The 57,671-nt window shown below is 38.4% G+C and carries 63 protein-coding genes (1 of these 63 running past the window's edge); 27 read left to right on the forward strand and 36 right to left on the reverse strand.

Annotation, left to right across the window (positions count from 1 at the left end; all coding sequences use genetic code 11):
- The first annotated feature begins 115 nt into the window (after nt 1-115).
- From I8751_RS03075 to I8751_RS03105, 7 genes are all read left to right on the forward strand, one after another.
- Nucleotides 116-346, forward strand: a complete 231-nt coding sequence (locus tag I8751_RS03075; protein ID WP_214437695.1) for a hypothetical protein — start codon at nt 116-118, stop codon at nt 344-346.
- Nucleotides 347-502: 156 nt separating this feature from the next.
- Nucleotides 503-733, forward strand: coding sequence for a hypothetical protein (locus tag I8751_RS03080; RefSeq protein ID WP_214437696.1), 231 nt, complete (start codon nt 503-505; stop codon nt 731-733).
- A gap of 296 nt (nt 734-1,029) precedes the next feature.
- A complete protein-coding gene (locus tag I8751_RS03085) occupies nt 1,030-1,239 on the forward strand; it encodes a hypothetical protein (RefSeq protein WP_214437697.1) in 210 nt (69 codons plus the stop codon).
- Nucleotides 1,240-1,415: 176 nt separating this feature from the next.
- Nucleotides 1,416-2,597, forward strand: a complete 1,182-nt coding sequence (locus I8751_RS03090) for a phosphotransferase family protein (RefSeq protein WP_214437698.1) — start codon at nt 1,416-1,418, stop codon at nt 2,595-2,597.
- A gap of 309 nt (nt 2,598-2,906) precedes the next feature.
- Entirely contained in the window at nt 2,907-4,010 is a 1,104-nt protein-coding gene (locus I8751_RS03095) for a T3SS effector HopA1 family protein (protein ID WP_214437699.1), read from the forward strand.
- Between the two features lie 131 nt (nt 4,011-4,141).
- Complete coding sequence (locus I8751_RS03100; protein ID WP_225893923.1) at nt 4,142-4,438, forward strand: HetP family heterocyst commitment protein; 297 nt, start codon at nt 4,142-4,144, stop codon at nt 4,436-4,438.
- A 406-nt stretch (nt 4,439-4,844) separates the two neighbouring features.
- Entirely contained in the window at nt 4,845-5,648 is an 804-nt protein-coding gene (locus I8751_RS03105; protein WP_214437700.1) for a prohibitin family protein, read from the forward strand.
- A gap of 52 nt (nt 5,649-5,700) precedes the next feature.
- On the opposite strand, the gene I8751_RS03110 is transcribed toward I8751_RS03105, so the two are convergent.
- Nucleotides 5,701-6,129 (reverse strand): hypothetical protein, encoded by a 429-nt coding sequence (locus I8751_RS03110; RefSeq protein ID WP_214437701.1) that lies wholly within the window; start codon nt 6,127-6,129, stop codon nt 5,701-5,703.
- Between the two features lie 293 nt (nt 6,130-6,422).
- Complete coding sequence (locus I8751_RS03115) at nt 6,423-7,208, reverse strand: phosphatase PAP2 family protein (RefSeq protein ID WP_214437702.1); 786 nt, start codon at nt 7,206-7,208, stop codon at nt 6,423-6,425.
- Between the two features lie 323 nt (nt 7,209-7,531).
- On the opposite strand from I8751_RS03115, the gene I8751_RS03120 reads away from it, so the two are divergent.
- Nucleotides 7,532-8,323, forward strand: a complete 792-nt coding sequence (locus I8751_RS03120) for a sulfite exporter TauE/SafE family protein (RefSeq protein WP_214437703.1) — start codon at nt 7,532-7,534, stop codon at nt 8,321-8,323.
- 19 nt (nt 8,324-8,342) lie between these two features.
- On the opposite strand, the gene I8751_RS03125 is transcribed toward I8751_RS03120, so the two are convergent.
- Nucleotides 8,343-9,017: a cadmium resistance transporter gene (locus I8751_RS03125; RefSeq protein WP_214437704.1), complete on the reverse strand. Its 675-nt coding sequence runs from the start codon at nt 9,015-9,017 to the stop codon at nt 8,343-8,345.
- A gap of 355 nt (nt 9,018-9,372) precedes the next feature.
- Nucleotides 9,373-10,017: a cadmium resistance transporter gene (locus I8751_RS03130; protein ID WP_214437705.1), complete on the reverse strand. Its 645-nt coding sequence runs from the start codon at nt 10,015-10,017 to the stop codon at nt 9,373-9,375.
- A 52-nt stretch (nt 10,018-10,069) separates the two neighbouring features.
- On the opposite strand from I8751_RS03130, the gene I8751_RS03135 reads away from it, so the two are divergent.
- On the forward strand, nt 10,070-10,741 hold the full coding sequence (locus I8751_RS03135; RefSeq protein WP_214437706.1) for a cadmium resistance transporter: 672 nt from the start codon (nt 10,070-10,072) through the stop codon (nt 10,739-10,741).
- A gap of 11 nt (nt 10,742-10,752) precedes the next feature.
- Here the strand turns inward: I8751_RS03135 and I8751_RS03140 are convergent, their stop codons facing one another.
- A complete protein-coding gene (locus I8751_RS03140) occupies nt 10,753-11,688 on the reverse strand; it encodes a LysR substrate-binding domain-containing protein (RefSeq protein ID WP_214437707.1) in 936 nt (311 codons plus the stop codon).
- 338 nt (nt 11,689-12,026) lie between these two features.
- Between I8751_RS03140 and I8751_RS03145 the strand changes: the two genes are divergently transcribed.
- From I8751_RS03145 to I8751_RS03155, 3 genes are all read left to right on the forward strand, one after another.
- Nucleotides 12,027-12,779 carry a cadmium resistance transporter gene (locus I8751_RS03145; protein WP_214437708.1) on the forward strand — a complete coding sequence of 251 codons (753 nt, stop codon included), beginning with the start codon at nt 12,027-12,029 and terminating at the stop codon, nt 12,777-12,779.
- A 114-nt stretch (nt 12,780-12,893) separates the two neighbouring features.
- A complete protein-coding gene (locus I8751_RS03150) occupies nt 12,894-13,511 on the forward strand; it encodes a hypothetical protein (RefSeq protein ID WP_225893924.1) in 618 nt (205 codons plus the stop codon).
- A 305-nt stretch (nt 13,512-13,816) separates the two neighbouring features.
- A complete protein-coding gene (locus tag I8751_RS03155; protein ID WP_214437710.1) occupies nt 13,817-14,242 on the forward strand; it encodes a YidH family protein in 426 nt (141 codons plus the stop codon).
- 29 nt (nt 14,243-14,271) lie between these two features.
- Here the strand turns inward: I8751_RS03155 and I8751_RS03160 are convergent, their stop codons facing one another.
- The 6 genes from I8751_RS03160 to I8751_RS03185 form a co-directional block, all read right to left on the reverse strand.
- Complete coding sequence (locus I8751_RS03160; protein ID WP_214437711.1) at nt 14,272-14,739, reverse strand: RrF2 family transcriptional regulator; 468 nt, start codon at nt 14,737-14,739, stop codon at nt 14,272-14,274.
- A gap of 289 nt (nt 14,740-15,028) precedes the next feature.
- Nucleotides 15,029-16,048: a sulfate/molybdate ABC transporter ATP-binding protein gene (locus I8751_RS03165; RefSeq protein WP_214437712.1), complete on the reverse strand. Its 1,020-nt coding sequence runs from the start codon at nt 16,046-16,048 to the stop codon at nt 15,029-15,031.
- Nucleotides 16,049-16,228: 180 nt separating this feature from the next.
- Entirely contained in the window at nt 16,229-16,519 is a 291-nt protein-coding gene (locus I8751_RS03170) for an NIL domain-containing protein (RefSeq protein ID WP_318780287.1), read from the reverse strand.
- A gap of 25 nt (nt 16,520-16,544) precedes the next feature.
- The gene (locus I8751_RS03175; protein ID WP_214437714.1) at nt 16,545-17,171 is read right to left on the reverse strand and encodes an NIL domain-containing protein; all 627 of its coding nucleotides are present in this window, start codon (nt 17,169-17,171) and stop codon (nt 16,545-16,547) included.
- 28 nt (nt 17,172-17,199) lie between these two features.
- Nucleotides 17,200-17,466, reverse strand: coding sequence for an NIL domain-containing protein (locus tag I8751_RS03180; protein WP_214437715.1), 267 nt, complete (start codon nt 17,464-17,466; stop codon nt 17,200-17,202).
- A gap of 266 nt (nt 17,467-17,732) precedes the next feature.
- On the reverse strand, nt 17,733-18,842 hold the full coding sequence (locus I8751_RS03185) for a sulfate ABC transporter substrate-binding protein (protein ID WP_214437716.1): 1,110 nt from the start codon (nt 18,840-18,842) through the stop codon (nt 17,733-17,735).
- Nucleotides 18,843-19,283: 441 nt separating this feature from the next.
- Here I8751_RS03185 and I8751_RS03190 point away from each other — a divergent pair, with 441 nt between their 5' ends.
- From I8751_RS03190 to vapC, 3 genes are read left to right on the forward strand one after another with little or no spacing between them, the layout of a single operon-like run.
- Nucleotides 19,284-20,531 carry a tetratricopeptide repeat protein gene (locus I8751_RS03190; RefSeq protein ID WP_214437717.1) on the forward strand — a complete coding sequence of 416 codons (1,248 nt, stop codon included), beginning with the start codon at nt 19,284-19,286 and terminating at the stop codon, nt 20,529-20,531.
- A gap of 41 nt (nt 20,532-20,572) precedes the next feature.
- Nucleotides 20,573-20,860 (forward strand): hypothetical protein, encoded by a 288-nt coding sequence (locus tag I8751_RS03195; protein WP_214437718.1) that lies wholly within the window; start codon nt 20,573-20,575, stop codon nt 20,858-20,860.
- Entirely contained in the window at nt 20,857-21,264 is a 408-nt protein-coding gene (vapC, locus tag I8751_RS03200; protein WP_214437719.1) for a type II toxin-antitoxin system tRNA(fMet)-specific endonuclease VapC, read from the forward strand. The genes I8751_RS03195 and vapC overlap by 4 nt, the downstream gene beginning before the upstream one ends.
- 20 nt (nt 21,265-21,284) lie before the next feature.
- On the opposite strand, the gene I8751_RS03205 is transcribed toward vapC, so the two are convergent.
- Complete coding sequence (locus tag I8751_RS03205) at nt 21,285-22,091, reverse strand: PhnD/SsuA/transferrin family substrate-binding protein (RefSeq protein WP_214437720.1); 807 nt, start codon at nt 22,089-22,091, stop codon at nt 21,285-21,287.
- Nucleotides 22,092-22,099: 8 nt separating this feature from the next.
- The gene (locus I8751_RS03210; RefSeq protein ID WP_225893925.1) at nt 22,100-22,408 is read right to left on the reverse strand and encodes a hypothetical protein; all 309 of its coding nucleotides are present in this window, start codon (nt 22,406-22,408) and stop codon (nt 22,100-22,102) included.
- A 508-nt stretch (nt 22,409-22,916) separates the two neighbouring features.
- Between I8751_RS03210 and I8751_RS03215 the strand changes: the two genes are divergently transcribed.
- From I8751_RS03215 to plsY, 4 genes are all read left to right on the forward strand, one after another.
- Nucleotides 22,917-23,330, forward strand: coding sequence for a four-helix bundle copper-binding protein (locus I8751_RS03215; RefSeq protein ID WP_225893939.1), 414 nt, complete (start codon nt 22,917-22,919; stop codon nt 23,328-23,330).
- A 197-nt stretch (nt 23,331-23,527) separates the two neighbouring features.
- Nucleotides 23,528-23,941, forward strand: coding sequence for a DUF3119 family protein (locus I8751_RS03220; protein ID WP_214437721.1), 414 nt, complete (start codon nt 23,528-23,530; stop codon nt 23,939-23,941).
- A 96-nt stretch (nt 23,942-24,037) separates the two neighbouring features.
- Nucleotides 24,038-25,288, forward strand: a complete 1,251-nt coding sequence (locus I8751_RS03225) for a DUF3086 domain-containing protein (RefSeq protein WP_214437722.1) — start codon at nt 24,038-24,040, stop codon at nt 25,286-25,288.
- Nucleotides 25,289-25,474: 186 nt separating this feature from the next.
- Nucleotides 25,475-26,155: a glycerol-3-phosphate 1-O-acyltransferase PlsY gene (gene plsY, locus I8751_RS03230; protein ID WP_214437723.1), complete on the forward strand. Its 681-nt coding sequence runs from the start codon at nt 25,475-25,477 to the stop codon at nt 26,153-26,155.
- An 879-nt stretch (nt 26,156-27,034) separates the two neighbouring features.
- On the opposite strand, the gene I8751_RS03235 is transcribed toward plsY, so the two are convergent.
- The 9 genes from I8751_RS03235 to I8751_RS03275 form a co-directional block, all read right to left on the reverse strand.
- On the reverse strand, nt 27,035-27,721 hold the full coding sequence (locus tag I8751_RS03235) for a hypothetical protein (RefSeq protein WP_225893926.1): 687 nt from the start codon (nt 27,719-27,721) through the stop codon (nt 27,035-27,037).
- Nucleotides 27,722-27,917: 196 nt separating this feature from the next.
- Nucleotides 27,918-28,958: a FecCD family ABC transporter permease gene (locus I8751_RS03240; protein WP_214437725.1), complete on the reverse strand. Its 1,041-nt coding sequence runs from the start codon at nt 28,956-28,958 to the stop codon at nt 27,918-27,920.
- Nucleotides 28,955-29,986, reverse strand: coding sequence for a FecCD family ABC transporter permease (locus tag I8751_RS03245; protein ID WP_214437726.1), 1,032 nt, complete (start codon nt 29,984-29,986; stop codon nt 28,955-28,957). Before I8751_RS03245 ends, I8751_RS03240 begins: the two co-directional genes overlap by 4 nt.
- A 254-nt stretch (nt 29,987-30,240) precedes the next feature.
- Nucleotides 30,241-30,819, reverse strand: coding sequence for an HdeD family acid-resistance protein (locus tag I8751_RS03250; RefSeq protein WP_214437727.1), 579 nt, complete (start codon nt 30,817-30,819; stop codon nt 30,241-30,243).
- A gap of 433 nt (nt 30,820-31,252) precedes the next feature.
- The gene (locus I8751_RS03255) at nt 31,253-31,774 is read right to left on the reverse strand and encodes a hypothetical protein (protein WP_214437728.1); all 522 of its coding nucleotides are present in this window, start codon (nt 31,772-31,774) and stop codon (nt 31,253-31,255) included.
- 103 nt (nt 31,775-31,877) lie between these two features.
- A complete protein-coding gene (locus I8751_RS03260; RefSeq protein ID WP_214437729.1) occupies nt 31,878-32,318 on the reverse strand; it encodes a hypothetical protein in 441 nt (146 codons plus the stop codon).
- Between the two features lie 303 nt (nt 32,319-32,621).
- Nucleotides 32,622-32,804 carry a CsbD family protein gene (locus I8751_RS03265; RefSeq protein WP_190657794.1) on the reverse strand — a complete coding sequence of 61 codons (183 nt, stop codon included), beginning with the start codon at nt 32,802-32,804 and terminating at the stop codon, nt 32,622-32,624.
- A 425-nt stretch (nt 32,805-33,229) separates the two neighbouring features.
- Complete coding sequence (locus I8751_RS03270; RefSeq protein WP_214437730.1) at nt 33,230-33,685, reverse strand: hypothetical protein; 456 nt, start codon at nt 33,683-33,685, stop codon at nt 33,230-33,232.
- Nucleotides 33,686-33,894: 209 nt separating this feature from the next.
- On the reverse strand, nt 33,895-34,743 hold the full coding sequence (locus I8751_RS03275; RefSeq protein ID WP_214437731.1) for a methyltransferase domain-containing protein: 849 nt from the start codon (nt 34,741-34,743) through the stop codon (nt 33,895-33,897).
- 151 nt (nt 34,744-34,894) lie between these two features.
- Between I8751_RS03275 and I8751_RS03280 the strand changes: the two genes are divergently transcribed.
- Both I8751_RS03280 and I8751_RS03285 read left to right on the forward strand, forming a co-directional pair.
- The gene (locus I8751_RS03280; RefSeq protein WP_214437732.1) at nt 34,895-36,229 is read left to right on the forward strand and encodes a TrkH family potassium uptake protein; all 1,335 of its coding nucleotides are present in this window, start codon (nt 34,895-34,897) and stop codon (nt 36,227-36,229) included.
- A gap of 199 nt (nt 36,230-36,428) precedes the next feature.
- Nucleotides 36,429-37,124, forward strand: coding sequence for a potassium channel family protein (locus tag I8751_RS03285; RefSeq protein ID WP_214437733.1), 696 nt, complete (start codon nt 36,429-36,431; stop codon nt 37,122-37,124).
- A gap of 101 nt (nt 37,125-37,225) precedes the next feature.
- On the opposite strand, the gene I8751_RS03290 is transcribed toward I8751_RS03285, so the two are convergent.
- The gene (locus I8751_RS03290) at nt 37,226-38,317 is read right to left on the reverse strand and encodes a tetratricopeptide repeat protein (RefSeq protein WP_214437734.1); all 1,092 of its coding nucleotides are present in this window, start codon (nt 38,315-38,317) and stop codon (nt 37,226-37,228) included.
- A gap of 214 nt (nt 38,318-38,531) precedes the next feature.
- Nucleotides 38,532-39,713 (reverse strand): tRNA preQ1(34) S-adenosylmethionine ribosyltransferase-isomerase QueA, encoded by a 1,182-nt coding sequence (gene queA / locus I8751_RS03295; protein ID WP_214437735.1) that lies wholly within the window; start codon nt 39,711-39,713, stop codon nt 38,532-38,534.
- 573 nt (nt 39,714-40,286) lie between these two features.
- Here queA and I8751_RS03300 point away from each other — a divergent pair.
- Nucleotides 40,287-40,676 carry a hypothetical protein gene (locus tag I8751_RS03300; RefSeq protein WP_214437736.1) on the forward strand — a complete coding sequence of 130 codons (390 nt, stop codon included), beginning with the start codon at nt 40,287-40,289 and terminating at the stop codon, nt 40,674-40,676.
- Nucleotides 40,677-40,762: 86 nt separating this feature from the next.
- Here the strand turns inward: I8751_RS03300 and I8751_RS03305 are convergent, their stop codons facing one another.
- A complete protein-coding gene (locus I8751_RS03305; protein ID WP_214437737.1) occupies nt 40,763-41,272 on the reverse strand; it encodes a YraN family protein in 510 nt (169 codons plus the stop codon).
- A 14-nt stretch (nt 41,273-41,286) separates the two neighbouring features.
- Between I8751_RS03305 and I8751_RS03310 the strand changes: the two genes are divergently transcribed.
- Complete coding sequence (locus tag I8751_RS03310) at nt 41,287-41,796, forward strand: pentapeptide repeat-containing protein (protein ID WP_214437738.1); 510 nt, start codon at nt 41,287-41,289, stop codon at nt 41,794-41,796.
- Nucleotides 41,797-42,222: 426 nt separating this feature from the next.
- Complete coding sequence (locus I8751_RS03315) at nt 42,223-42,507, forward strand: hypothetical protein (protein WP_214437739.1); 285 nt, start codon at nt 42,223-42,225, stop codon at nt 42,505-42,507.
- Nucleotides 42,508-42,621: 114 nt separating this feature from the next.
- Here the strand turns inward: I8751_RS03315 and I8751_RS03320 are convergent, their stop codons facing one another.
- On the reverse strand, nt 42,622-44,790 hold the full coding sequence (locus I8751_RS03320; protein WP_214437740.1) for a DEAD/DEAH box helicase: 2,169 nt from the start codon (nt 44,788-44,790) through the stop codon (nt 42,622-42,624).
- A 34-nt stretch (nt 44,791-44,824) separates the two neighbouring features.
- Nucleotides 44,825-45,298, reverse strand: coding sequence for a P-loop NTPase family protein (locus tag I8751_RS03325; protein ID WP_214437741.1), 474 nt, complete (start codon nt 45,296-45,298; stop codon nt 44,825-44,827).
- Nucleotides 45,299-45,395: 97 nt separating this feature from the next.
- Between I8751_RS03325 and I8751_RS03330 the strand changes: the two genes are divergently transcribed.
- The gene (locus I8751_RS03330) at nt 45,396-46,172 is read left to right on the forward strand and encodes a class I SAM-dependent methyltransferase (protein ID WP_214437742.1); all 777 of its coding nucleotides are present in this window, start codon (nt 45,396-45,398) and stop codon (nt 46,170-46,172) included.
- A 104-nt stretch (nt 46,173-46,276) separates the two neighbouring features.
- On the opposite strand, the gene I8751_RS03335 is transcribed toward I8751_RS03330, so the two are convergent.
- The 4 genes from I8751_RS03335 to sufB all read right to left on the reverse strand — a co-directional run bounded on the left by I8751_RS03335 (nt 46,277) and on the right by sufB (nt 51,252).
- A complete protein-coding gene (locus tag I8751_RS03335; protein WP_214437743.1) occupies nt 46,277-47,539 on the reverse strand; it encodes a cysteine desulfurase in 1,263 nt (420 codons plus the stop codon).
- 31 nt (nt 47,540-47,570) lie between these two features.
- The gene (sufD, locus tag I8751_RS03340) at nt 47,571-48,953 is read right to left on the reverse strand and encodes a Fe-S cluster assembly protein SufD (protein ID WP_214437744.1); all 1,383 of its coding nucleotides are present in this window, start codon (nt 48,951-48,953) and stop codon (nt 47,571-47,573) included.
- Nucleotides 48,953-49,738, reverse strand: a complete 786-nt coding sequence (gene sufC / locus I8751_RS03345) for a Fe-S cluster assembly ATPase SufC (protein WP_214437745.1) — start codon at nt 49,736-49,738, stop codon at nt 48,953-48,955. Before sufC ends, sufD begins: the two co-directional genes overlap by 1 nt.
- Before the next feature lie 74 nt (nt 49,739-49,812).
- Nucleotides 49,813-51,252, reverse strand: coding sequence for a Fe-S cluster assembly protein SufB (gene sufB, locus I8751_RS03350; RefSeq protein ID WP_214437746.1), 1,440 nt, complete (start codon nt 51,250-51,252; stop codon nt 49,813-49,815).
- A 275-nt stretch (nt 51,253-51,527) separates the two neighbouring features.
- On the opposite strand from sufB, the gene sufR reads away from it, so the two are divergent.
- A complete protein-coding gene (gene sufR, locus I8751_RS03355) occupies nt 51,528-52,247 on the forward strand; it encodes an iron-sulfur cluster biosynthesis transcriptional regulator SufR (protein WP_214437747.1) in 720 nt (239 codons plus the stop codon).
- A 132-nt stretch (nt 52,248-52,379) separates the two neighbouring features.
- Nucleotides 52,380-52,640 (forward strand): hypothetical protein, encoded by a 261-nt coding sequence (locus I8751_RS03360; protein WP_214437748.1) that lies wholly within the window; start codon nt 52,380-52,382, stop codon nt 52,638-52,640.
- 75 nt (nt 52,641-52,715) lie between these two features.
- On the opposite strand, the gene I8751_RS03365 is transcribed toward I8751_RS03360, so the two are convergent.
- From I8751_RS03365 to I8751_RS03385, 5 genes are all read right to left on the reverse strand, one after another.
- On the reverse strand, nt 52,716-53,603 hold the full coding sequence (locus I8751_RS03365; RefSeq protein ID WP_214437836.1) for a phytanoyl-CoA dioxygenase family protein: 888 nt from the start codon (nt 53,601-53,603) through the stop codon (nt 52,716-52,718).
- A 678-nt stretch (nt 53,604-54,281) separates the two neighbouring features.
- Nucleotides 54,282-55,274 carry a glycosyltransferase family 2 protein gene (locus tag I8751_RS03370; RefSeq protein WP_214437749.1) on the reverse strand — a complete coding sequence of 331 codons (993 nt, stop codon included), beginning with the start codon at nt 55,272-55,274 and terminating at the stop codon, nt 54,282-54,284.
- A gap of 452 nt (nt 55,275-55,726) precedes the next feature.
- Nucleotides 55,727-56,362, reverse strand: a complete 636-nt coding sequence (locus I8751_RS03375; protein WP_214437750.1) for a hypothetical protein — start codon at nt 56,360-56,362, stop codon at nt 55,727-55,729.
- Between the two features lie 370 nt (nt 56,363-56,732).
- Complete coding sequence (locus I8751_RS03380) at nt 56,733-57,059, reverse strand: YbjQ family protein (protein WP_214437751.1); 327 nt, start codon at nt 57,057-57,059, stop codon at nt 56,733-56,735.
- Between the two features lie 264 nt (nt 57,060-57,323).
- Nucleotides 57,324-57,671, reverse strand: the 3' portion of a protein-coding gene (locus I8751_RS03385) for a Uma2 family endonuclease (RefSeq protein ID WP_214437752.1). The gene runs 261 nt beyond the window's last position; the window shows 348 of its 609 coding nt (coding positions 262-609); the start codon falls outside the window, past its right edge — the gene reads right to left on this strand; the stop codon is at nt 57,324-57,326.

Here is a 57,671-nt window from a genome sequence, read left to right on the forward strand (position 1 = left end):
AAAATAATCTTTGTGATTAACATGATGTTTCTAGATTATTAATAAATCCTGAGAGTCAGCCAGATTAAAAAATCAACCATTTCTTTGACTGCAACGAGAATTTTAGGAGTAAATTATGGCAACTATCGCTCTTTCTGAACTCCATGCTGTTGGTTCACAACTATTTCAAGATTCTGAAAGTTTCCTCAATGAAATGAGTGATGTAGATTCCATCGTTGGTGGTTACGATGGCTACGTCAGCGATATGTCTGGATTGACAAAGCTAGCTGAAGCTTGGGTCTATACTTATGGCATTGGCCATATTGGTTATTTAGCTAAGTCATTCAGCGGTCACTACGGATACTAAATAGCTTTGTAGTTCTCTACAAAGGCTAGATTGGCTCTCTAGGGAGTAAAAGTAATCTTTGTGAGCAACATAAAGTTACTCAATTACTAATAAATCTTGAGAGCCAGCCAAACTAAACAATCAACATTTTCTTTCTTTACAGCGAGAATTTTAATTATGGCAACTATCACTCTTTCTCAACTACACGCTGCTGGCTCTGAACTATTCCAAGATTCCGAAAGTTTCCTCAATGAAATGAGTGATGTCGATTCCATCGTTGGTGGTTATGATAGCTACGTCAGCGACATGTCGGGATTGACAAAACTGGCTGAAGCTTGGGTCTATACTTATGCTATTGGCCATATTAGCTATTTAGCTAAATCATTCAGCGATAGCTACTATGGATAGATACCAAATAGCTTTGTAGTTTCCTACAAAAGTTAGTTACTCTCCAGGGATTAAAAGTATTCTTTGTGGCCGACATAAAGTTTATTCATTACTAATAATCCCTTGAGAGTTAATCAGATTAAATCATCTATTTATGCACAACCAGTTATAAAAAGGGGGAAATTGTCTGGATTTCATAATGTCTGTGCTTCCCCTTATTGGTTGTTAACTGTTAAAAAAATCTGAAAAATACCTTAATGAGTTTAAAGAATTAAACTGCATTTCGGTGAAAAGCTACAAAGGCTGAATGTAAATAAATGGCAAAGATCATAATTTCTGAATTGCATCCTGTTGATTCAGAAATATTCCTGACCGACCTGAACGATGATTCTAAATATATATATGGTGGTGAAAACTACGCTATTGACCAAAGTTACTACGTGGCTGCGAAGCTTTTTGAAGCTGTAATATCGGCATTTGCTATTTACAGTATTACGTGGATTGTAATGTCCTTTAATGCTGAATAGTACGAGCTTTTTTTGTGATATCTGCTTCAAAGTAGCCTAATACAATGTCTAACAAAAAGATTGTTTTAGTTGTTTTTGGACATGATTATGGTGTATTAATAGTTGATTAAATCACGAAAGAAACTTTAAAATTGACGAAAAATTTGAGTTATTAATTTTTAAATTGGTCTAAACCTATGCCACCATTTGTATTGAGTTCTCAAAATGTTTTTGACTATCTCATTTCTCAAGGTCTGTGTATTCTAGAAGAGAAGTCATTGAGCCATATTGATCTCAAACCAGCTAAAAATTTTAATTTATTACTTAGCTTGCCAAGCGATCGCAAGCTTTTAGTGAAACAAGAGCGTTATAACCGAGAAGGTAAAACTGTCGGTGAATTTTTGCAAGAATGGCGAGTTCACGAGTTTTTACACAATTTTTCAGAACTGAGCCAAATTTACCCATGTTTTTCGGAAGCGGTGCATTTTAACGCTGAACATTCAATAATTGTTTTCAATTATCTCAACGACTATCGCGATTTGTCAGAGTTTTATACTAAGGAAAATTATTTTCCCCGCGAGATTGCAGCGACTGTGGGAGCTACTCTGGCATCAATTCATCGTCTCACTTTTGATAATCAAGACTATCAGGAGTTCTTCAACAGCACCGAGGACACAGTTAGCCAACAAACTCCTAACCTGGCTCGTGATTTAGATAGAATCACTCCAGCAGTGTTTGGTATGGTTCCTAGCCACGGTCTGAAATTCTTTACTCTTTATCAACGTTATGACAGCCTCGGAAAAGCGATCGCAGATTTAAGTACCGCTTTCACTCCTTGTTGTCTAACCCATAATGACCTGAAGCTAAACAATATTCTTTTATCCTTAAATTGGGAAGAAGCACTTTTGCAAAATAGATTAGGGACAGACAGCATCATTCGATTGATTGACTGGGAACGCTGTGCATGGGGAGATCCGGCTAACGATTTAGGAACATTGATTGCTAGCTATCTGCAAATCTGGCTGCACAGTTTGGTTACTAGCAATACGATCGCGATCGAAGAGTCTTTACGCCTAGCTACGATACCTCTGCATCTACTTCAGCCTTCAATTACAGCACTGGCTATTGCTTATTTGGCTAATTTCCCGGAAATCATCGAGCGTCGTCCTGATTTCTTGCAGCGAGTGATGCAATTTTGCGGTTTAGCTTTGATTAAAGCTATTCAAGCACAACTCCAGCATGAAAAAACCTTTGGTAATGCAGGTATCTGTATGTTACAAGTTGCCAAGAGTTTGTTGTGTCGTCCTGAAGCATCAATTCCGACAATTTTTGGTATGGAAGCATCAACCCTGGCTAATACAAATCTATCTCTCGCTTAAAAGCGTCTCAGGGAGTGGAAACTAGGAAAGAAAAATTTTCATCTTGCATTGTGAACGATAGTTCACGGGTGTCTCTTGCAAAAGTAGTTTTTACACTCTTTTAAGGAAAGAGGCTGAGGGGAAAATTATTTATTTATATCATTTCCGACTAATTAGTGATAGATAATTCCTGCATCTATGCAAAAGGAAAATCCCCTTTTTCTCTGCTCCCTGACCCCTGCGGTCTTAACCATAAGTCTTTCACCGAACACGATATTACTTCCCTCTCCTCATCTTTGCACCACTCTCAACTCACAGGCAAGTACATATATGCAATTATTAAATTCACTGGCAAGCCAACTGCAAGACGTTCCACAATCATTGCAGACATCATTAGAAAATATTGTTCATCAGGTTCAGATCGAATCTCACTATTGTATTAAACACCCAGATTACAAACCCTTGGAGGTGCCAGAGTCAGCAGCTTCTCGGTTTCGACAATTACCCTTAGATCTTCAGAATAAGTTTTTGGGTCTACAATTGCGTAGTTTTCTTTATGGTGTTTATTACAATGGGGCTTTGAAACCTAACCTTACATCCAATGCAGAAGTAACGAATTTAGCATTGAACCAAAATCTAGAAAATAACACCTTGTTAGGTGTAGATTTAGCATTTTACGATCGCCTACATCAAAACAACAGAAGTGAAGGCTATTTGAGCCACGATTGGTTAGTGGTCAGAGAAGAAACAGATGATACTCTGGCTGTACAAAGAAATGGTTTGACATTGCACATTGACCGTGCCCACCATTTGCAACCACAAGACCGATCTGTGGCTATAGGCAATTTAGTAGCAATCAAAATGCCTAAAAATATAGTGCAAAACGGATTTTATATGGCAGTGGGAAATTTAGGTGTTTCTCAAGGTGATCAGAGTCTTGTACGTGTCTATTTCAACTTAAGTCCTGAAGGTGCAGTTGCAATTATGGACTGTTTAACAGTCCAACTCAATGCCTTAGACATTCCTTTTTCATTTAAAGTACTATACAACCCTACAGATTATGTACGTTATGACTCAGGAGTGCTTTATTTTGACAAAAGCAACTACGAAGCTGTTCACGGAGTATTAGAAAGGTTGTATGCAGAATACGAATTCCATTTTTCTGAATCAGTGCCTTTGTTTACTAAGTTAATAGCACCAGGGTTAGCGATCGCCGAAGAACCAAACCGCAAATTTGGCGACCAAGAAAGTTTTGGTGCTAATCGTTGTCAAGTAATTGCTAATGCTTTACTTGATGCTTGGCTAGAAGGAAATGATACGCCAGCAGGTCGAATAACATCAATTTTACAGCATTTTTCACTACACGAAATTGAATTGCAACGTCCTTATCTGAATGCCAACTCAGAGGATATCTATACTCCCATACAAATATAAACAATATTGGGGAAAAGGTTAAAGGGTAAAGGATGAAGAAACAAACACCTTTCCCTTTACCCTGCTGTATAAAGACACAAATATTTACTGAAACTTAATAATCAAGTTTAAAGCCACATATTAGAGGTAGTATGATGACTGAAGATTTTTCCCAACCTAATCAAACATCAAACATTATAATCAGTTATGAAGAATGGCAGCAGATTCTCAAAGCGATTATTGCCAGAAAATATTCTTGGGCTTGTGTTTTAATTCTTTATTGTCTTGGCTATAATCCTATGAAATACATACCCTATCGTACTTATATTCGATTAATAAAAAATAATTGTACATTGGGCAGCAGCATAAACAATAATAATGAAACTACTAGCATAAACTTAAATAATTTTAATATGGAAATAAAAGAAAATGAAATAAATAACAACTAAAAATATATCTAATCGATCTTAATTACCTTGACCTTAATCAATAAAAACTACGATTTTCAAGTCAGACTTGTTGAAATAGTTATTTTGATTAAATTCATCCCCCGACTAAAGCACGGGGGATTTTGCTTTTCTCCAAGAGAAACTGGCGTTAACAAGTTATGGAGCCGAGCCGTCAAGAGTTTGCTGCCTCATAGCAGTTATAGATTTTTTCGCCGGTAATATTTCTATACAATTGGGTTTCGTTTTGCTAGCTTTCACCTTTCACTGTTAGCAGCTTGTTTTGCAGATAAAACTGTGACATACTTGTATACAATATTTATTAACTAGCTTATTCCTACCAAATTAGTGTATTTTAAAATAAAAGGATAATTTTGTACAAGCCGACTAAATATTATCTTGTAAAATTATGAAGCAAATTAGGCTTACTAATGGTGCAGGTAAATTAACTGCATTTTTATTCTTAATAACAATTTTATTGACACCTTTTGTGATCATTAATGCTGGCGAACGCGGCGTAGTAATGCAGTTTGGTAGAGTAGAAGAAACAATTCTAAACGAGGGAATACACATTGTAATTCCGATCGTCAACACAGTTAAAAAAATTAATGTAAGAGTTCAAAAACAAGAAATATCTACTGAAGCTTCTTCTAAAGATTTACAAGAAGTTTTTATAGATGTAGCATTAAATTGGCATATTATACCCGAAGATAGTAATGTAGTTTTTCAAAATATTGGTGAAGAACAAGACGTAATTGATAAAATTATTAATCCCGCAGTAGAAGAAGTCTTAAAAGCAGTTATGGCTAGGTATACAGCAGAAGAAATAGTGACCAAACGAGGAGATGTAAAATCTGGAATTGATAATATATTGATGACAAGATTGAATAACTATCATATTACAGTTGATGATATTTCACTCGTTAATGTTAATTTTTCCAATAAGTTCAATGAAGCAGTAGAGGCAAAACAAATTGCAGAGCAAGATGCAAAGCGAGCAGATTTTATCGCACTAAAAGCAGCAAAACAAGCAGAAGCTAAAGTTAATTTAGCTAAAGGAGAAGCAGAAATAAATAGATTACTACGTGAAAGTTTGACTAATGAAATACTAGAAAGACAAGCAATAGAAAAATGGGATGGTAAATTACCTTTAATTATGACTAAAGACACTCCTAAACTTTTAAATATGAATGAAATTTTAAAATTACATTAAATTAATTTAACAAAATATATCCAACTTATTGAATAAAATGGGAATTTGTTTGTTAAACACCCGATAAGAAATTAGGAGTATCAATAATTTTAAATTGGATTAATACTAAAATCAAAAAGGTATACACAGTTGAAGAAACTAAGCCTGTTAATAATTCTTTTTTTAAGTTACGCTCTTGGGATTGTTTTTGTAAAACATCGATTGCACCTGCTTGCATCAACAAAATACCAACAATATTAGATAGCCAGTAACCGATGATGACACAAGGCATAAATAATTTAGGAGCAAAAAGGCTACAAATATAGCCGAAAAAATAAGCAATTGGTAAATTGAACACCAAGTCATTCCACCAGCATAATGGCGATAATAAATATCCAATGACTAAGAAAAATCCACCTCTAAGTTTCTGTAATAATGTTTTGGGTAAATTATCCGAAGTCTGGGATAACAAATCTTGATCACTCTTTTTGATCTCATTCATGTTTGTACATTAATCCTATCAATTAACCGTAGTTTAAAATAAAAAAGCAAAAAAGTCCAGAGCCAAACATAAATTCAATTTTATACTTAAGTAATAATACTTAACTTAACGTGAGTTCGACAAGTCTTATTTGACCTCTCCCCCAACTCTCCGTGTCGGAGAGGGGAGCAAAAAGCCCAATTTTCCGTTACTCCTCTCTTTCCGTTTCGGAGAGGAAGGGAGTGAGTGAGAGGTTCATCGAACTCACATTAATTTAGCTGTATTAATAAAAACTTGAATTTAATTCAAAAACTTTATTCGTTATTAAGTAACTGCTGTTCTTCGGGAAGTAACTTCGTTTCACTTACTGGCTTTTCACTGGTGATATTTGTCGATTGTGATAATGGTCGAATAATTAAACTCACGCCAATTGCCCAAGCGATCGCTACCATCCAACCTGCAATAATATCACTAGGAAAATGTACTCCTAAATATAGTCGTGTCCAGCTAATGGCCAATATAAACACGCTACCAAAAATCACTGTCAACCAGCACCAAACACTACCCCAAGTTAAAATTACCAAAATAGCAATCAACGTCATGCTCGTCATGGCGTGACCACTAGGAAATGAATAATCAAACTCTGGTGCAACTGAGTTCCAGAGGTCGGGGCGTACTCTGTGCCAAAATTCCTTAGCTGTGCGGTTGATAATTGCACTACCAGCAGCAGTAATAAGTAAATAGGTGAGCGATCGCCAGCGACGTTGCAGTAGTAAAATAAGTGCGATCGCGCTCAGAATGGGTAATACAATCCAAAAAGAACCAAATTTTGTCAATATCGCGGCGAATACATCCAACTGCGGCTGTGCTATCGAGTGAATCGTTACCAGAACCGGTAAATCCCAAGGAAAACCACCTTCGTTGTACCTCACCTCTAACGCCAGCAGTCCAAAAATTTGCAGTGGTAAATATATCCCCACAAACAACAGCAACAAAGAGCGCCAATGGGTAATTAACAATCTTTGCACAAACCTGATGGGCAATCGCGGCTTTTGCGGTAATGTTTGATTTTCGTCGTTGACTTTTTCTAACTCTGCCATATCAAATACGGTATTAAGCTGTAGTTAATGTAGTTCTTTGAAATACTATTATCTAGTCTAATACTGGACTGCAAATCTTTGCTAAAAGTCAATTTTTTATAAAATTGGCTAATTTTCTAGTATAGAAAAATATAAGTAAGTTGTATATCTTTTACAAAAACGTAGACTTTTATTATTTTTAATTTTAAAATACGGTAAGTCGATCAAGTTTTAGTAATTTATGGAATTTTCCCAGCAGTCATTAAAAACTTGCCCTTACAACCAGTCTTTCAGTTTCAGCTAAACAAAGCCACATTCGCAAAACCCCACTCAAGGACAGGAGTATGGATTTTTTATTGTTGCCTCTCTTCAGCTTTCTAGTTGGTATTGTTGTTGGTCTGACAGGAATTGGTGGTGCTTCTCTTATCACTCCGATGTTGATTTTTGTTTTTCAAGTACCACCTGCGGTAGCAATAAGTTCTGATGTTGTTGCAGCGACGTTAATGAAAGTCGTTGGTAGCATTAAACACTGGCAGCAACAAACCCTTGATGTGGAAGTAGTGAAATGGTTGGCGTGGGGAAGTGTTCCTGGTTCTTTGTTGGGAGTAGGGATACTGCACTTGATTAAATTCAAAGCCGAATATAACCTGAACAATATCATGCTGCATTTGCTGGGTGTGACGATTTTGTTAGTCACAGTTTTGGCGTTGTTGCAAATGGTGTTGTTGACCTTTTTTTCACAGTTACAATTACCTGAACTCCCGAAATTTGACTTAACCACTCAACTAGGGCGCTTGCAGACGATAAGTGTAGGAGCATTTTTAGGCTGCGTTGTGGGTCTAACAAGTGTTGCTTCTGGTTCAATGTTTGCTTTGACTTTGATTGCATTTTTCCACTTGGATGCACGAAAATTAGTTGGTACAGATATTTCCCAAGCCGCAATTCTGTTACTATTTACTGCTCTTGGACACCTCACCTTAGGAACAGTAGATTGGAGTTTAGTATTACCGATATGGCTTGGCTCAGTACCAGGAGTATTACTAGGAGCAAAAATCTGTCAAGTTGCTCCACAAAAACCATTGCGGTTTATGATTTACTTTATATTGATGGTGGTGAGCTTAAAGTTAGTTTATTAGACAAAAAGCGCCTACTTGTTTAATTAGAAAACATGGCTATAGTAGGTAACAGTCGATACGTTTCACTTTTCATCAAAATAGAAAATCCCAAAAAGATTAAGACGAAGGGAAAGACTTTACGGCCATAGCGAGCTAGAACAGGAGCCATGAGAGGATTACGAGTCAAGTTATAAGAAAGAAAACACCATAATCCAACTGTTAAATAGCAAACACCTAAAATTACGCCCAGACTGAGAAGATTACTACTAGCAAACAATGGTACATAAATCCCAATGTTGTTTCCGCCATTAGCAATAGTAACAGCAGAGACACGGTAAGTTTGAGGGTCGCGCAGAGTTGCTAATAGAGATTTTTTGTGGCGATGCAATTTGGTATGAGAGTTGAAATCAGCTGACACAGCTTGCACTGCTTCTGCTTCATTTTCTCGATTTAGAAGATGACTAATACCAATAGCAACTGGTAGAAAACCCAGTAATCCAATCCAGGTGTGTGGAATAATTAGACCACCAAAAAAACCAGGGAGACTAGCAAACACTAGCACCGTGAATCCCAGAAATTCACCGAGAATAATATGCTGAGGACGAAAGGTTCGATTGACTTTACCGAAGAAAGCCGTTAAATACAAGTTGTCATCAAAGGTGGTTGCAATAGCAGCAGAAATCCCGATAATTATAGTACCAACTAACCAACTCATATTTGTTGCTCGCAAGGATTTAATTCTGTTCTACCTAGTACCTTTCTACTTTTGAAAGTGAAGGTGTGTTAGGAGATTGCTTGGGTGTTTATGCCTAGTATCAACAGACAAATGATTTTGGTAAACTTTAGAGGCGATCGCTATCAAATGAACTGATGATTTTTTGTGATTGTTTTTTATCAGATACTTGGGTTTGTCTGAAATCAATATTATTTCTTTCTGCTTGATAAGAGCAAATATTCTTTCTTTTTGAAACGATAAAAAAAAGTAATTAAATAACCTAGCTACTTTTGTAACTGTCAAAGATATAAATCCCAATAATCAAAATATTACAAATAGAGAATATCTATTTTCTCTAAAAAAATAGGGCAAATGTACCCCTTTCATACATGAGATACAAACCCAAGCCAATCAATACAAAAGGTACAGCATGTTTCCCATAGCGAGTTAAAATAGAGGCGATCGCAGCTTGGTGAGATAATAGGTAAGCAGCAGCATACCAAGCCCCTTTCATCACAATAAAAACTATAATAATTATTAGCAAATTTATAAAATTATTTCCAGCAAACAATGGAATATAAATGCTAATATTATCGCCGCCGTTGGCAAATGTAACTGCTGCGACTTTATAAGTTTGAGGGCTGAAAATACTTAAAATAAAATTTAATAATGGATTAGTAGATGTTTTTATATTAGTATTAACAATCTGAACTTCTGGATTTTCTGCCTCTTGACTAAGTAATTGCTTTATTCCAATTATTATTGGCAAAATTCCCAATAATCCTATCCACGCTCTAGGGATGACTAAACTCCCAAAGAAACCCGGTAAACTGGCAATAATGATGGCGAAAAAACCCAGATACTGACCAACAAAAATATGTCGGCGGCGAAATTGATTATTTAACTGTGAAAAAAATAACATTAATATAATAATGTCATCAATATTGGTGGCAGTAAAAGCAATAATTCCCTCTGTAATGGTTGTGATAATGTTATTCATATAGGATGATCAAAAATAATGATTAACTACAAACAAATCAAGATATATTGAAATGAGTGAGTTAGTTACTACATTTTTAGTGGGAATCTCAGCCTTTGTTGCCACTAATATTGATGATATCGTTATTTTATTACTCCTGTTTTCTAAACTAAATTCTAAGTTCAGGTGTCGGCATATTATTGCTGGTCAATATTTAGGCTTTACAGTGTTAATTATTGCTAGCCTTCCTGGATTATTTGGTGGGTTAATCATACCACCCAACTGGATTGGACTGCTGGGATTAATCCCAATAGCCATAGGAATCAGTAGTTTGATTAATCGAGAAGAAGTTGAAACTCAAGAGGCTGTAGTAACAACAGCAGAATATCACAATATAAACACTACAAGTCTTTTGAATGCACAGACTTACAGCGTTGCAGCTATTACTATCGCTAATGGAAGTGATAATATTAGTGTTTATGTGCCATTATTTGCGAGTAACGATTTAGGAAATTTTATAATTATTATTGGAATATTTTTTGTATTAATAGCACTTTGGTGTTACTTGGCTTACAAGTTTACTTATCAAGCAAAAGTTGCAGATATTTTAATTAAAAATGGCAGTTATATTTTTCCTGTTGTCTTAGTAATAGTAGGGGGAACAATTATTTTAAAAACTGAAGCACTAAGCTTGATAAAACTAGCAGCTAGTTGTGTATGTTTAGTAATTTTAGTAAAGAATTAATATTTTAAAAATTAAGCAACTTGCATCTTCTCTTGTAAGAGGAGAGCTTCAAAAGCGATCATTACCTGTGTATGAAAACGTTGACGATGTTTTAGTTTCCAAACAGGCTGAATAATTTCTAATTTTTTCGTAGATTGTTTTTGCGGATCGATAATTTGCACAGCGTGTAATGTTCCTAATTGTAATTCTTTTTTTACCATAAATTCTGGAATTGCAGCTGCGCCAACACCACTTTCTACAACTGCTTTCACCATTTCGCTAGTGTTAAGATTAAGTACAACATTGAGATTGCTCGGTTCAATTCCCCAACTTTGTAAAGCTTGGTCAAACATCTGCTGTGCGCCAGAACCAGGTTCACGCATCACCCAACTTGTACTTAATAATTCATCTAGATAAATTTCGTTACGCTGGAACCAAGGGTGAGATTTGCTTACAACAATTTGCAAGCGATCGCTTCCTATTTCTTCTTTTTCTAAAGATTGCTGCAATGATGGTTTAATCTCCCCTGTCACTAAACCCAAATCGTACATACCCACAGCAGTCCCTTCACAAATTTCTTCAGCATTTCCTAACTTACAGTTAATAAAAATACCAGGATATAACTGTTTAAATTGACTAATTTTTTCAGGAAGCCAATAGTTACCAACCGTCAGACTTGCACCTAACTTTAACTCTCCCCGTTGCAGATTATTTAATTCCTTCAAGCCACGTTCTGTTAACTTGACATGATCTAGAATTTTCTGCGCTTCACCCTGCAATAATTTTCCCGCATCTGTGATTTCAATATGACGACCTATGCGATGAAATAACCTGACACCATATTCTGTCTCTAAAGTTTGAATAGCAGCACTGACTGCTGGTTGAGTAATATAAAGTGCTTCCGCTGCACGGGTAAAGTGCAATACTTCCGCCACGGCTAAAAAAATTCGTAACTGTTCCAGGGTCATTTGGAATATCTACACGTTTTTATTTTGAACAACTGGAAAAAATTATACGGTAAATGCATCGAAAAACTGTAGATAAATGTAAAATGTTCTTAATTAACGTGATTACAGTCATATCTGCATAACCATAAATTCAGTCTATGGATTTAACAAAAAAGACTGTTTGCTCTTATTGATGGGGAGCCATAGAGTAAAACTATGCCTTTGACACTGGCTTTTGAGTCAAGTAAATCATCGGTTAGAAATTAAATCTGAATTATGAATTTTCAACACTCAAAACCTCCATGTCTACCAGTACGGATGGCTGAGATTCACTACCATCAAGGAGATACGACGCACACATGAGTGGATTACTGACTGCTATTCCTACAGGATTGACTGCTTTCGCTGCCACAAATCTTGATGATATTGTCGTTCTATCGCTGTTTTTTTCACAAATAAATACTTGTTTTCGCCGTCGTCACATTATTATTGGTCAATATCTGGGTTTTAGTGCGTTAGTAGTTGTAAGCTTACCTAGCTTTTTTGGTAAGTTTATCTTGCCAGAATCCTGGATTGGTTTACTTGGTATTGTTCCCATCATCATCGGTATCAATAGATTACTAAATCTAGAGACCGATAATGAAAAAAATTCAACTACTTCCAAACCTTCTCAAGCTTGGTGGGACAACTTTCTTTCACCCCAAACCTACAGCGTAGCAGCAGTTACAATCGCCAACGGAGGTGACAACATTAGTATCTATATGCCAATGTTCGCCACCCACGCATGGGATAGTTTACTTGTAATTTTGACAGTATTTTTCGTTATGGTGGGAGTATGGTGTTATACAGCTTATTGCTTAACTCAGGTAAGTGCGATCGCTTCTGCAATTACTCGCTACGGTACTTCCCTGGTTCCCTTTATTTTAATAGGATTAGGTGTTTCCATTTTAATAGAAAGTCATACCTTAGAAACTCCTGTCTTAGTTGTCATCACCTGTATAAGCCTTGGAGTTTACCTGTTAATTTTAGGCAAAAATAATTGGCAAGAAATTTACGGATTTTCTTTGGAATCACCTGAAATTGAAGTTTTGTCTGGAGGTAAGCAAAAATGAATTGCTATGGTACCAAACTGCGTCAATAGAGAGATGATAATTGTTAATTCAATACCTTAATTTAGGTAGCTAATATCTGTAAAAAATCTGTATTCTTAGGAGAAACACATGAAGATGTTCAAAAATACACTTGTTAAAATTACCCTTGTTTGCATCTTTTTAGTAGCAAACATGATGATTGCTCAACCATCCTGGGCAGGAAAAAAATATACTGCTGATCCAGACTATATAGAAATCACCAAGACACTAGAATCTGTTTTACAAGACAAACAAACCCAAGGCTACACACCAGAAATAGAACAAAAAATTTCTAATTTGAAATTCCAGAAATACATTTTAGAAAATAGTGAAGATCCTGTTGGTATTTGTCGCAATGAAACAGATAAAACTCTGCTCGTCTATGGTCAAAAACCGAAAAAATCTACCTCAACTTATGATAATGAATTGTATTTGCTACCCAATGGTGTAGAAACTGATGATGAGTGGGACTGTCAAGGTGTTTATATCCCTGGACAAGCTGCTACAGAAGGACAAGAAGCTATACCAGCTAAAGCTTTTAAGATTGTTCATGGAACTCGGTTAGTTGCTACATCCAACCCCGATACTAAAGAAGTTGAATTTAATCTCCCACCTGCAAAAGTTATTCAATCTGGTGAAGCAAACTGGTTGATTCCTGAGAATTTGCAAGCCGCACTCGATGCAGGAATCACTACTGCGAAAATTGATGATTAAGTAACTAGTACTGATTGAAGAGCAAGAATTGTCAGCCAAAAATTAAGAGTCAGTATTATTCTGGCTCTTTTATTTACAATTAATTTCTATTATCAATTTATATTATTATGAATTTAAAAAAAACTGATTAATTAATATTAAGTGAGTGTAAAGCTAAAATTAAAATAATTTATTATTATTTTTAAGTTAATAGTTATAATTTAATAATTATTGAAAATAATAGGAAAAACTTTATTTAATTTATTAAAATAAATAGCAGCTAAATAATAAAAAACTCTTAATAATTACTGGGACGCGTAAATTTTATGACAATAGAAGCAAACAAATTAGAAGTGAAAAAATTAGAAACAAAAAAGTACAGATCAGATCGAGTTCGGGATCATTTGGCTAATGAACGTACTTATTTAGCATGGATGCGGAGTGGTATTGCGCTTATGGGTTTTGGTGTTTTGATTGTGAGGTTGCGGATTATCCGGCCTCCATTAGCACCACAACCTCCTGGTAATGGCTGGAAATTGGGTTTAGCATTTGCTTTGGTAGGGGTATTAACAGTATTACTTTCAACTCAACATTATTTTGCTGTTCGCCGAGACATTGACGAGGATACCTATCAACCGCCAGACCGTTGGATACTTTTGGCGAGTTTAGCTGTGGTTCTACTGGGTGGAGGAGTACTATACTATGTGTTCACAGTTCCTCTAGATTATTTGAATAGTTTTATATTGGAGTAACGAAGTATAGTGAAAGTATTCTGATGTTGCTAAATATAATACATCTGACCCTTCTGTAAACGTGCTTCTCGCTGGTCACATAAGTCTTGGATGGTATATTGGTTTAAAATAGCTTGTGAAGCCATATCTGCTTCCTGCCAAATATCCCGCAGCAAGTTTTTTTCCAAAGTAACTTCAAAAAGAGATTCTTTTTCTTTCTGTTCACCATCCAACATTACTACAACCTCCAACAACGTTAATTGACGAGGTTCACGCACTAGAACAAAACCACCCTTAGAGCCACGTTGGCTCTGCACCACACCCGCCCGCCGCAGACTCGAAAGAATTTGCTCCAAATAACGCTCTGGTATAGGGTGCTTAGCAGAAATATCACTCATAGTAACAGGGGTTTTGCGAACATAATGCTTCGCTAGTTCTAAGAGGGCCAATAGTGCATATTCCACTTTGGCAGATAGCTCTAAGAGGCTATAGTTTTGTGTTTTTAAGTTTTCACTCATTATACTACTGTTAATTGATAAACTTAATGTATTTTAGGCGAAACACTTGCTAAAAATGATGTTTATGGAGATATAGATTATTAAATTTCATGAAAATCTTATAAATCTATCGAATAACCGGAGTTATAACCAAGTTACATCCACTGAGCAAGTGAAAAATCACTTCATCTAGGAAACTCAGAGTGAAAACACTTTAGTAACTGAAATTTTTTAGATGGAGAATAAATTTAAATATTTAGAAAACCGGATTTTACATGAACCCGGTTTCTATAGCCAATATTCAGCACTCCTACTTTAAGCCGTTAGCAGTAGCAAACACTTTTGTTTGTTTCGGTTTGATGTAGACATGCTGCCCTTTTTCTAGCTGAAGCTGAAAAAACTGTTCTCGACTAAGATTAGCATTGAGCATTTCACCAGACCGCAATACTAACTCTGCACGAATTTCCCAACCAAGATGAATAACTCGATCAACGATCGCAGAAATTGTATTATCGTCGGCATTCGTTTTAATCAAAATATCATGTGGTCGCAGAAAAATTTTGTCATTAGGAGAAGTTGTACTTTTGTTAGAGAAGATGCCAACATTACTAGATAGAACGTTTACAGGGCCAATAAAACTCATGACAAACGGCGTGGCTGGGTTGTCATAAATTTCCGCCGGAGTCCCAACTTGTTCTACCCGTCCTTGATTCATCACCACAATTTCGTCAGCTACTTCCATTGCTTCTTCTTGATCGTGGGTGACAAATACAGTTGTGACATGAACTTCTGAATGCAGATTGCGTAACCAAACCCGCAAATCTTTACGGACTTTTGCATCTAACGCCCCGAAAGGCTCATCTAACAATAATATACGGGGTTGAACAGCAAGTGAACGCGCTAATGCTATCCGTTGTCGTTGACCACCAGAAAGTTGGGAAGGATAGCGATCGCCAAATTGCTGCATCTGCACCAATTTTAAAAGTTCCTCAACGCGTTGGCGAATCTGGTGTTTAGGATGCTTACGCAGATCCATCGCAAAAGCGATATTATCACGCACTGTCAGGTGTTTAAACAGCGCATAATGTTGAAAAACAAAGCCAATATTACGTTTTTGTACGTTGTAATGAGTAGCATTTTCACCAGCTAACCAAATTTGACCAGCATCTAGTGTTTCTAACCCAGCAATTATGCGTAGCAATGTGGATTTTCCTGAACCAGAAGGGCCTAGTAATGCCACTAAAGACCCCGTTTTAATTTCCAGACTGACATCATCCACAGCACGGAAGTTTCCGTAGTGCTTAGCAACATTTTCAACTACAATACCCATAATTATTTGTTCTTTAAATTTGCTAAATTTAAGCTTAACTACGATTCTACTATCGATTTTAAGTATTTAATAGAAATTGATTTTATTAATTTTTATAACATTTATTTTTTGATATCAAAAATCAGTATAGTTTTTGCTATATAAAAATATATTTATTCAAAGAAAATTAAAACTAAAAATTCAATAATACCAACTATCCCCATCTGTATTTGGTTTACCAATAATTTTGAGATTTAAAGATTCCAGATAATTTAAACAATGATTGATGTGAGACGTGTAGCCCCGCAGTTCAAGGTCGAAATATCCTTGCTCATGAAAATTTTGGCCTTGCTTGGCTCCTGTAATATTAACTGTTAATTTATAACGAGAAATCATTTGTGAAATAATTGGTTCATGCAAGTAACATTGAGGAATATACAAGCGCACGCGCAGTTGAGTAATGCTGTTATTTTCAAAAAGAAATGAAACCATAGCCATATAGCAACATTTACTTGAATTAAATGAGATGTCCATCTAGAGAAGATTCATCTACCCACATTGGTAAATTTAAAGTTTTTAAATAATTGAAACTAGAAAAAAGTTGCTGTGTTTTTCCCCAAAGATCCAAATCAAACCAACCATCATCCTCTTGATTGGCTAACAATGAAGCCCCAATAATATTAACTGTAACTCCATAACGAGATACTAAATCAGAAATGATTGGCGTTTGGTAGTAATCTTTCAAGATACAAATTTGCAAGCGTAGTCGATAAGATTGACTACTATAGCCTTGGTAGGGTTGAGTTTGCTCCTGTGTTGGTAAAGGTACAAATTCTTTACTTGGATGGGGAAACGGCTGAAAACTTAAATTATGCTGCACATTGCCAGGAATACTTAGTTGCATCAAATCTACTCCCAAATTCTGTAGATACAGCAGACCATTACAGATGTGTTCTGAATTGCCTTGGAGTTGTAAGTCAAACCAACCATAGTTTTCTGTTGCTGTGAGCATCGCAGCAGTAATATTGACCGTAACGCCATAGCGCGATACTAAGCGTGAGATTAAAGGTTGCCGTTGGTAATGTTGGGGTATGCGAATGCGGCTATCAATTGGGGTGAGTTGAGGAAGTTTTTGTTGCGGCATAAAAATAGTTAATAGAGATAACAATTAATCACCAATTACTGATGCTATTTTCGTCCCAAATTTCTAGTTCTATCTCTTGAAGGTGATTGATAGCAGTATCTATCTGTGCGGTTGTGCCTTGTAAATCGAGGTCAAACCAACCGTCACCAACAGCATTTGCACCCAAAATTGCAGCGGTAATATTGATAGTTAAACCGTAATCTGAGACTAAGCGAGAAATCACCGGTTCTTGATGAAAATTTTTGGGAATTCGCAAGCGAATTTGTTTGTTAATGGTCTGATTATCAGCAAGCATATCGAAATTACCTATTTTTCATAAGTCCAAGAAGTATAACAAGAGGTAGGAGATAAACCAATACAGTTTAGTTAAACAAAAAGTAGGTTGGGTTGACGTTAGGAAACCCAACATTTCCGAGGTATTTGTTGGGTTGCGCTTTGCTTAACCCAACCTACATTAATCTTCACACTCTTAAAATTTACTCATCTATATGCTTTTGCTACACATATATTTGAGATAAATCTGTGATACTAGTAGTGTTAAATTAATTCATGCCAAAGGTTTTATCGTCTTTTTTTTGCTTGAATTTGGTCAAAAATTGCCCCATCTTCAAAAAATTTCTTCTGGACAGCATCCCAGCCGCCGTAATCTACTACTGAACCTAAAGTTTTTACTTTGGGATATTTAGCAGCCAGTTCTTTAGTTTGCGATGCTGTTTCATCTATGGGACGGAATCCCACTTTGGCAAATTCTGTTTGGGCTTCGGGACTAAATAGATACTCCACAAAAGCTTGTGCTACTTCGCGAGTACCATGTTTATCAACATTTTTATCAACCACTGCCACCGGGTTATCAATCGAAATATTTACGTCTGGAATAATGTAGTTAACCTTTTCACCTTTTTGTTCTGCCAATAGTACTTCGTTTTCATAGTTAACCAAGGCATCACCTTGACCTTGTTTGAAGAAAGCATCCGTTGCTTCACGGGCATCTTTTGATAACAAAGGTACGTGTTTGGTGTAAATGTTAGTCACAAAATCTAGGGCTTTTTCTTCGCCACCCCCAGAATGAATTGCCGCATTCCAGAATGCTAAAAAGTTCCAACGAGCAATTCCAGAAGTTTTGGGATCAGCAGTAATTACCTGCACACCATCTTTAGCTAAATCAGTCCAAGTTTTAAGATTTTTGGGATTACCTTCACGGGTGATTAAGGCCGCCACAGATTTAGAGACTGTTCCATTGTTAGGGATTTCTTTCTCCCATCCTGGTTGAATTAATCCAGCTTGTTCAATTCGGTTAACATCTAAAGCCAAAGCCAAATGGACAATATCAGCTTCTAAGCCATCAACCACGGCACGGGTTTGAGAACCAGAACCACCATAACTTTGCTTAAAGGTGACGTTTTGGTTATGTTCTTGCTTCCACTTTTGGGCAAACTTAGGAATGATCGCGTCATGAGCTGCTTTGGTAACTGCAAAGGAGACTAAAGTCAGTTCCACATCTTGTTTGTTGGCTGCGACTGGACTAACTGCGGGGTTATTGGTAGATGCTGCATTCTCACCATTACCGGAACAGGCGGCGATCGCTACGCTCAAGCTGATTCCTACCAAAAACAGCGAAATAAAGCTTTTTAAAGACGTGCGTCTCCATTGATTCAAAATATCCGACCACATACTGATTTTAGGCTCCTTATTTTAAACTACAGTTTATCGATCAAGTATTTGTATTTAGCAATTTAATTATAGATACTACAGATAACTAGATGAAATAGCAAGAGAAATCACCATAATCCCGGTCAAGAATGTGCTAATTATATGATTTTTAAAAATATAAGCTGTATGGGGAGTAAGAATGGGGTAATAGCTCGGTACTAATCAAGACTCTGAATGTCAGGAATAGTAAGGTTTTGACCTACCTGCTCTACCTTTACAAAAAATAAAATACTATTATCCGATAGATTTATAGTACTTTATTGCTTGCACTTTTTTGGTGAATGTGACACACTCTATAAACGCAAGTACACTAATTCTATCTAATTACCGTAGTTTAGATTCCCAAAAACCACTTGGAGATGTTGCAAACATATCCATAAATCTTGCTGCAAGGAATTAATTATGCTTAAAGATGCACAAGGGCTAGTAATTACAACGGATTCAGCCAAAGCGATCGCAGCCATTGACCGTTTCATTGATCAGGCACTTTGCTATGGGAGAGATTCAGAAACAGCAATTTTACAAGCAATTGCAGCAGATCCCACTTGTGCATTAGCTCATGCTTATGCAGCTGCGTATTATCTCACCCAAGAAAACCGCAATTCTTGGCAGCGAGCTTTACCATATCTGCAAGCTGCACAACAGAATTTTGCCAAAATTACCACCAGAGAAAAGTTATATGTGCAGGCAATTTTAGCTTGGGCAAATCAAGAAATTGATGTAGCGATCGCTATTCATGAGGAAATTACCAATAAATTTTCCCGTGATTTAATATCTGTGCAGCAGGGACAGTATCACTATTTTTATACAGGCAATAAAGAAAAATTACTGCAAATTGCCCAAAAAGTTTTACCAGCCAATCTTCAAAATCATTATATATACGGCATGTTGGCATTTGGTTTAGAACAATGTCACCAACTTAAAGCAGCAGAAAAGATGGCTCGTCAAGCGATCGCTTTAAATATACATGATCCTTGGGCCCATCACGCGATCGCTCACATCATGGAAACTCAGGGAAGAGTCGATGAGGGAATAACTTGGATGGAAGCTTTTGCAGATACCTGGGAAAACTGCAATTCTATGCTGTACACCCACAACTGGTGGCACATTGCACTATATTATCTGGAGCAAGAAAACTACCAAAAAGTTCTCAAAATCTACGATACGCATATTTGGGAACGTGCCGATAAACAATCTCCTAAAGACCAAGTAGGAGCAATTTCATTATTATTGCGCCTAGAATTGCGCGGTGTAAATGTAGGAAACCGTTGGCAAGCCATCAGTCCTTATCTTTACAGCCGGATTGATGAACACGCATTGCCATTCCAAGACTTGCATTATGTCTATGCCTTAGCCAAAGCCGGACACCATGATTGGGTAAACCAAATGCTTGTGAGTATGGAGTATCACACTTTGAGTATAAATCCCTTTCTACGACACAGTTGGGTAGAGGTAGCAATTCCCGCAGCTAGAGGTATGGTAGCTCATGCCAATGGTGATTTTAACGCAGCTATGATGGAACTCAAATTTGTTTTACCGCGCTTGCATGAGATTGGAGGGAGTCATGCACAGCGAGTGTTATTTGAGCAAGTTTATCATGATGCAGTGTTGTGGACACAAAAGCAGAGTTGGGTTTATGCCGTGTCTTAAAAACTGGTGCAAAATAAAATTATCCTCCACTTACCCCCATCATGGCTATCCAAGAACTCGAACAACAACTCCTTCAGCTTTCGCCCAACGACAAACTGTATATTATCCAACTTCTTGCTCAAAGCTTGACCACACACAATAATAATACCCACCCAGAGCTTAGCCGAGGCTGGGCATTACTAAAAACCCTAATTGAGTCTTCTTTACAACCAGAAACCCAAACCGAAACCCCAGAATATCCCCAGACTCAATTTTATGGATGTATCCAAGACGAAACATTCTTTCGTCATCCCCAAGAACAACAACAAGAACGTGAACCTATTCTGTGAAATTCCTGCTAGATACTAACACTTGCATTATTTATATGCGTGGTAAAAACACCACCTTAAAGCAGAAACTAGAAACCACTGCAACCAAAGATATTGCCGTTTGCTCAATCGTCAAAGCTGAACTATTTTATGGCGCAATGAAAAGTGCTAACCCAGAACGTAATCTTACGTTACAGCAAGAATTTTTAGCTCAATTTATCTCACTAACCTTTGACGACCAAGCAGCAATAACATTTGGAACGATTCGCTCTCAACTAGAAGCATTAGGCACTCCAATTGGAGCGTATGATTTACAAATTGCTGCTATCGCACTGATAAATAACTTAATCCTAATCACCCATAACACAAGAGAATTTAAACGCGTTAATAACTTACTTACTGAAGATTGGGAGATAGATAATTGACAAACTAACTCCTTTATTTCTTACCTAGATAAACCAACACAAGAGCGATCGCTATAAATTTGGTTTAGTATCCGGTAATTCTCTAATTCCACTGCGGCAAAACGCCTGACTCCAAATTGTTTCATTACTGTTTGCAACTGGGCATCTGGTCGAAGTAGTGCCAACTGCATTTGCTGAATCAAATATATACCCAAGCGCCGTGATACTACCAATGGTGGCATAGGACAAGGCCCCAACACTTCCACTACACGCAAATGCTGTGATAGTTCTGGAAAGTTGCGTAATTCTTGTTCTAATACCACACTATCAATCGCTGCACAATCTGCTAACCCCTCGGCTACCCAACGAATTGAACGCTGATGGAAGCCTGATTGTATAACTTTACTAAAGAAATTTTGTGGATATTTTTCTTGATTTAATCTGTGACACAGTAAATTATAGCCACTGTTAGAACCAGGGTCGTTGTAGCAAAATATTTTCCCTGACAAATCGGCAAACTTTTGAATATTACTATTAGCATTGACAATTACGTCTGCATAGTAAATAGGGTAGTTGCCATATCGAGATGCTTGCATTACAGGCGCGGCTAGTGCCTGCAATTGGTCTGAAAATATTTGTCTGTAGCGAATTAGGGGTAATCCACAAATAAAAGCTAAGTCTATTTGGTCTTGAAATAACAGAGGATCTTTTAAGGGGTCGCATTCACCTTGGTGTAGTTGGGTTTCTATTTCTAAAACACGACCTAAATAAGCTGCGATCGCTTGATAAAATTCTAACCAATTGGGAGCTAGGTAAGATACAATCCGCAATTTTGTCAATATAGTCATTTTGGTTATCAAGTAGTACGATGCTGGAACAATTGGATTAACTGTCGTCTTGACCAATGAAAATATAAAAAACCTAGACTGGCAAAGGTCAGTAGCATAATTCTAAAAACCGTCGTGTACGCTTTAAGATGCCACCACAACAGCTTTAATAAAGCTGTGCCTGTTTGTGATGTCTTTTGCAATAAATGATGATTTACCCTTTTAGCGTTTTGGATACTAATGTGTTGGGCTAATGCCATTTCGATTTCTCCTTTCAACCTAACGCCTAAAAACAACTGTAATTTGATAAACTTACCGTAGATTCTATAACGCGTCATTCAGTTTTGTCAAAATATAGTGATAATTGCCTTAGCAATCCCTGCACAATGAAATATGACTTCATAAAGTCATGAAACTTTGACAATAGGGAATAATAGTAAAATGCACTCATAGCATTTTTTCAATCCATCAAATATTGAGCATAAAAATAGCTAAGAAGTATACGGGACAAAGCTTTTAAGCTTCCTAGCTTAGTCCATAAAACTGATGCTACCCCTCAATTGTTTTGTTATTTGGCAGATGGACAAATTAAGCGAACCAACAGCTAAATTCTTGATCCCAACGCCAAACCCATTTCAAATCAGTAATTTTTTATAATTAGAGTAGAGCCTTAAGTCTTACTCTATAAGGATTTTGGCTAATTTGGTCTTGATAAATTCACACGAAGTAGATGGGTTTACTGTCCTTAAAATTGCCAGACTTCTCAAACTTATTGATTTCCCAAAATTAAAGCTTTACCTTGCTATTTAGTCCACCATTCCAGTAATGACGAAAACAAGGAGACTGTTGATTATGATGACAACTGAATCTATACTCGCCGAAATGCAAGCTTGTAAACAAATCTGCATCGAATGCCAAACTACTTGCCTTGATACTCTCAGATACTGCAATAGTCAGGGTGGTAAATATATTGATATGACTATGATGTCGATGATGCGGGACTGTGCGGAAATGTGCATGATCTGCGTCAACATGATTAATGACGGTTCTGAGTTTATGGGAAACACGTGTAGTTTGTGCGCCCAAATTTGCGATCGCACTGCAATGGCTTGCGAACAGATAAGTGGTGATGCCACCATGATGTTCTGTGCTACTGTTTGCCGCAAGTGTGCTGAACATTGCAACTTAATGGGATTAAATTCTGCGTCCTATTTCCGTAGGTCATGTTTGGTAACAGAAGACGTACTGGTGTCTAGCTGATTTTTGTCTAGCATTGAGTTTTTTAGTTTATAGCAAGCTAATAATTATACTTAAATTCATATCTTGCCTTAGCGCCTTGAGTTTTTCGCCACCCAAAAATATTTTTGGGTGGCGAAAAACTTATTTAGTATCTGCAAATCCCTTGTTAATCTCATCCCAGTTAAAACTTCTCACCCCTAACTCTTAAAATAGGAGAGATGTCTACTAACAAAGCAGGATTGGAAACTGTGACTACATTTGTGCCTGACTCCAGATCAATAGTAAAACTCAAACCTAGTTACAATATCCCTATAGTGTTGGTGATTGCAGCGATTCCCCTACTGTTAGTGCAAGCTTGGTTAGGAGTAGCGATCGCTTTGTTTGGCTTGTTTCTTTTGTTTCAAACTGTAACACTATCCTTACATTTTACCGCCACCGACTTAGATATTTACAGAGGCGAAAAATTGCTCCGGCGCTTTCCCTACCAAGAATGGCAAAACTGGCGGATTTTCTGGAATGCAGTGCCCATACTGTTTTACTTTAAAGAAGTTAAAAGTATTCACTTTCTACCGATTTTATTTGACCCCAACACTCTAAAAACTTGCCTAGAAGAACGTTGCCCACGGATTTAGTTCCGATTTAGACTCAAAATTTAGGAATTTTAGCGCAAGTCGATTGTATATTTCTGAAAGTTATTTATTCGCATCATAGGAATTGCACTATATTTTATGAATCCAGAGGAATCTCGAACCCCAGAACCGATTGATGAGTGGTTAGAGCAAATACAAGAACAAAACCCTAATGATGAAAATCCAAATCTGGAAACAGCAGCACCAACTCCAGAAGCAGATGATGTAAATCAGGCTCTATCTATATTTAATCCCGAAATAGCAGATTCTGAAGTTGAACTAACACAAGAGTCAAATGCCGAGTTAGCAGAAAACACCACACTAGGGTCAGAAACAGAATCAAAATCACAAGATAATTCACTCTACACACAAGCAGAGCAAAGAATTGCCCAGTTACAAAACACTGAAGCAGCCTTAAAAGCAGAAATAGCTAATCTACAAACGTCCTACAAAACCATCCAGGCACAACTGAGTGAAACTCAAACTACGATGGGACGATTTGTGCAAGAGTCGCTGGTGCAACTAGAACAACGCAAACAAGCACTGCAAATTTCTGTAGAACAGCTAGAACGCCGTCAAGAACGCATCCGTAACGAGATGCGAACTACTTTTGCGGGAACATCTCAAGATTTGGCAATTCGGGTGCAGGGTTTTAAAGACTATCTCACGGGTAGTCTACAGGATTTGGCCACTGCTGCCGAGCAATTACAACTTGTACCTCCTGTAGTAGAACGACAAAAGCCAGAAGTCTCCGAAACTAGATTAGTTGAGGCTGAACCTCAACTAGGAACACCACAATTTGCTCAACAGCAGTTTCAAGAAACTACCAAGAAAATTCGCCGCTTGATTGATCAATATCGCAGCAAACCAGATTATTATGGCCCTCCTTGGCAATTGCGCCGTACCTTTGAACCAGTTCATGCTGAACGAGTTGCTAACTGGTTTTTTACCCAAGGGGGACGGGGTGCTTTGCGGACAATGGGTAGCCGCTTACAAAATATTTTGATTACTTCAGCAGTGATTTCGATATTACACAAGTTGTATGGCGATCGCGTCCGTACTCTTGTTCTAGCCAATACACCAGAACGGCTAGGTGAATGGCGGCGCGGCTTGCAAGACTGTCTAGGAATAGGTCGCCCAGATTTCGGGCCTGACCGAGGTGTAGTATTATTTGAAACACCTGAAGCTTTGTCTCAAAAAGCAGACCGCTTGGTAAAAGCAAATCAACTACCCTTGATTATCATTGACGATTCTGAGGAGCAAATTAGTCTGGCAATGCTGCAATTTCCCTTGTGGTTGGCATTTGCCCCTGACCCCAAAACAGTGAGAAATTATGATAATGACTTTTAATTAGTCAGTGGTCAGTGGTCAGTGGTCAGTGGTAAAGATGTTTTTAAGACCAACTACTCTTGGGTTGGAGTATTAACCAGATCAAAAACAACTGACCCGCGCAGCGTAAATAAACAACCGACAACTAACAACTGACAACTAACAACTGACAACTGACAACTAACAACTAAACCAAAGGAAATTTTTATGGCTATTTGGTTAACTTTGTGTGGAGCAATTTTAGTCTTAGCTTATCTGCTGGGTTCCTTTCCCACTGGCTATATTGCTGTAAAGCAGCTAAAAGGTATTGATATTCGGGAAGTTGGTTCAGGTTCAACCGGAGCAACCAACGTGCTAAGAACTTTGGGGAGAGGTCCAGGAGCATTCGTTTTAGTACTGGATTGCTTGAAGGGAGTATTAGCTATCACTCTGGTTTACTGGTTGTTTCAGTTTGCTTCCAGCCAAAATTTGATCCCTGCAACGGTAGATGTGAAATTATGGCTATCTTGGATGGTAATTTTAGTTGGATCAGCCGCTATTCTAGGACATAGTAAATCAATTTTTTTAGGCTTTAGTGGTGGTAAATCTGTAGCTACTAGTCTAGGAATTTTGTTAGCAATGAGTTGGCAAGTAGGTTTGGCCACAGCTGGTGTATTTGCCTTTGTCGTCGCTGTGTCGCGGATTGTTTCTTTGAGTTCAATTGTAGGTGCGATCGCTGTTCCTGTTTTTATGCTAATTTTTCATCAACCCTTGCCTTACATTTTGTTTGCGATCGTAGGTGGAATTTATGTCATTTTGCGCCATCGTAGCAATATTGAGCGACTACTTGCCGGAACGGAGCCAAAAATTGGACAAAAAGTCATAACGGAACCAGAACAAACTGCATAAATTGTGAAATGCCAACATCGACACCTGTAGTCCTCTACAGAGTTCAATTTAAAAATATGTTGGCAAATACACTACAAAAAAGTTTATTATTTGTTACGGAGGGAAACCAACGCCACTTGCTACAAGTCGGCGGCACTTCCTTTAAGTCGGCATAGCTGACGACACTTGCTACAACGGAGAGCCACTGCGGTCTTGGGGTTTCCCCAAGTAGAGCAAGTGGCGTGGAAACCCCCTTTCAGGTTCGGGGGTTCGCAATCGACGGGAACCGCCAAGACTGCAACCCCCTCACCACAACGCAGTGTCTTCCTAACGGAGTGCCTTGGAAACCCGCCCAAAGCAGTGGCTCCTCCTGACAACTTTTCGCTGTGCCTCTGCGGTAGCCTGCGGCAAGCCACTAGCGTGTCTACGTTATCCCGTAAATAGTGCGTAAGTCCTATATTCAATATATCAAGTATCTGCTTCACGATAAACTTATAAAGTCTTAATGATTTCTTTGTTTTAATTATCTACAAATAAATAATATAAAGATAGCTTTGATATTCCTTGCATTTAAATATTTGAGATCAGAGTACATTTTTGTTGTTTAGCTAACAAAAATGTAAGTAAAAAGATCGGAGTAAGCTTAGCCATACTTACGCTAGCTAGCAAAAGGTTAAAAATTCCTAAATTATTGGTTGCTACCGGAATATTATTACTTTCTCTAATAATTGAATTTATTTTAGTCGCTGAAAGCGGCAAAAATCTTAGTTTAAAAAGTATATTATTAGGAACATTCTTTACAGCAAGCGCAATGCTAATTTTGAAAGTGCGAACTAATCAATTAAAAGTGAGAGACTAGTTAATATTAACTTTACATAAAAGTTAGATTAATTGGTTATATCAAGAGAAGTTTCTATTTCTAATTTGTTTAGAAGTTGCTTCCATAAAATTGACAAAAACCTGTATTAATTTGTGAATTCCCTCACTACCTCCAGCAATTAAGCCACCTGTTAAAAATATATCAAAACACCGAAAAATAATTATTTGTGTTGGGTTACTAGAATCAATAATCACAAGTGGCTCGATTGAACGAATACCTATTGTACTAATTAAAATACCGGACAAAAGAGATGTCCATAATGCAATTATGCGTGTATCTGATTTATATGCTATTCTTTCGGTTTCTTTTTGATTTAGTTCATTTATTTTAGTACTTAAATCATCAAGATGTGGTTTCATTGTGTTAAGTAATTCTTCTTGGTTTTGTGCAAAATTTTGAATGATTTGCTGTTCTAGACTCATACCTTCAGGTGGCAAACCACTAACTTGATTAAATTCTAAAGCGGCTGATTGCCTTTGTTTTTGTTGTACTTCTATAAATCTTCTTTTTTCAGAAATTAAGATATTTTGTTGCTGGACTGCAACATCCAATTTTTCTGCCTTTGCTCCTCGCCAAGTAGTAATAAAAACTTCTAAAGAACGTTCTAATAATAGAGAAATAAAAAATGGTAATGCGAGTAATTGTATAATATCATTCAGTCCAAAAGTTTTAATAATAAATGGTTGGGGTGATAACCACGCTAACAAAGTTACTACAAGAAAACTGAGAAAAACCAAAAAAATGAATAGAGGAAATTCGGGAGAAAACTTTCGCAATGTGTTTATACTCCTGTTAAGCATCACAATATTTAACACAGCATTAATGTGTAAACTACACCTGCTGAGTAACTTAACAGGATTAATTTGATAGAACAGCAAATAATTTATTATCTAAGTCTTTTGTTTATCTTTTGCGGTTACGAATTAACAAATACAGAAAATAAGGAGCGCCGATAGTAGCAGTGACCACCCCACAAGGAAGTTCGATAGGTGCAAACAAAGTTCGTCCTAGCAAGTCTGCTATGACAACAAGCATTCCCCCCAACAGTGCAGAAGTAGGAATTAAGCCTTCATGATTTGTACCTACCAGTTGTCTTCCTAAATGGGGTGCTATTAAACCAACAAAACCAATCATTCCCGCAGTGGCGACTCCTGCACCAGCCAAGGCTGCACCCACTAACACAAGTAAACCACGTTGCCATTCCACACGAGTACCTAATCCTTTAGCAACATCGTCTCCCAAGTTTAAGATGTTCAAGTGTTTTGCTAATATCAACGCCATTGGTGTGAAAACAATCAACCAAGGTAAGAAGGAAAATACTTGTTCCCATGTACGTCCATAGACACTACCAGCCAACCACACCAAAGCATCACTAACGTTATAAATATCCCCAAAGGTAATCATTAAGCTAGTAAAAGCACTAGCGATCGCAGACAAGCCAACACCCATTAAAATAAACAAAATAGGCGAACTACCATTGCTCCAAGCCAGCGAGTAGATTAAAACTGCCATTAATAAAGCACCAATAAAGGCTGAAAGCGGCAAAGTGTAAACTGGTGCTGATGGAAATAGCACAATTACTGTAACTGCTGCCAAACTCGCCCCAGCATTAATGCCAATAATACCAGGGTCAGCTAATGGATTGCGTGTTAAACCTTGGAAGATAGTGCCAGAGATTGCCAGCGCCATTCCCACCATAAAAGCAACAAGAGTACGGGGTAGACGTAGGTTGTGAATCACGAAAGCATGGTCTGGGTTGCCTGTGTCTAAACCTAATATAGTTTTGACAATATCTAAAGGCGAGATGGGATATTCACCTCTACCCACATTCATCACCATTGCTACCACAGTCACAACTGCTAAACAAAGCAGCATTATTGGTACACGTCGGTCTATACGAAAAGATATCGCCTCAGAACGAATGACTAGCCAATCAACCTTCATTTTTTCACCTTTGACTTAGCCAGGTACACGAAAAAGGGAGCGCCAATCAAGGCTGTCATCACACCTACAGGTAATTCTTGAGGTTTGAGCAGCACACGGCTAGCAACATCTGCAACGAGAAGTAAAGTTGCACCTACAACAGCAGAATAAGGTAAAATCCAACGGTAATCGGCTTTAATAAAAAATCTCACAATATGAGGAACGACTAAGCCAATAAAGCCGATTGGCCCAGCAAGGGCGACTGAACTTCCCGCTAGTATAACTACGCTGACGGCAGTCATAATTTTGACCCAAGCTGTCTGTTGACCTAAGCTTTTGGCCACATCTTCACCCAGACTCATGGTAGTAATTTGTCTACCAAGGGCAAAAGCAATTACTAATCCAATGATGACGAAAGGCAGTGCTTGGAAGACTATATTGATATCTCGACCAGCCAATGAACCAGCTAACCAAAATCTAATTTCTTCTAAGGTTCTTTGACTAACTATGAGAATCGCGGTCATAAGAGAAGAAATCAGAGCCGTCAATGCCGCGCCTGCGACTGTCAAATTCAGTGGGGTAGCTCCTCCTCGTCCCAGAGAACCGAGGAAGTAGACTAACATCGCTGTGGCTCCTGCACCGAGAAAAGCCACAATAGTTAAAACACCCAAGGACGAACTACCAAAAATAAAAATTGTGGCAACTACAGCCAATGCTGCTCCCGACTCAATACCCAAAATACCTGGGTCTGCTAAGGGGTTGCGAGTCAAACCTTGCATTAATGCGCCGGAGACTGCCAAGGCTGATCCTACTAGAATAGCAATGAGCGATCGCGGCAATCTCACCGTCTGAATAACTAAATGTTCATAAGAACCATCAAAGGTGATAAAGGATGCCAGAATCTTGCCCAGAGGTATTTCTGCTGCGCCTAGCGTGACACTATATACCAAGCAAATCAACAGGATAACCAGTCCCCAAACTAGACCAATTAAGGGTGATAATTCGGGCTTTTTCCATCTTCTAGACGATATTGTGGATGCTTTTGTCATTGCTTCATTGCTATTTATGTAATCTCTCAACAGTTAGCTGTTTATTAGCCATTAGCTTGATAATATTTTTTGATAATTTTATGGAATATTTGGTTGTTAGATTTAAACCAAGTAAACAAATATACTAATTTCGGGCTGGCTATTTTTTAGATGTTGCATAGGGAATCAAAATATTACTTTATACTTATTGCAAATATTTTTCAACTTTGAGCTGCAAACTACAACATGTCCCCATCTGAACATGCTCGTAAATTTTAGAATAGCCTGCGTTCAGATCCCCAACTCCGAAGCCGCAAGGAAACAACTAACAGAAGGATACCGAAAATAATGGTGTAGGCAGCAATAATCCACAGAATTGCTAAGGCTCCAGCTAAAGGCCAGATCAGCAGTAGTATACCGAAGAGTAATGAGGCAGTACCAGCTAATACTAGCAACCACTCATTTTCAATTTCTTTTCGCACCTGTATAGCTACAATAATCTCGAAGATGCCAGTCACGATCGCCCAAGCTGCAATGAGGTATAACAACATCAAGGTAGCAATACCCGGCCAAATAAAAGCCAAAACTCCCACTCCAATACCGATTGCTCCTTCGACCAACATCAACCATCCGTGGGTATTGGTCAGATGAACTCTAAATGCTGCGATCGCTAATAAGATACCACTGACCAATACAAAGGCAGCAAAGATAAATACCAATGCTGTCAGAGTAATCTTTGGCCACAATAAGGTAACTAAACCAAAGATAATGGCCAACACTCCCCGCAATGTCACTGTCCACCAATTTCGAGCTAAGCGAGTTCCCATTCTAATGGGGTCAAAGTTTTGTCTCATATTGTGAGTGCGTGACCTTTTTTGAATGAAAAATTAAAAAGAATAATAGTTTTTAATTAATTTTGGATATTGCAATTTTTAATTCTTAATTCTTAATTTTCCGTACCCCTCCGGGGAAGCAAGCTACGGGTAGCGTCTTTGCAGGAGAAGGGGTTGACGTTTATTGCCGTACAATTTCGCACAAAAGATTAGCCAATCGCCTAGGACGGAAAACTTTGTTAGCCTGTAAGCCAAACAAGGTTAATAGGGTTTTGCACCTGTCCAATAAATTTGTTACTTACTAAACTCAGCTTAAAAACCTAACAGGCCTCTTCCATCTAGCTAATGGCGCAGGTGCTAAATATTTTCGTATCTCTATAGGCGTACTACCATAAATAAAGGAGGTGGGCATTACCCACCTCCTTTACATTGATTAATACTCAGGACTCAAAACTTACTTGCGACTACCCAGCCATTTAGCTGCGGCAATTCCGAGAATGCCCGCTACAACGGGATTACTAAGGAATTTAATAATTCCTGGTTGCTCCGCTAGCACTTCGCGGAAAATATCGGGATGGTTATGGTAGGCAAAGGATGCAAGTTTGCTGACATCGTCAGCATTCATACGGCTAGCATGGTGGGTAGAAAGACCCAACTGTTGCTCTAAATGGCGGTCATCCAAACCCCTAGATTTGAAGTGCTTGAAAAAGGCACGTGCTACATCATCCCGTTCATTGGGTTTAATTTGAGCGATCGCTTTCTGTAATTCCGGCTCCATTTGGCTGCTAGGAATTCGGTCGGGATGTATAGATCGACCAAATAACTGACGACGCTGATCAGTCGTTGTCCGCTGAGCAAAATCGTCGAAGTTCTCATATTCAGTAGTTGAATCTGTCGTTCCATCATCTAGGGATTCGACATTTCCTCCAGCCAAATCTTTCATGATTTGACGTTTGTACTCTTCGCTGCTTGTCACTTTACTTATCTCCTTACTCACGTCAGATTTTCAATAACCTGACAGTCGTTACTATGCTCTAACTCCGGGCTGACTATCATCAGACTTGCTCCAAGTTCAGGAACTAAGTGTACTGAACTTGATTAGTCTGAACGTCATACTTAGTAGTCAGAATCAATTTTTTATCGGGGCCATAAATCAAAACAGTTAAATTTTGATTAGGAAAGTTTTTCTTAAAACCCTGTACTAAAGATTTTGCTAAAGGCCGCACCTCATTAGGGCGAACTTGGGGTGAAATAACAACGCCTAGCTTGTTGTTATCCCGTACATAAGCATCCTGAACTAATCCCTTAGATGTTTGTACAACCCAGTTGCCAAAACTTTGGCCTGTGAGGGTATTACCTCGCTCTAATTCCGAATAAGTTACATCTCGGCCAATTACAGGTGGGGTAGTTGTACGGTCAGCTTGCGTTAGGGTATTGCCGCCGCAAGCAGTAGTGATCATTAGCACTAAAATCAAGACGAAAGTCGCCAAGATTTTGCGACTCTGCTGAAGCAGAATCATTTTCTTACCTCCTATTTTAGAAATTATTAAAACTAGACAAGTTAATTTGTCTCGTCTAATTAATTGGATTTATGTTTATATTTTACTAAGGTAATTATCTCTACAAAAATGTTGTTTAGAGAGATAGAGACATGATTCCTCATGCCTCTATATTAACCCTAGCAATCAAGCCCTCATTCCTCTATCTTTGCCTACTTGCTAAGAAAACTATGAAATGAGTCTAACCTCAATTCCGAATTACCTAGTATTTTGCAAAATGGATATCACTCACTTTTATCCATCTGCCTTTAGCAAATAGCAATTCTAGTCAAGCTTTTTCTTGACGTTATCTTTTACGTCTTCAATTCCGTGACGTACTTCACTTTCAGCTTGTTTTGCTTTACCTTCAGCTTTATCTTCTGGATCTCCAGTTACATTTCCTAATGCTTCTTGAGCTTTACCTTCAACATTTTTAGCGGTAGCTTTTGCTCTATCTTCTATACTCATATTAAGCTCCTAAATTTTATTTAGAACTGAGTTCCAAAGCTATAATTTAACTTTGAAATCCTGTGTTATCACTTTTACAAGATAGCTTAAAGTTTTTCTTCAAGTCTTCCGTCACAGGATATATTAATGGTCTATATAAAAGGAGAGAGAATATCAGCAAGCAATATGACTACCTCAACACATTCTGTATATTGTTCCTTGTACTCTGTTACTTGACCACTTAGTTATTTGGTAAGACAAAGTATTTTATAGCAGAAGGTAGATATGTAGAAAGTAAAAACATTACTCATCCTAAAATTCACGCTCTCAAAATCTCCTAAGCTATATCCTCTTTGCTAGAAGTAAAAATGTATTGACTATTAAACTAAAAAACCCAGTTTTTTCAAAAAACTGGGTTGATATATTTATGGTAATTAATTTGTGTTCTAATCTAGAAAACCCATTAAACTTTCAGAATCGTCAATAATATTTGATGCCATTGGGCGGTTCCCGAATACTGAATAGCTTTCAGAAATTACTAGTGAACTTGAGCCAATAGGACGAATCCCAGAAATATTCATTTCTTCAACGACTTGAATCGCGTTAGCACCGATTGGACGAATTCCCATAGCATTAAAAGTTTCCACTACTTCTAGAGTACTGGTGCTAATAGGACGTAATCCAGCAATTGAGACTGTTTCAGCAACTTCTAAATCACTGCTAGCAATTGGACGTACTCCAGCAATGGCTAGCGTCCCACTATTTTCTTCAGTACCTGGCTCTTTTTGATCTTGATTCAAGCTATTACCCTGGTTCTTTTCAACTTCCACTGCTGTTTCTCCTTTGAGCTTGGCACGTCTTTGGCGAGGACTAATTGCTTGGCCAGTGCTGCTAATGCTCATAATAAAACACCTCTGGTTTATTAACTGAATTTTACAATAATTAAGGAAAAATGAAATTTTTTCCTATACTTATGTAAAGTCTAACCTTAAAAGATGTTTAAAAAAAGTTGGGCAAATTAAGTGAGACTGTTCATGAAAAAATGAGGAGTCTTAACCCTCTAGAACAAAGCATTAATCAGTGTTCAGGGTTTATAACCGTCTATTTCGCATTAAGTTGACTTATTGCCACATAACAACCCAAACCTAACTAATCCGCGCTCATAACCCCGGCGCATCAATCCCAGTGATAATGCCCCTTGAATGGTAGCCCAACCCGCATTTAGTAAGCCCCAAAGCGCTTGGGGAGTAAACGCCGAATCAATGACCACATTCCAAAAGGGGGCGACAGCGGTTGACCAATCTGCTGTGTGGAGATTATTTAATGGTAATTGACGAGCGATCGCTTCATACTCTGGTAACGAAATCACATAAGGCAAACAATACACCCGATAAATATCTTCTAAGTGTTTTTGTTCATCTGCCGTTAATGGTGAATTACCAGTGGGTCGATGACACCATGTCACCATAATCAAAGTTCCACCAGGTTTTAACACCCGATAGCATTCTTGCAAAAATTTGGTCTTATCTGGCATGTGTTCACCACTTTCTAAAGACCAAACCAAGTCAAAAGAATTATCCGCAAAGGGCATTGATTGAGCGTCTGCTACCTGAAACTGAGTTCTGGCACTCAAACCAAACTCTTGGGCACGTTCTGTGGCTCTAGCAGCTTGTACTGGACTCAAAGTAATCCCCGTAGCCCTAGCATTAAATTTGTTTGCTAGGTAAAGAGAACTGCCTCCAATGCCACAACCTACATCTAAAATATTCTCTGCTGTTTGTACCCCTGCCCAATTGAGCAATTCTTCAATTAAATCAATTTGAGCCTGACGGCGGTCTTTTTTTTGGCTACCATCTGTCCCGTAGTAGCCGTGATGCATGTGTTCGCCCCAAACCTCCTCCCATAGCCCAGAGGAAGCATCGTAAAATTGCTGTATTTGCTGGTAAAGTGTTGCACTCATGAAAAAAGCAGTGTTTAAGACAAAGCAGAATTTAAATAAACATACTCGTAGGCTACCATGTGTGTTTTTAATTAAATAAGGATGTTTTTATTTCCAGGGAGGAGCAGCCCCATTGCTACTGCCTGGAAAGATTTATAAGTTTTACTTTGATATGACTGTTTCTCGCACAATTTGTCTAGGATTTCTAACTGTAATCGCGGTAGGAACTATCCTCCTAATGATGCCTTTCTCAACTAGTGATGGTAGTTGGAACGACCCAATTGTGGCGCTGTTCACCTCAACTTCCGCAGTTTGTGTTACGGGTTTATCTGTGGTTGATCCTGGTACTTATTTTTCTTTTTGGGGTCAGTTATTTATTTTGCTGTTGGCTCAAATTGGCGGATTGGGCTACATGACAACCACTACCTTTCTAATTACCCTCATCGGACGTAAGTTTAACCTGCGACAAAAAATAGCGATTCAACAAGCCTTAGACCGACCCGGAATGAGTGACAGCACCCAAGTTCTTCGTTCAATTATTGCCACAACTCTTATTTTTGAAATCACAGGTACATTTTTACTTCTGCCCGCATTTGTTCCTGAGTATGGATGGGATCAAGGACTTTGGTTAGCGATTTTTCATAGTATTAATGCTTGGAATAATGCAGGTTTTAGTTTATTTAAAGATAACTTAATTGGTTATCAGTCCTCTTATTTAGTAGTGTTCACTATTACTGGATTAATTATTTTGGGGGGAATTGGTTATCAAGTAATTTTAGAAGCATATCTTTGGTTGCGCGATCGCTTGCTCAAGAGAACCACAAATTTAGTCTTTTCTCTAGATTTTAAAGTCGCTACTAGCACAACTTTAATACTTTTATTTATAGGAGTAATTGCCTTTTTTGCGATAGAAACAAGAAATCCTGAAACGTTTGGTTCACTTAATCTTCGGGGACAGTTATTATTAGCGTGGTTTCAATCAGTAACTCCTAGAACTGCTGGATTTAACACTATTGATATTGGCAAAATGACTACTGCTGGTCTATTTATCACAATTGCCATGATGTTTATTGGTGCAAGTCCAGGTGGTACTGGAGGCGGCATGAAAACTACAACACTGAGAGTTCTTACTAGTTGCACTAAAACAATTCTCCAAGGCAAAGAAGAAGTTTTATTATATGAACGAAAAATAGCAGTATCTCTAATTTTGAAAGCTGTTGGTGTTGTTGTAGGTTCCGTAGGTATGGTAATTTTTTCTACAATTTTAATTGCTCTCACAGATCCAAAATTAGATTTTATTCAAATTTTGTTTGAAGTGGTCTCAGCCTTTGCCACGGTAGGTCTTTCTACAGGCATAACAGGAAGTGTCTCCATAGCAGCAAAACTGATTTTAATTGTCACAATGTATGTAGGACGAGTAGGTGTTTTACTACTGATGGCAGCTGTACTAGGAGATCCACGCCCCACGAGGATTCACTACCCTGAAGAAAATTTACTTGTAGGATAGTCATTAGGTAATAGGCAATAAAATAACAAAGATAATAAATAATGATTAATGACAATGAGCAATACTCAATAACCAATTATTAATGATTATTACCTAAACTGATAAAATATAAATGAGTAGGCAAAAAATAAAATTTTTAATAATCCGGTCTAATTGTTTTTTGCCCTAAATACAGGGAGTAATAATAAGGATAATAACTGTGAACCTGTCATCGTTAGGTTTTTTTCGCAGTTTGCGTAAAGATAACCACCAATTTGCTGTAATTGGATTAGGTCGTTTTGGAAGATCCGTCTGTTCAACACTGCACCAATTGGGTTATCAAGTGCTAGCAACAGATATTGAAGAAAAGCGCGTATCTGAAGCTTTGAATGATGAGATAGTTGGTCATGCTTTACAACTAGACTCCACTGAACCAGGTGCGCTCAAAGAAGCTGGAGTTTTTGAATTTGATACGGTAATTATAGCGATTGGTAACTATATTCAGGAGAGTATCATCACTACTTTGAATGTTAAAGAAGGTGGTGTACCCCATGTAGTAGCTAAAGCTTCTAGTGAAGTTCACCGAAAGTTATTAAAACGAGTGGGAGCAGACCATGTGGTTTTTCCTGAATACGAAGCAGGTTGTGCTTTAGCCCGAACACTCACCAAACCATCCATCTTAGACAGATTTGACCTCGACCCAGATCACAGTATTGTAGAGTTAATTGTACCCGATGAATTTCATGGTAAAACTGTTGCCGAACTTCAAATTCGTAGCCGCTATGGTTTGAATTTGCTAGCGGTGAGTCAGGATGGCAAATTTAAAATTAATCCTGAACCAACTAAGCGGTTAGAACGTGGTTCTGCAATGGTAGTTATTGGCTGCAATAGAGATATTAATCGGTTGCCAATTTAAAATAGTTAGGAGTTATGGCAGAAGGCAGAAGGTAGGAAGCAGGAGGTTTAAGAATAATTCCTACTTCTGCCAAAAGACTAAATTTGTTTATGGATATTTCCCTATTCTCTATTCCCTGTATTCATTGAAGTGGGCTGAGAATCACTAGAAACTGGTACATTGGCAGGCTTAACAGGTATTTCTGGTTGATTTGCAGTTTGAGCTTGGGGTTGCTGCTGTTGTGTTTTTTGGGCAATTTGCTGCATTAGTTGTTCAATTTTCTCAGTTTGCTCGGTGTTACCTTGCTCACGGTACTCGTTGCGGGCACGTTTCAACACGCCGTTGGCTTTCTTGAAATCGCCTTGATTGTATAAAGTTACTGCCAAGTTGTAATAAGCTGAGGCGTTCTTAGGGTTTTGCCGAATAGCTTGCTGATAAACGGAAATAGCCCCAGTCGTTTGACCTTGAATTACTAGTAAACTTCCCAGATTGTTATAGGCTATGGCATTTTTAGGATCTAGCTGTAAAGTTTGCCGATAAGCAGCGATCGCAGATTCTAGTTGACCTTGTTCTTGTAGGGCGATCGCTAAGTTAAAATAAGCATTGCTATTGCTGCTATCTAAATTAATTGCTTGCTGGTATGCGGCGATCGCTTCTTGAGGCTGTGCCAGTTCATAAAGCGCTAAACCCAAATTATACTGTGCTGCGACTCTTGTAGGATCTATCACTAAAGCTTGGCGATAAGCAGTAATTGCAGCTTCTTTTTGTCCTTGTCGGTGCAATGCTAAACCCAAATTGTAATAAGCTTCACCGAGATTAGGATTAATTCTAATTGCCTCTCCATATTCCTGCACGGCTACATCCAGGCGATTTTGCATCAGCATAATATTGCCCAAGTAGTTCCGTGCCATTGCTAAGGTAGAATCTCGCTGTAACGCTTGACGAAAAGCATATTCTGCACCCTGTAAATCGTCGCGGTTATAACGGGTAACTCCTTGTTGATAAAGGCTAGCAGTTTCCAAATCCTGAGAGATAGGAGTTTGTGCCAGTAGCTTGCTTCCTGGGAAATTTGTAATTGTTGGTGCAGCCAACACTAAAAATGCAGAAGCTGCACAGAGAATTCCCAGATGTGGCTTCTGCCCATTGAATACTTGTGGGAATGCCACTGTGGGAAAGCAGCGAAACCACTGGCGAAGTTGATGCTGTTTATACATAAATGGCAACTCTGTACTTGTAGTTAGATCCTTATAAGTCAGAGTACCCACAACAAAATTAAAAATTAAAAATTAAAAATTAAAAATTTCTAATAAATAGGTAAACATAATCAATTACACAAAATCGTTGTGCTGCGCGTTAAGCGAAGCTATGCCAAAGACTTTATAACAAATACTTTGTTAGAGAGACGCGCCATAGCGTCTCTACAATGGTCTATCTACTCTCAACTTTTACCGCTGACGGTAAAATGAGCATGGCATCACCAAAAGAATAAAAGCGATACCCTGAAGCGATCGCTTCTTGGTATATATTTAACAAGCGTTGTCTGCCAATTAAGGCGCTCACCAGCATCAGTAAACTAGAACGTGGCAGGTGAAAATTAGTAATTAAACCATCTACTACCCGCCATTGGTAGCCAGGATAGATAAACAAGTCTGTCTTCCCACAAAATGCTTGTAAATCTCCAGATTCAGCCGCCCCTTCTAAAGCGCGTACTGCTGTTGTACCTACAGCGATAATTCGACCACCAGCTGATTTTGTGGCGCGGATTTGTTCTACTGTTGTGGCGGGGACTTCAATCCATTCTTCATGCATCTGATGGCTAGTCACATCTTCGACTTCCACAGGGCGAAATGTTCCTACACCAACATGTAGCGTAATATAAGCTTGATTAATATTGCGATCGCGCAATTTCTCCAATAATTCTGGTGTAAAATGTAACCCAGCCGTAGGCGCTGCGATCGCTCCTGGTTGTTGGGCGTAAACTGTTTGATACTGCTCATCAGCGGCTACCGATGCAGTGATATAAGGTGGTAAGGGTATCTCGCCAAATACATCTAAAAGCTGTACCAAAGACTTTCCCTCAGGCACATCAAATTGCAACAAACGTCCACTAGTCGCCGTATCTGTTTCTAAAACTGTAGCCGTTAGCTGAGGGGGTGGGGACTGGGTAAGAATATTTTCCTTTCCTAATCCTCGTGGTTCAAAAATTATTTTTGCTCCTTGTTTAAAACGTTTTCCTGGCTTGACTAAGGCCAACCAGCAGTTATACCCCCGTTCTTCCAATAGCAATACTTCTATTTCTGCACCAGTTGATTTATGACCATACAGTCGAGCTGGAATCACTTTTGTATTATTCATGATTAACAAATCACCAGGATGCAGTAGTGCTGGCAAATCACGAAAAATATGGTGTAGAGGTGCTGTCTCATTACCCGTAGTGGGAGAATTTACCACTAATAACCGCGAACTATCTCTAGGAAATGCGGGATTTTGGGCAATGAGTTCGGTTGGTAGTTCATAGTCATACCCAGCTAATGAACTATCTAAGTTCATATCTTTTGCTTCTGGGATAGAAGACTGATGCAAATTAACGTGTGCTATTTGTTTCTCCATTAAAATTCGTACTGACTTCAACAACTAAATTTAATTTCATCTTGAGACTATAAGATTGATACTATTAGATGAAGAAGGGAAAAGGGGAAAGGGAACCCCATGTTTAAAAATAGGCGAAGTCTTCCGGACAGAGGATTCTGCCCAAATAGTTTCGCGCGAAGCTCGCCACGTGGAATCTTCCATGTGGCAGATTTCGCGGGCTTTATACCATCTGGGGAAAAGTTTTAAATTTAATTCCTTTACCCCTTACCCCTTAACCTTTACTCCCTCTTGCTGATTTAGAGTCGCACTACGTTTACTCCTAAATCTTCTTTTAATATTCTCCATATTTAAAAATAGGGGCTTTATACCATCTGGGGAAAAGTTTTACTTTAATTCCTTTACCCCTTCCCCTTTACCCTTTACCCCTTACCCCTTACCCTTTACCTCTTCCCCCTCTTGGTAATACTGAAATATCAAGATAAAAATTGGGTAAACCTCCCCATACAAAAACGGGGGCTTTTACCCTACCGGGAACAGCGATCTATTGACGAATATAGATATGTAGGATTGGCTTTGATCCCAAACACAAACATGGAATATTTGTATTATCTGGCAAATGCCAGTCTAACTCTGAGAGTCGTTCAACATTTACACGGCAGACCCCAAATGCCTGTTTCGTTCGTCACCGTGATTCATCAGATTGATGGCTGGGTGGTTAGGATCAAACTTAAAAGTCAAGTCTCACTCCAAGAAGACGGCGATTTTAGGGCATTTCTCAATGAATTAGGAATTAGCTATGAACCGCCAATGCGTGTGCAAATGGCACTTTGGAGTTTAGAAGCGGGACAGTGCCCTGTAGACGTGATGCGTCGTTACCAAGTAGCGATCGTTTCCCACGGTAGCCCAGAAAGAGAAGAAATTGAAGCTTTCCGGCAACAGTTTGTCAGAGGACTGGGTTATTGTCCAGAAACACTGGCGTGATCACTTTTGATTTGAAAACTGCTAGCTCAAAATTGGTAATTGATAATGGGAATATTGGCTCTATTATCAATTACCACTAATCACCATCAGCTATCCATCGCAGAGTCGAAAGCTGCTGGAATATATTCTTGTAGATAAAATTGGTATCCTGCAACTGATGCGCTAATAAGGGCTTGGTGAGCAGTTGTAAGCTGCCGAGGCTGTTTTGATATTGGCTGACAGTAGACAATAGCAACATCAAAGCGACAGGCGCAATCTGCCATCTGGGGGAACTCAGCTAAAAATATTCCAGCCGTGCGCGAAAGTTTGGTTTGTTTTTGCAGGGTAATTGCACTTCTACCCCCTGCATCCCAATTACCAAAACTGCGAGTTTTAACTTCCACAAACGCTAAAGTAGGATACTGTGTAAAGTTAGGACTAATTGCATTTTTCCCAGAGTTGCAGTCATGATGTTGAGCAATAATATCGATTTCTCCCCATCGGCAACTAAAACGACGGTGTAGAATCACCCAATCTGTAGATTCCAACCATTGTGCAACTAGGTCTTCTCCTATTTGACCAATATCGGGATAATGAGATGGAGGAAGATTCGCCATTGGCTAAAAATAGCATGAATTTTAGATTAAGCAATCGGATATGGGCAAGCTTACTCAGTTTATTGCTTTGGGGAGTATTTGGCATCACAACAATTTTCGGTTGTGTTCCCATAGCTTTAGCCCTGGAATACAATAAAGAAATTTTGGTTGGGGCTGATTTTTCAGGACGTGATTTAAGAGATTCTAGTTTTACCAAAGCTAATCTCCGTCAGAGTGACTTCAGTCATGCCAACTTGAGTGGTGTTAGCTTTTTTGCAGCAAACTTAGAGTCGGCAAATTTAGAAGGAGTAGACCTCACGAATGCTACTTTAGACTCAGCCCGGCTGATCAAAACGAATTTGACAAATGCAGTGTTAGAAGGTGCATTTGCAGCTAATGCTAAATTTGATGGTGCGATCGTGGATGGTGCAGATTTTACTGATGTACTGCTGCGTCAGGATGAACAAAAAAAATTGTGCAAAGTTGCTGAGGGTACTAATCCAACTACAGGAAGGGATACGCGTGATACTTTATTTTGTCCCTAGTCCGCAGTTGAGCCATTGCTGAATGGTACTTCTTCCCTACGGGACGCTTCGCGCTAAGCGTAGCTATGCCGCAGGCTTTACGGAGAACCCGCAGGGTAGCAAGTAGGGTTGGTTTTCTGCCGTAACAAATTTTTCAAGACAAAGAGCGTTGAAAGACATCTATACTGTTGTTTTCCGTAGCATTGAATACTCTTTGAGCCTTCAACTAGTGGTAATTATAAAAGAAAATAGAAAACTTAAACAACAAGCTGAGAAAGCTTAATTAAGTTGTTATTAACAAATCAGGCATAAAATTTGCTAGATCGGATAAGATTTGTCATGCTTATTGCCAACCAAGTCTTCGGTTGGCTTGAAAATGAAAATAGCGCAGGCAAAAAGGTAGTTAGCAGCTACAAAATTTAAATTTGCTGAAGAATCACCAAAAATATGCCTGATTACAAACCTGGTAAAGTAGTGGTATTATTCGGGAATTTTCCCCTAAGCATTCGTGTACCTGCTGTTCCACGAGATGAGCAGTTGATTTTTTTGCGCGATCGCATTATTTTTCATGCCAATAGCCTTTTTGAACACGGACTATGGGATGAACCACTGACTGATATAGAACTTGAGCAAATTATGTCAGATGTGGAAATAGAGCGTGCATTTTTACCAGATTTGTGTACTGTCTTGTCATGGTTGGGAGATCCGCTACGGATATTTAACAAAAATTAGCTAAAGTTTTATTTATTTAAAGATACCTGCAATTCATTAGTAATGATATTTAGTTGATTGTTAAAGTATAAATTAGCTTTACAGAAATACTTAGCTTTGAAATGGCAACAGCAGCTACCATAATGTTACTTGCTGCTTAACTTCTAAGATATCTAAATAGTCTCTGGCAAAAGCTTTTCGTAAAAGTGGATAAGGAATGAATTCATCATACTTTTGAATTTCTGGTGCTTCTGAAGAACTCACCAAATCTTCAGGTGCAATTCTTTGTTCACATAATGAAACAATTTCTTGGTAAAGATACGGGAATTTATCTTTGCCTAATTTAATGATTAAATAATAAGGATTTACCCCACCAATGCTACTAATTTCCAAAGATTCCCGACAAAAAGAATTGAGCAATCTTTCTAATGTACGGTAAGCAACCGTACCCATCCAAGGAAAAATGCAGCATTTACCTTTTTCTAATTGCAATATATTTTGTTTATCTAATCCAGCAGATTGCGCTAATTTACGAACTGCTTGCAAACGTTGCTTCGCATTATTTTGCAAGTAGCTATACTCTACATTATCTAATAAAACTTGCCGCATTTTTTGCAAAATTTTTGTATGGATAGTACCACTACTGCCACGCCAATAAATAGTAGATTTACCTTCCACCTGTTTTACAGAAACTACTTTCTTTCTGAAATCAACTTCTAAGACTTCCCAAGTTATTCCTGCTAAGGCAAACTGATTACCAACAGGAGGCGGCATGGCAATACTACCAATTGCTGTTGTTGCTTGCTTCACTACATATTCTTGGCTATCTGGAAAAACAGCATAAAATTGAAATTTTCCTGCCACTTTTTCCCCAGCTAAACCAATGATTAATTTACCTTGTTCAGTTCGATGAAGATGGTCAATGTCAATTAGATAGCGTAATAATAGTTTAAAATCTTCTGGGGAAATAGCTGAAAATGGTGGTAAGTTTAAAACTTGTTTAGCTAGAGCCGCAGGTAAAAGTTCTCCTGTTGCTGCGATAATACTCATTGTCTGATGATATAGTAAACTTAAAGGGTATTTAATCGGGTTTATCGGTTCAATCCAACGTTCTTCTAAATAAAGTTGGATAATGGCGATACATTGCAAAAGTTGCCAGGGAATTTGTTCTGGAAAAGGTGCTTCGGCTAATGGTTGATTTTCAGCGCATATAAAGCGCATATCAGCAGATTCGCCTCTTCTGCCACTGCGGCCTAATCTTTGTAAAAAACTAGCTACAGACAGCGGAGATTCTAACTGAATGACTCGCTCTAAATGACCAATATCTATGCCTAACTCTAAGGTTAAAGTAGCGGCAGTGACAGCTGGATTATTGGGTTCGCGCATAGCATTTTCAGCAGCTTGTCGTAGGCTAGCCGATATACTGCCATGATGGACGTGATATATATCTGGTAGTGCTTGTTCTGTAGCTATTTGTCGCAAAGATGCAATGATGGATTCGGTTTGGGTGCGGTTGTTAGCAAATATCAGGCATTTGCGATTTTTACTCAGGTTGAAAACATATTGTTCGTATGCTGTTGTCTCAGAATCATCGACTTCATCTTTAAGATAAAAGTGTTCTACAGCCAACTTAATTTGACGTTTGACTGCTGCAATTTTGGGAGTAATGACTGGGTTTTCAGTTCCAGAACGCAACCATGCTTCAGCCATTGCATAGTCACCGAGAGTCGCTGACAAACCAACACGACGAGGTTGTGTAGATGTCAATTTTGCTAAACGCTGTAATTGACAGATAATTTGACAACCGCGTTCAGAACCCATAAACGCGTGAATTTCATCGATGATCACAAAGCGCAAATCACCAAATAAGCGTATTAATTCACTATGTTTGTTAATTAACAAGCTTTCTAATGATTCTGGTGTGATTTGGAGAATACCTTGAGGATTTTTTAAAAGCTTGTTTTTGCGGCTTTGAGCAACATCACCATGCCAATGATAAACAGGAATATCTGCTGATTTTAGTAAGTCGTTGAGACGCTCAAATTGGTCGTTAATTAAAGCTTTAATGGGGCCAATATATAGTACACCTATAGTCTGGGCAGGTTTTTCATATAATTGAGTTATGACTGGTAAAAAAGCTGCTTCTGTTTTCCCAGCAGCGGTAGCAGCAGCAATTAATAAATGAGCATTTGTATCAAATATAACTTGGCAAGCGGCAAGTTGAACTGGTCGCAATTCAGTCCAGTTATGATGATATATATATTCTTGAATGAAGGGTGCAAGTCTGCTAAAAGCATCTCTCATTTTTAATCATCATATTTGATTTGAGATGACTGTGTTATACAACAATTTCATGCTTCTTACCAGTATATTGATTAAATATTAAGCGATGGGATGAATAACCGAATTCATCATCGCGTTCTTCATATTGTTGAATCCACTTCTGTAGAAACTCGAATGTTTGCGCCTGTTCCTCAGCTGATTTAAATTTATGTGGCTCCCAAGGACGATTACGGTTATTTTCAAGACACTTATTAATGCCGGGATTGAGAAAATAGATTTCGGTTGAGAATGCGATCGCAATTTCAATTAAAGTACTGTAACAGCCTTCAATTATCCAATAAATATTATTTTCGATGAAGTTTTGTAGATCTTTTACTGCATCTGCGTGAGAACGTCTTATGGCAATTTGGTTGGGTTCCCAAACGATAGTATCGAGATCAAGAATTGGAATCACCAAGTCTTTACCAAGTTTATTAGCAAGAGTGCTTTTTCCAGAACCGGAATTACCAAATATTAAAATTCGATACATTTTTGAAGTTTTCAGTTAAGAAATAAGCTTGTGTTATATTTGGGACATTTACCACACAACTTTTTATTAATTTTTTATCTACCTACAATCGAGCAAAATGTCTATATATAATTCAATTGGTCAACAATATTCAAAAACTCGCATTCCCGATATTCGCATTGTTACTAAATTAATTAATTTACTCAATTTACCTACGGGTAGTACCATCGCCGATATTGGGGCTGGTACTGGTGGTTACAGTTTTGCCTTAGCTAACCAAGGATTTATTGTTAATGCTGTTGAACCATCTGTAGTGATGCAAAAACAAGTAGTCAAACACCCACAAGTTAAGTGGTTTACTGGCTATGCAGAAAACTTACCTTTGGTAGATAAATCTGTTGATGGTGTTGTCAGTATTTTAGCAATACATCACTATTATAATCTCAAAAAAGCGTTTCAGGAGATGCAAAGAATTATTAGGAATGGGACAATAGTTTTGCTAACTTTTGATATTAGACTCGCTCAAAAAATATGGCTTTATGATTATTTTCCGTTTCTCTGGGAAGATGCTTTGCGATTTTTACCTCTTAATGAACAAATTAATTTGATTGAGATTAATACTAAAAGGCGGGTTGAAGCCATACCACTTTTACTACCCCATGATTTGTCTGATTTGTTTGCAGCAGCAGCTTGGAGGCGACCAGAATTATATCTTCAACCAGAAGTACGTGCAGGTATATCATCTTTTGCTTTAGCAAATCAAAATTTAATTGAACAAGGAATACAGTTACTCACAGCAGATTTAAGGAGTGGTGAATGGACACAAAAATATGGTGATATTCAAAATTTGACAGAAATTGATATAGGTTATCGATTCATACGTATTGGAACGTGAGTTCGACGAAACTAAAAAATAGCAGGAGGTAGTGTAGACAAATCTTTTGGGTAAATGTCTATCGAGGGACGTACAGATGTATGCCCCTACTGCTTGTGAATGATTTAACTTGAAAACTCTGCAAAAAAGTCTAAGGTTTCCTTCAACGCCTTGATGAAAATATCAATTTCTTCACGGGTGTTATAAAAGGATAAACTTGCCCGTGCAGTTGCCGGCAGATCTAAATAACGGTGTAATGGCTGAGTACAATGGTGTCCTGAACGAATGGCCACGCCTTCTTGATCTAATAATGTAGATAAGTCGTTAGCGTGAACTTCCCCAGCTGTAAATGACGCTAGCGCGGCTCTTCCTTCTCCTTGAGCATTTGGTTTAGGCCCGTAAATCCGAATTTGAGGAATTTGCTTCAATTGTTGGAACAAGTAAGCTGTTAATTCGGCTTCGTAGGCGTGGATTCTATCCATACCAATACTGCTAAGATAATCTACTGCTGCACCAAGAGCGATCGCCTCGGCAATTGCAGGTGTACCGGCTTCAAATTTATGGGGCAATTCCGCATAAGTGGAATGGTCTAAATAAACTTCTGCAATCATTTCACCACCACCAAAAAAGGGTGGCATTGATTCCAAAAGTTCCAGCTTACCATACAAAAACCCAATGCCAGTTGGAGCGCACATTTTGTGACCGGATGCAACCAACCAATCACAATTTATCTGTTGCACATCGACAGGCATGTGTGGCACACTTTGACAAGCATCAACTAAGAATTTCGCATCGTATCTGTGAGCGATCACCGCAATTTCTGCTACTGGGTTAATACAACCCAAAGTATTAGAAACATGGGATATTGCCACCAGTTTTGTCTTCTCAGAAATCAGTTGTTTAAACTGTTCCAAATCAAAAGTTTCTGCTGGCGTGAGTCCCACAAACTTTAAGACTGCACCCGTTTTTTGAGCTACAAATTGCCAGGGAACAATATTACTGTGGTGTTCCATAACCGACAGAATAATCTCATCTCCCGGCTGTAAATTATTCATTCCCCAACTGTAAGCTACTAAATTAATAGCTTCACTAGCGTTGCGGGTATAGACAATTTCCTGACGTGATCCAGCATTGATAAATTTAGCAACTTTATCTCGCGCTGCTTCATAAGCATCAGTAGCTTTAGCACTCAGTGTATGGGCACCCCGATGCACATTGGCATTATATTGCTCGTAGTAATCGCGCAAAGCATTTAACACTAGCAAAGGTTTTTGCGAGGTAGCTGCATTATCCAGATAAACCAATGGTTTTTCGTTGACTTCCTGACGCAATATCGGGAAATCAGCGCGAACTTCATCGGCTAAGGTTTTGGTAGAGGTGAAGGTCATTTTTGGTTAGTCAGTTGTCAGTTGTCAGTGGTCAGTTGTCAGTTGTGAAAGACTTTAGATTAGTGACTGTATTTAATAGGATTTTTTGCAGGGAGGGAATAGGGATTTGGCTGAGAATTTCGGCAGCAAAGGCGTTAATTAACAAATTACGAGCATCGTTTTCATTAATGCCTCGGCTTTGTAGATAGAAGATTTCATCATCTTCCAATTGGCTAACTGTAGCACCATGAGCGCATTTCACGTTATCAGCAGTAATTTCCAACTGGGGTTTGGTATCAACTCTGGCTTTAGGTGATAGCAGCAAATTTCGATTTAACTGGGCTGCATCTGTCAACTGTGCTGGTTTAGGCACAAAAACTTTGCCGTTGAATACCGCATGAGCGCGATCGCCTACAATACACTTATGCAATTGTCTACTTGTACTGTGAGGATAATTAAGCGCGATCGCACTGTGAGTATCCGCCAATTGATTCCCCGAAATCATCGTTAACCCATTGAGATTAGTTTGGGTTTGCTCACCAGTTTGCAAAATTTCTAAATTGTGCCGCGACAACTTTGCACCCAAAGTTATGGCATGACAAGTATATCGACTATCACGAGATTGAGCGATCGCAGTTTTCCCAATATGAAAAGCCTCTCCACTTTCGCGCTCAACCCTAGTATGATTCACCTCAGCATTATCAGCAATCCAAACTTCCATAACCGCATTGGTGAAATATAATCCCTCTTCCTCTGCGCACTCTGCGTCTCGGCGGTTCGTATACTCCTCAATCAAACTCACCTGCGAACCACTTTCCGCCACCACCAAACAACGCGGCTGGAAAATCATCGCTGACTCACCCACCACCGAAACAAACAGCAAATGAATTGGTGTCTCCACCATTACATTCTTCGCCACCAACACCACAGCCACATCAGATATCCCAGCAGTATTAAGAGCAGTAAAAACTTCCTGCGTTCCCTCAGCTTGAGCTAAATACTGACTGACACGCTGCTGCTCAGATTCAGACAACCCAGCCCAATTACTTACTACCACCCCAGAAGGCAAATCAGCAACTGCCGATAACTCTGGCGCATAAACGCCATTTACAAATACCAAACGACTATTAGCCGCTTCTGGTAAAATCAGCGATGAAATATCAGCCGATTTAAGTTGCTTATCTACCTGAAATTGCAGCTTTCGCAACTCTGACAAATCAGTAAATCGCCATTCTTCCTCGCGGGTAGTGGGGATAGTTGAATGACGTACCCAATTAGCAGCGTGTTGACGCAATTTTTGTAACCCATCTGCGGCTGGGGATAAAATTACCTGCTCTAACAATCGAGTTAAATAAGCATCTCTATCTAACAGAGTAGATGTCAAATTAACTGCATCCGAGTTAGGAATCGGACTGGGAGATACTTGAATTGTCATTACACACCCACCTCAACCGCTTCTTCCAGTACCCAGTCATAACCACGAGATTCCAATTCTAGTGCCAATTCTTTACCGCCACTGGTGAGAATCTGCCCATTGGCCATTACATGCACGTAATCTGGCACGATGTAATTAAGTAACCGCTGGTAGTGGGTAATCATAATTGTGGCATTTTGGGGATTTGCCAGCTGATTTACCCCGTTCGCTACAATCTTCAACGCGTCGATATCTAAACCAGAATCAGTTTCATCTAAGATTGCCAATTTTGGTTCTAGCAGTGCCATTTGCAGAATTTCATTCCGCTTCTTCTCGCCCCCAGAAAACCCTTCATTCAAACTCCGACTGAGGAAAGCGGGATTCATCTTCACCACTTCTAACTTTTCCTCAATCAAATCGTCAAAATCAAAGGCATCCACTTCTTCTAAACCCTGTGCCTTGCGACGAGAATTGTACGCTACCCGCAAGAAATCCAAATTACTCACACCCGGAATTTCTAGTGGATATTGAAACGCCAAAAATACGCCACTTCTTGCTCGTTCTTCGGGTTCCATTTCCAACAGATTTTGCCCTTGGAAAATCACTTCACCACCAGTTACTTCATAAGCTGGATGTCCCGCCAGCACCTTAGAAAAGGTACTTTTCCCAGAACCATTCGGCCCCATAATTGCATGGATTTCACCAGAGTGAACCTCTAGATTCAAACCTTTTAAGATTGGTGTGCCATCAACTGTAGCCGTCAAATTCTTAACTGACAGCACAACTTCACTATTTTCAATAATCATGTTCTCTCTCTTCTTTTTTGGTTCGTAGTAGGCGCTTTAGCGCCTTTATCGCAGTACTAAAGTACTTACTACCATTACCCAACGCTGCCTTCTAACTTCAGGCTCAACAATTTATCAGCTTCTACAGCAAATTCCATCGGGAGTTGATTGAAAACATCTTTGCAGAAGCCGCTAATCATCATTGAAATGGCATCTTCTGCTGAAATGCCTCTTTGGGCAAAGTAAAATAGTTGATCTTCTCCAATCTTGGAGGTTGAAGCTTCATGCTCTACTTTGGCAGTATTATTCTGCACTTGGATATAAGGGAAAGTATTAGCATGGGCATTATCCCCAATTAGCATGGAGTCGCACTGAGAATAATTTCTTGCTCCTTTAGCTGTAGGATTAACTTTCACTAAACCCCGGTAGCTATTATTAGATTTACCTGCGGAGATTCCTTTAGAGATAATTGTGCTGCGGGTATTCTTGCCAATATGAACCATTTTGCTGCCAGTATCGGCTTGCTGCATATTATTTGTAAGCGCTACCGAATAGAATTCGCCTACAGAATTATCACCCACCAAAACGCAGCTGGGATACTTCCAAGTGATTGCTGAACCAGTTTCTACTTGAGTCCAGGAAATTTTGGAATTGACACCTTTACACAAACCGCGTTTGGTAACGAAGTTGTAAATACCGCCTTTACCATTTTCATCGCCGGCGTACCAGTTTTGGACGGTGGAGTATTTAATCTCGGCATTATCTAGGGCGACGAGTTCTACAACCGCAGCGTGGAGTTGGTTGGTGTCGTACATCGGCGCGGTACAACCTTCTAGATAGGAAACATAGCTACCTTCTTCGGCGACAATTAAAGTCCGCTCGAATTGTCCTGTATCACCAGAGTTGATGCGGAAGTAGGTAGATAGTTCCATTGGGCATTTAACGCCTTTAGGAATGTAGACGAAGGAACCATCGCTAAATACAGCAGCGTTCAAGGCTGCAAAGTAGTTGTCTGCTACAGGGACGACGCTACCCAAATATTTTTTGATTAGTTCTGGGTGTTCTTGCAATGCTTCCGAAATCGAGCAGAAAATTACGCCGTCTTCGGCTAGCTTTTCCTTAAATGTAGTGGCGACGGAAACGCTATCGAAAATTGCATCAACGGCAACGTTGGCTAGGCGCTTTTGTTCAGATAGAGAAATGCCTAGCTTCTCAAAGGTTTCTAAGAGGGTAGGATCAACTTCATCTAGACTGTTCAGCTTTTGTGGCTTTTTTTTCGGAGCTGAATAGTAGATGATATCCTGATAATTTATAGGCGGATACTTGACGTTAGGCCAAGTTGGTTCCGTCATTTTTTGCCACTGACGATAAGCTTTAAGGCGAAAGTCCAGCATAAACTGCGGCTCGTTCTTCTTGGCAGAAATCAAGCGGACAACGTCCTCGTTTAGTCCACGCGGGATAGTGTCGGCTTCAATGTCAGTGATAAAGCCGTACTTGTAGGGTTGGTTGACTAAGGTTTTGACAGTGGCACTCATCAGTAATAATCTCTCGTGTTCGGTTGAATCTCTACGGCAGTCACTATAAGGGGAAAAATCTGCCTCTTAAGGATGGAAGACGGGCTTATATTTAGCCGATTCCCAATTCAGATGACCGAGTGGTAACACGGCTGTTAGAATAAGGATGAAGACTAAAACAACAACTATGTTGTTTAATGTATCTTCATTTTACGCTAAATTAACAACAACAATGTTGTTAAAGTCAATTTTTCTAAAAAATTTTTGGGGCGTTCGCGAAACGTCTCGTAGAGAAGATGGCGACTACCCACCAGTCCTCAACCAAGCAAGATATCCTAGAATACCTTCTGAAACACTCGCAAGCAACGGCTTTTGAGCTAGCTGAAGTTTTAGATGTTAGTCCCCAAGCGATTCGTCGTCATCTCAAAGATTTGGAGGCACAGAAATTAGTCTTGTATTCGTCAACGCTACAGCCGCAGAGTACTCAGATTGCTGACTCCGTACAAGGTGAAATTCGCGGCATGGGACGGCCGCAGCATGTTTATCAATTAAGTCGTCAAGGACGCGATCGCCTGCACCGGACGAATGACTTTCAAAGCGATCGCTATGGTGATTTTGCTGTTTCTTTGCTGGATACCCTAGCCGAAACAGTTGGATATGACCAAGTGAGTTCAATTCTACAAAAACAGTGGGAGCGTAAAGCCCAAGAATACCGCGAACATTTAGGCACTGGTTCTCTGCAAGAACGTGTAGCCAAGTTAGTGGAGCTGAGAAAGACTGAAGGCTTTATGGCAGAGTACCACCCTGTAGACTCAAATGGCTCATTACTAGGAAATAAATTTATCTTTATGGAACATAACTGCGCGATTTCTAATGTTGCCGAGTCTTTCCCCAGCATCTGCGGTCACGAATTAGAAATGTTTGCTGCTGTTTTACCAGATTGTACAGTTGAGCGTACTCACTGGCTGATCAACGGTGAACATCGTTGTGGCTATTTAGTAGAAGCTCGAAAATAAAAGTATCATGGATAAATTAATTTTCATATCTAGTTTAGGCCATGAATACTAACTTAGTAGTAAAAAATTTTACAAATTAGTTATTATTTAATGTGCATCAGTAATTATTTAAATTAAGTTGAGTTCCAATTTATGGATGTAGAACCACAGCAATCTTCAACACAATTTTTAACCTTAGAAGAATCAGCAAAAGTAGATGCTGCCTTGTTATCTTCATCAGAAAAATTTTTAACAAGATTGACTATTTCATCACTGAAACTTTTAAAGTATATTGCCCAAGAACACGATGTTGCTATTGAAGATTTAACAGCACAGCAGGTAATTGCTTGGTTTGAAAAAGATAGCAAGATTAGACGAGAACAAGGAATTGAAGCTTCGTATTTGAAATGGTGATTGTAGAATTAAAAGATTATTTTTAGTGTTATTACTATGAACTTGCTTCTCCATCAATCTAAACTTAACGTACTACTAGGACGAACGCCAAAAAACACACTGTTTTTGATCTTCAGAAAGTTTTGTAGCAATAATTGCTAAATCCTCATTAGTCAAGGAAGATTCGTAATAAAAAGGGTGCTTTGGGGATCTACAACTGTAGTCAAAGAATATTGTGAATCTATCTGAAGCGATAGGTACAGTTCCCCGATGGAAAATATTAGCAGTGTCAGCAATGATTACTGTACCAGAAGGGCCTATACAAGATTTCCAAGTTAGGGGTGATATAACTTGCTGCATAGTTTGGTTTTGAATGTATTCATAGTTATATCTTAGAGAGCGAGCTACTGTTGAGGTAAAAGAGTATGGAATATATTGAAATGGGCCGCCATCATCATGCACATCATTTAAATAAACAATAATTTTAAGTACTTTTCGGTCTTCTTTGTCTAAATGCCAAAGCCTTGATTTTTTTTGAATTCCATTGGCGATATCTCTACGAAAATAAGGGCCATGATACGCTACTGGCAGACCTAGATAATTTTCAGTAATATTGAGTAAACGTTGTTGAAGTCCCCAGCAAAAAATTTCTAAATGTTTCATAATTTGCTTAGGGGTAGCATGAATGGTGAATTCATGCTGACTTCCAGAAATGCTTTGGGGAATTTCTGAGATCAAGCTTGACGCTGCTTGTAACATTTGTGGAGTAGAGGGAATTGAGAGTTCTGCTAATGAAGTTACAACAATTTTTTCACTTTTAAGAGTCTCAACTAAATTTAGATCAGTGTTTGAAAGTTTAGGTAAATTATCTAGATGTTTTTGTATTAATGCTTGATAAGTAAGGTTAGATAAATGGCTCACTAAAGGGGTTTGATAAATGTTTTGTAAAATTCGATTGTTAATTTTTTGGATAGTTTTTTTCATCTTTCCTCTATTTTTTTTAGATGAGTTCAATTCAGTCGAATTTGATTTCAAAACTATTCTTGTTTGGTCAAACAAAAATTAAAAATTTATAAGATTTAAGCTATAAATTGCAGGTGTTTGTAAGTTTTAATTTCCCAAATTCTTTAGTGTTATAACTTCTGTCTTCAGATAGATAAGAAACATACTTAATCGGAGTAGAAGTAGCGAATATCACATAAATTTTTATTTAATGGCTGAAAGCCTTGCTACCAAAGAATTACAAAAATGGAATTGCTTGGATAAAAGAAATTTATTTATTGAGACAGAAAAAAGTTTGTCTAAAATCGATTGAGCCAGAATAGCAACATAAAAAAGCGCCACCTAATAATACCCCTCTTCCAAAAATAGAAATATTCGTTAAAAGAAGGGGATTAAGATATTAGGTGGGCTCACGATTGGCTTTGAAGTTTAATATTCAAAAATAGAATTAATCGCAGACTCGATTAACTTATTTGTTTTTGTTTTTGTGGCTTTGCCGTACTGCCTCAGCATGTTGTTCTGGTGTACCACCACGAGTACCCTTTTGTTCTAGTTATGAAATCAAGCGATAACAGATAAGAAATCCCCTAATTCAACAGAATTTTAGGGGAAAATAGTTAACAATATAGCTATTTATCTATAAACAGTTTATTCTAGGCTCTAGATTTTTTGGTGTTTATTTTTTACAAAAAGCTGAGTCAGTACACTCTCCACAAAAGCCCGAAAATTGAGGTAAATCTGGGAGTTAAATTGCCAAGGTAAAATATTTAACAGCAAATCTTGAATTTGTTGTAGAGGAACTAATCTATGACGATTTGCCCACTTGTAGCCAATAGTCATAAATTTAGCATTTTCGGCTAAACCCCATTTTTGTTGAAAGTAATTTAGAGAAGCTTTATTCCAAGCATCACTCCAACGTAACCAAAAATATGGTAAGTCGTACCATACCAAGGGCACTGGAAGTACGTAAATCACAGTACTAGCTGGCTCTAGATAAATAGTCCCACCCATTGCACGGACTGTTAAGCAAAAATCAGTTTCTTCTGCAAGACTCATTAATTTTTCGTCGAAGTCACCTAACTGCTTAAAAATAGCAGTACGTATCAAAACACAATGAAATTCTATCAACTGTGTTGGTTCTCTTAGCAGTTGAGATTTTACTGAAGGTAACTGATTCTTGGCAAAGTACCGTTGCTCACGTAAATCTAGTTTTCCTTCTTGCTCTTGAAATTCACAAAAGCCACCTGCCATGTGGATATTTTGAGTTTCTAGATTTTCTGACACTCCATCTAAGTAGAGTGGCCCTACAACCGATGCATCTGTTTCATCAGCACATTCTACAAGCTTGTTTAACCAACCAGGTGTGACTTGGACATCGTTATCAATAAAAACAACGTATTTAGTATCAATGTATGACAATGCTAAGTTACGTGCTTGATTAGGAGATAAATAGTTTTCTGTACGGATTAAGTGAAAAGCTTTTGCGGATGATTGTGCTTCTAGGTAACGCTTAACTGGACGGGGAGAATTGCCATCTATATAAATTAATTTAAAGGGAATATCAGTATGTGCATAAATACCTTCTAATGAAAATTGCGTATAACTGAATCGCTCTCTTGGTACAACAACAACTGTAACTTGGGGTTCCGACATATTATTTAAGTATTTTTTGCATAACTTGGTGCGGTTCTCCGAGTATATGCTTATAGAAGAAAATGAATATAAATTTGGTATGTATTTTCACTCAGTTTAATTTAAAAAAGTATGTTTTTTTCTAAGTGAAAACTTTAAAAATCAGTCCTAATTATGAAGTTATCTATGGTGAATTAGTTATTAAAAATGTTATTACCTATAAATTGAAGGCGAGTTTTATAACTCAAAGTATTGTTATATTTGGATTAACAGGACTATCTGTAGTCAGTTGCAATACTCACTTGCCAGCAGGTGCTACTAAAAACCAAGTTTTAACAGCAATGGAAGGTCATGTTTTAACGATAGTAGAATTATTGGACGCTATCAACGCCAACGTTGAAATCGCAAAAAGCACCTTAAACAAGGTGCTTTTAAAATTTATGAAATTTAGTTTTTCAGCAAATTACTTAATGTTAGCGGTCGTAGTTGTTAGCTCTAGGACTGCGAGCCCCAACAACAGATCCTATCAAGGAAGCGGCTAAACCCAGCAAAGAACCAATCACAAACCACCATAAACCTCTTGAGGTTGCAGCAGCGATATCACGAGCTTGCTCAGCAGTAACAGTAGGTACATTTTGCGGTAGGACAGTACCTGGTTGTTGTTGTACTTGATTGATAACTCCTGCGGCATTGGAAGCAGCAACACCAAAAGCACCAGATACACCGCTTGCCAATAGCCAAGAACTAAGGGCTAAAGTAGTAGCCCAAAAGATTGCACCGTTAAGCAACGCTGTGTTGCGATTCATTGGCCCACAAGCACGGGTTGTCACCCAACCCCCAATAAATAAGGAAATTAACAAAGCGATTGTTGACCAAATTCCCACATTACCTGCGATATCTGGTGTAATTGTTCTAGGCGCTCCTGAGCCTGCAATACTGCCTGCTCCAATTGCGCCAAATAAGGAACTCAAAATCAACTGAGTGGCTAAGGCAACCAATACACCAGAAATTATGGGACCCCAGCGAACACGATCATGATATTCTGCTACTCTACCTGCTGCTACAGGCTCATTAATAACATCATCACCTACACGATTTACGTATGACATAGCTTATTTTCTCCTCTCCATTGCTGTTTCAGCAAAGTTATTTAACAGATATATTTTTTGACTCTATGCTTAAAATTAAATTGCTTATTACGGATTTCAGTATCTATCAATGGAAAGATCTAGACACTCTATCGAGAGTAAGAATAAAGACTTAAATTTACAACTTTTAATTTAATTTAATTTATTTCTTATTTATTTTTTTAGTTTTATTTCTCTTAATTGTGATTTTAAATATATCTATAAACTTCATAAATATTTTTTCTTTTCAATTTAGATTGAAGCCTTGGCAATGGGTAATTATGACAACTTCATTACCCATTAACCATTATCAAAAAATTTAAAGCAAATCTATGAGCATGAAATGAAAATACTAACGCATTTTCACCGCAGTACCTGTAGCGGTAATTAACATCAGAACTCCTGACTGGTCAACATTGATTGTGCCAGTATCAATTTCAATTCCAATTACAGCGTTAGCACCTAAACGCTGTGCCCGTTGTTCTAATTCTGCTAAGGCTTTCTGTTGGCCCTGCTCAAATAGGCGCTCATAGCTACCGGTGCGCCCACCAATAACATCCCGGATACCAGCTAAAAAATCCCGCAGAAAATTGCTACCATAGACGACTTCCGCCGTCACAATGCCTAAATATGACTCAATAACTGCACCTTGAATGACATCAGTTGTAGTTAAAATCATCGATTAGCCTCGTAAATAGTACATCAAATTCAAAAATGTTGAATTCTCTCACCTTCAACAATAATAACCATGAATAAATTTACATGCTGAGGTGCTAATATTTCAATAATTTATCTCATAGGCGCTTAATGCGATCGCGCAATTTTGCGGCTTCTTTCATCTAAATAAAAATAAAATCGTGTTATCAATTACCTATTTTTGAAGTACTTGTGAGCAGTCTGAAAAGCCTAACGCTCCTAATCGGCTGCTGCCGTTTTACCGCGTCTACGCATCTTCATCGGTGGTTTCAGTTTCAAACTGCACTTGTCGGTACAAATCTGCAATAGCTATTTCTACATCTACCGATTCCAGTGGCAATATTTCATCGAAATTATACTCCGACAGCACCCATTTTTCCTGTTCGTTGCGCCGAAATACTTCCACTCCCGGTTGATCTACTTGTACTAAGACATATTCTTGCAAGGTTAGAGATTGGCGATATCTAGCAAACTTTTTCCCCCTATCGGCTGCTTCAGTTGAAGGTGATAACACTTCAATAATTAAGCAGGGAAATTGTACTAGTTGTAGATCGGTATCACGATCGTCGCAAGTCACCACCACATCTGGATAAAA

Source organism: Atlanticothrix silvestris CENA357, assembly GCF_016056295.1.
GTDB classification, from domain to species: Bacteria; Cyanobacteriota; Cyanobacteriia; order Cyanobacteriales; family Nostocaceae; genus Atlanticothrix; species Atlanticothrix silvestris.

Coding starts and splice junctions, on each gene's coding strand:
- I8751_RS03075 (WP_214437695.1), top strand. CDS start 116: ATGGCAACTATCGCTCTTTCTGAACTCCATGCTGTTGGTTCACAACTA.
- I8751_RS03080 (WP_214437696.1), top strand. CDS start 503: ATGGCAACTATCACTCTTTCTCAACTACACGCTGCTGGCTCTGAACTA.
- I8751_RS03085 (WP_214437697.1), top strand. CDS start 1,030: ATGGCAAAGATCATAATTTCTGAATTGCATCCTGTTGATTCAGAAATA.
- I8751_RS03090 (WP_214437698.1), top strand. CDS start 1,416: ATGCCACCATTTGTATTGAGTTCTCAAAATGTTTTTGACTATCTCATT.
- I8751_RS03095 (WP_214437699.1), top strand. CDS start 2,907: ATGCAATTATTAAATTCACTGGCAAGCCAACTGCAAGACGTTCCACAA.
- I8751_RS03100 (WP_225893923.1), top strand. CDS start 4,142: ATGATGACTGAAGATTTTTCCCAACCTAATCAAACATCAAACATTATA.
- I8751_RS03105 (WP_214437700.1), top strand. CDS start 4,845: ATGAAGCAAATTAGGCTTACTAATGGTGCAGGTAAATTAACTGCATTT.
- I8751_RS03110 (WP_214437701.1), bottom strand. CDS start 6,129: ATGAATGAGATCAAAAAGAGTGATCAAGATTTGTTATCCCAGACTTCG.
- I8751_RS03115 (WP_214437702.1), bottom strand. CDS start 7,208: ATGGCAGAGTTAGAAAAAGTCAACGACGAAAATCAAACATTACCGCAA.
- I8751_RS03120 (WP_214437703.1), top strand. CDS start 7,532: ATGGATTTTTTATTGTTGCCTCTCTTCAGCTTTCTAGTTGGTATTGTT.
- I8751_RS03125 (WP_214437704.1), bottom strand. CDS start 9,017: ATGAGTTGGTTAGTTGGTACTATAATTATCGGGATTTCTGCTGCTATT.
- I8751_RS03130 (WP_214437705.1), bottom strand. CDS start 10,017: ATGAATAACATTATCACAACCATTACAGAGGGAATTATTGCTTTTACT.
- I8751_RS03135 (WP_214437706.1), top strand. CDS start 10,070: ATGAGTGAGTTAGTTACTACATTTTTAGTGGGAATCTCAGCCTTTGTT.
- I8751_RS03140 (WP_214437707.1), bottom strand. CDS start 11,688: ATGACCCTGGAACAGTTACGAATTTTTTTAGCCGTGGCGGAAGTATTG.
- I8751_RS03145 (WP_214437708.1), top strand. CDS start 12,027: ATGAGTGGATTACTGACTGCTATTCCTACAGGATTGACTGCTTTCGCT.
- I8751_RS03150 (WP_225893924.1), top strand. CDS start 12,894: ATGTTCAAAAATACACTTGTTAAAATTACCCTTGTTTGCATCTTTTTA.
- I8751_RS03155 (WP_214437710.1), top strand. CDS start 13,817: ATGACAATAGAAGCAAACAAATTAGAAGTGAAAAAATTAGAAACAAAA.
- I8751_RS03160 (WP_214437711.1), bottom strand. CDS start 14,739: ATGAGTGAAAACTTAAAAACACAAAACTATAGCCTCTTAGAGCTATCT.
- I8751_RS03165 (WP_214437712.1), bottom strand. CDS start 16,048: ATGGGTATTGTAGTTGAAAATGTTGCTAAGCACTACGGAAACTTCCGT.
- I8751_RS03170 (WP_318780287.1), bottom strand. CDS start 16,519: ATGGTTTCATTTCTTTTTGAAAATAACAGCATTACTCAACTGCGCGTG.
- I8751_RS03175 (WP_214437714.1), bottom strand. CDS start 17,171: ATGCCGCAACAAAAACTTCCTCAACTCACCCCAATTGATAGCCGCATT.
- I8751_RS03180 (WP_214437715.1), bottom strand. CDS start 17,466: ATGCTTGCTGATAATCAGACCATTAACAAACAAATTCGCTTGCGAATT.
- I8751_RS03185 (WP_214437716.1), bottom strand. CDS start 18,842: ATGTGGTCGGATATTTTGAATCAATGGAGACGCACGTCTTTAAAAAGC.
- I8751_RS03190 (WP_214437717.1), top strand. CDS start 19,284: ATGCTTAAAGATGCACAAGGGCTAGTAATTACAACGGATTCAGCCAAA.
- I8751_RS03195 (WP_214437718.1), top strand. CDS start 20,573: ATGGCTATCCAAGAACTCGAACAACAACTCCTTCAGCTTTCGCCCAAC.
- I8751_RS03205 (WP_214437720.1), bottom strand. CDS start 22,091: ATGACTATATTGACAAAATTGCGGATTGTATCTTACCTAGCTCCCAAT.
- I8751_RS03210 (WP_225893925.1), bottom strand. CDS start 22,408: ATGACGCGTTATAGAATCTACGGTAAGTTTATCAAATTACAGTTGTTT.
- I8751_RS03220 (WP_214437721.1), top strand. CDS start 23,528: ATGTCTACTAACAAAGCAGGATTGGAAACTGTGACTACATTTGTGCCT.
- I8751_RS03225 (WP_214437722.1), top strand. CDS start 24,038: ATGAATCCAGAGGAATCTCGAACCCCAGAACCGATTGATGAGTGGTTA.
- plsY (WP_214437723.1), top strand. CDS start 25,475: ATGGCTATTTGGTTAACTTTGTGTGGAGCAATTTTAGTCTTAGCTTAT.
- I8751_RS03240 (WP_214437725.1), bottom strand. CDS start 28,958: ATGAAGGTTGATTGGCTAGTCATTCGTTCTGAGGCGATATCTTTTCGT.
- I8751_RS03245 (WP_214437726.1), bottom strand. CDS start 29,986: ATGACAAAAGCATCCACAATATCGTCTAGAAGATGGAAAAAGCCCGAA.
- I8751_RS03250 (WP_214437727.1), bottom strand. CDS start 30,819: ATGAGACAAAACTTTGACCCCATTAGAATGGGAACTCGCTTAGCTCGA.
- I8751_RS03260 (WP_214437729.1), bottom strand. CDS start 32,318: ATGATTCTGCTTCAGCAGAGTCGCAAAATCTTGGCGACTTTCGTCTTG.
- I8751_RS03265 (WP_190657794.1), bottom strand. CDS start 32,804: ATGAGTATAGAAGATAGAGCAAAAGCTACCGCTAAAAATGTTGAAGGT.
- I8751_RS03270 (WP_214437730.1), bottom strand. CDS start 33,685: ATGAGCATTAGCAGCACTGGCCAAGCAATTAGTCCTCGCCAAAGACGT.
- I8751_RS03275 (WP_214437731.1), bottom strand. CDS start 34,743: ATGAGTGCAACACTTTACCAGCAAATACAGCAATTTTACGATGCTTCC.
- I8751_RS03280 (WP_214437732.1), top strand. CDS start 34,895: ATGACTGTTTCTCGCACAATTTGTCTAGGATTTCTAACTGTAATCGCG.
- I8751_RS03290 (WP_214437734.1), bottom strand. CDS start 38,317: ATGTATAAACAGCATCAACTTCGCCAGTGGTTTCGCTGCTTTCCCACA.
- queA (WP_214437735.1), bottom strand. CDS start 39,713: ATGGAGAAACAAATAGCACACGTTAATTTGCATCAGTCTTCTATCCCA.
- I8751_RS03300 (WP_214437736.1), top strand. CDS start 40,287: ATGGAATATTTGTATTATCTGGCAAATGCCAGTCTAACTCTGAGAGTC.
- I8751_RS03305 (WP_214437737.1), bottom strand. CDS start 41,272: ATGGCGAATCTTCCTCCATCTCATTATCCCGATATTGGTCAAATAGGA.
- I8751_RS03310 (WP_214437738.1), top strand. CDS start 41,287: ATGAATTTTAGATTAAGCAATCGGATATGGGCAAGCTTACTCAGTTTA.
- I8751_RS03315 (WP_214437739.1), top strand. CDS start 42,223: ATGCCTGATTACAAACCTGGTAAAGTAGTGGTATTATTCGGGAATTTT.
- I8751_RS03320 (WP_214437740.1), bottom strand. CDS start 44,790: ATGAGAGATGCTTTTAGCAGACTTGCACCCTTCATTCAAGAATATATA.
- I8751_RS03325 (WP_214437741.1), bottom strand. CDS start 45,298: ATGTATCGAATTTTAATATTTGGTAATTCCGGTTCTGGAAAAAGCACT.
- I8751_RS03330 (WP_214437742.1), top strand. CDS start 45,396: ATGTCTATATATAATTCAATTGGTCAACAATATTCAAAAACTCGCATT.
- I8751_RS03335 (WP_214437743.1), bottom strand. CDS start 47,539: ATGACCTTCACCTCTACCAAAACCTTAGCCGATGAAGTTCGCGCTGAT.
- sufD (WP_214437744.1), bottom strand. CDS start 48,953: ATGACAATTCAAGTATCTCCCAGTCCGATTCCTAACTCGGATGCAGTT.
- sufC (WP_214437745.1), bottom strand. CDS start 49,738: ATGATTATTGAAAATAGTGAAGTTGTGCTGTCAGTTAAGAATTTGACG.
- sufB (WP_214437746.1), bottom strand. CDS start 51,252: ATGAGTGCCACTGTCAAAACCTTAGTCAACCAACCCTACAAGTACGGC.
- sufR (WP_214437747.1), top strand. CDS start 51,528: ATGGCGACTACCCACCAGTCCTCAACCAAGCAAGATATCCTAGAATAC.
- I8751_RS03360 (WP_214437748.1), top strand. CDS start 52,380: ATGGATGTAGAACCACAGCAATCTTCAACACAATTTTTAACCTTAGAA.
- I8751_RS03365 (WP_214437836.1), bottom strand. CDS start 53,603: ATGAAAAAAACTATCCAAAAAATTAACAATCGAATTTTACAAAACATT.
- I8751_RS03370 (WP_214437749.1), bottom strand. CDS start 55,274: ATGTCGGAACCCCAAGTTACAGTTGTTGTTGTACCAAGAGAGCGATTC.
- I8751_RS03375 (WP_214437750.1), bottom strand. CDS start 56,362: ATGTCATACGTAAATCGTGTAGGTGATGATGTTATTAATGAGCCTGTA.
- I8751_RS03380 (WP_214437751.1), bottom strand. CDS start 57,059: ATGATTTTAACTACAACTGATGTCATTCAAGGTGCAGTTATTGAGTCA.